At 61.5% G+C, this 57671-nt stretch carries 50 protein-coding genes and 1 pseudogene (2 of these 51 only partly in view); 31 read left to right on the forward strand and 20 right to left on the reverse strand.

Going from position 1 to position 57671, the window contains the following annotated elements; all coding sequences use genetic code 11:
* Window positions 1–1364, forward strand: the 3' portion of a protein-coding gene (gene groL, locus J4E63_RS03950; RefSeq protein WP_053124505.1) for a chaperonin GroEL. 280 nt of this gene lie to the left of the window's left edge; 1364 of the gene's 1644 nt are visible here — the last part of the coding sequence; its start codon lies beyond the left edge, outside the window; the stop codon is at window positions 1362–1364.
* A gap of 108 nt (window positions 1365–1472) precedes the next feature.
* On the opposite strand, the gene J4E63_RS03955 is transcribed toward groL, so the two are convergent.
* Complete coding sequence (locus J4E63_RS03955; RefSeq protein WP_207281170.1) at window positions 1473–2216, reverse strand: phosphatase PAP2 family protein; 744 nt, start codon at window positions 2214–2216, stop codon at window positions 1473–1475.
* Between the two features lie 327 nt (window positions 2217–2543).
* On the opposite strand from J4E63_RS03955, the gene colR reads away from it, so the two are divergent.
* From colR to J4E63_RS03980, 5 genes are all read left to right on the forward strand, one after another.
* Window positions 2544–3227 (forward strand): two-component system response regulator ColR, encoded by a 684-nt coding sequence (gene colR, locus J4E63_RS03960; RefSeq protein WP_024779529.1) that lies wholly within the window; start codon window positions 2544–2546, stop codon window positions 3225–3227.
* Window positions 3217–4494 (forward strand): HAMP domain-containing sensor histidine kinase, encoded by a 1278-nt coding sequence (locus tag J4E63_RS03965; RefSeq protein WP_207281171.1) that lies wholly within the window; start codon window positions 3217–3219, stop codon window positions 4492–4494. The genes colR and J4E63_RS03965 overlap by 11 nt, the downstream gene beginning before the upstream one ends.
* A 113-nt stretch (window positions 4495–4607) precedes the next feature.
* The gene (locus tag J4E63_RS03970) at window positions 4608–5276 is read left to right on the forward strand and encodes a class I SAM-dependent methyltransferase (protein ID WP_207281172.1); all 669 of its coding nucleotides are present in this window, start codon (window positions 4608–4610) and stop codon (window positions 5274–5276) included.
* 4 nt (window positions 5277–5280) lie between these two features.
* Window positions 5281–5991 carry a lipopolysaccharide kinase InaA family protein gene (locus tag J4E63_RS03975; protein WP_207281173.1) on the forward strand — a complete coding sequence of 237 codons (711 nt, stop codon included), beginning with the start codon at window positions 5281–5283 and terminating at the stop codon, window positions 5989–5991.
* A 2-nt stretch (window positions 5992–5993) separates the two neighbouring features.
* On the forward strand, window positions 5994–6221 hold the full coding sequence (locus J4E63_RS03980; protein ID WP_207281174.1) for a hypothetical protein: 228 nt from the start codon (window positions 5994–5996) through the stop codon (window positions 6219–6221).
* A 136-nt stretch (window positions 6222–6357) separates the two neighbouring features.
* On the opposite strand, the gene J4E63_RS03985 is transcribed toward J4E63_RS03980, so the two are convergent.
* From J4E63_RS03985 to gap, 9 genes are all read right to left on the reverse strand, one after another.
* Window positions 6358–9384 (reverse strand): multidrug efflux RND transporter permease subunit, encoded by a 3027-nt coding sequence (locus J4E63_RS03985; protein ID WP_207281175.1) that lies wholly within the window; start codon window positions 9382–9384, stop codon window positions 6358–6360.
* Window positions 9385–9397: 13 nt separating this feature from the next.
* Window positions 9398–10546, reverse strand: coding sequence for an efflux RND transporter periplasmic adaptor subunit (locus tag J4E63_RS03990; protein ID WP_207281176.1), 1149 nt, complete (start codon window positions 10544–10546; stop codon window positions 9398–9400).
* A gap of 154 nt (window positions 10547–10700) precedes the next feature.
* Window positions 10701–11798 (reverse strand): DUF1513 domain-containing protein, encoded by a 1098-nt coding sequence (locus tag J4E63_RS03995; protein WP_207281177.1) that lies wholly within the window; start codon window positions 11796–11798, stop codon window positions 10701–10703.
* Window positions 11799–11800: 2 nt separating this feature from the next.
* On the reverse strand, window positions 11801–12865 hold the full coding sequence (locus tag J4E63_RS04000; RefSeq protein WP_192261184.1) for an imelysin family protein: 1065 nt from the start codon (window positions 12863–12865) through the stop codon (window positions 11801–11803).
* A gap of 28 nt (window positions 12866–12893) precedes the next feature.
* A complete protein-coding gene (locus J4E63_RS04005) occupies window positions 12894–14321 on the reverse strand; it encodes a di-heme oxidoredictase family protein (RefSeq protein ID WP_207281178.1) in 1428 nt (475 codons plus the stop codon).
* 221 nt (window positions 14322–14542) lie between these two features.
* A complete protein-coding gene (locus J4E63_RS04010) occupies window positions 14543–17137 on the reverse strand; it encodes a TonB-dependent receptor (RefSeq protein WP_207281179.1) in 2595 nt (864 codons plus the stop codon).
* A gap of 118 nt (window positions 17138–17255) precedes the next feature.
* Window positions 17256–18161 (reverse strand): FecR domain-containing protein, encoded by a 906-nt coding sequence (locus J4E63_RS04015; RefSeq protein WP_207282447.1) that lies wholly within the window; start codon window positions 18159–18161, stop codon window positions 17256–17258.
* Window positions 18162–18289: 128 nt separating this feature from the next.
* Window positions 18290–18802, reverse strand: coding sequence for an RNA polymerase sigma factor (locus tag J4E63_RS04020; RefSeq protein ID WP_207281180.1), 513 nt, complete (start codon window positions 18800–18802; stop codon window positions 18290–18292).
* Between the two features lie 204 nt (window positions 18803–19006).
* Window positions 19007–20008 (reverse strand): type I glyceraldehyde-3-phosphate dehydrogenase, encoded by a 1002-nt coding sequence (gap, locus tag J4E63_RS04025; protein ID WP_047228368.1) that lies wholly within the window; start codon window positions 20006–20008, stop codon window positions 19007–19009.
* 230 nt (window positions 20009–20238) lie between these two features.
* On the opposite strand from gap, the gene edd reads away from it, so the two are divergent.
* The 11 genes from edd (at window position 20239) to J4E63_RS04080 (ending at window position 34002) form a co-directional block, all read left to right on the forward strand.
* The gene (edd, locus tag J4E63_RS04030; protein ID WP_207281181.1) at window positions 20239–22065 is read left to right on the forward strand and encodes a phosphogluconate dehydratase; all 1827 of its coding nucleotides are present in this window, start codon (window positions 20239–20241) and stop codon (window positions 22063–22065) included.
* Window positions 22062–23018: a glucokinase gene (locus tag J4E63_RS04035; protein WP_207281182.1), complete on the forward strand. Its 957-nt coding sequence runs from the start codon at window positions 22062–22064 to the stop codon at window positions 23016–23018. The genes edd and J4E63_RS04035 overlap by 4 nt, the downstream gene beginning before the upstream one ends.
* A gap of 187 nt (window positions 23019–23205) precedes the next feature.
* Window positions 23206–23937: a response regulator gene (locus J4E63_RS04040; RefSeq protein ID WP_207281183.1), complete on the forward strand. Its 732-nt coding sequence runs from the start codon at window positions 23206–23208 to the stop codon at window positions 23935–23937.
* Window positions 23927–25396 (forward strand): ATP-binding protein, encoded by a 1470-nt coding sequence (locus J4E63_RS04045; RefSeq protein WP_103308808.1) that lies wholly within the window; start codon window positions 23927–23929, stop codon window positions 25394–25396. The genes J4E63_RS04040 and J4E63_RS04045 overlap by 11 nt, the downstream gene beginning before the upstream one ends.
* Before the next feature lie 230 nt (window positions 25397–25626).
* Complete coding sequence (locus tag J4E63_RS04050) at window positions 25627–26886, forward strand: AGE family epimerase/isomerase (RefSeq protein WP_207281184.1); 1260 nt, start codon at window positions 25627–25629, stop codon at window positions 26884–26886.
* A gap of 116 nt (window positions 26887–27002) precedes the next feature.
* Entirely contained in the window at window positions 27003–28304 is a 1302-nt protein-coding gene (locus J4E63_RS04055; protein ID WP_060738870.1) for an ABC transporter substrate-binding protein, read from the forward strand.
* Window positions 28305–28476: 172 nt separating this feature from the next.
* Window positions 28477–29385 (forward strand): carbohydrate ABC transporter permease, encoded by a 909-nt coding sequence (locus J4E63_RS04060; RefSeq protein ID WP_060738869.1) that lies wholly within the window; start codon window positions 28477–28479, stop codon window positions 29383–29385.
* Entirely contained in the window at window positions 29378–30223 is an 846-nt protein-coding gene (locus tag J4E63_RS04065) for a carbohydrate ABC transporter permease (protein ID WP_003198539.1), read from the forward strand. Before J4E63_RS04060 ends, J4E63_RS04065 begins: the two co-directional genes overlap by 8 nt.
* A gap of 2 nt (window positions 30224–30225) precedes the next feature.
* Entirely contained in the window at window positions 30226–31386 is a 1161-nt protein-coding gene (locus tag J4E63_RS04070) for an ABC transporter ATP-binding protein (RefSeq protein WP_060738868.1), read from the forward strand.
* A gap of 132 nt (window positions 31387–31518) precedes the next feature.
* Window positions 31519–32865, forward strand: coding sequence for a carbohydrate porin (locus J4E63_RS04075; RefSeq protein WP_207281185.1), 1347 nt, complete (start codon window positions 31519–31521; stop codon window positions 32863–32865).
* 282 nt (window positions 32866–33147) lie between these two features.
* Window positions 33148–34002, forward strand: coding sequence for a D-hexose-6-phosphate mutarotase (locus J4E63_RS04080; protein WP_207281186.1), 855 nt, complete (start codon window positions 33148–33150; stop codon window positions 34000–34002).
* A gap of 129 nt (window positions 34003–34131) precedes the next feature.
* Here J4E63_RS04080 and J4E63_RS04085 read toward each other — a convergent pair whose 3' ends face one another.
* On the reverse strand, window positions 34132–34992 hold the full coding sequence (locus J4E63_RS04085; protein WP_170842276.1) for a MurR/RpiR family transcriptional regulator: 861 nt from the start codon (window positions 34990–34992) through the stop codon (window positions 34132–34134).
* Window positions 34993–35188: 196 nt separating this feature from the next.
* On the opposite strand from J4E63_RS04085, the gene zwf reads away from it, so the two are divergent.
* From zwf to J4E63_RS04100, 3 genes are read left to right on the forward strand one after another with little or no spacing between them, the layout of a single operon-like run.
* Complete coding sequence (zwf, locus tag J4E63_RS04090) at window positions 35189–36658, forward strand: glucose-6-phosphate dehydrogenase (RefSeq protein ID WP_192262247.1); 1470 nt, start codon at window positions 35189–35191, stop codon at window positions 36656–36658.
* Complete coding sequence (gene pgl, locus J4E63_RS04095; protein WP_207281187.1) at window positions 36645–37358, forward strand: 6-phosphogluconolactonase; 714 nt, start codon at window positions 36645–36647, stop codon at window positions 37356–37358. The genes zwf and pgl overlap by 14 nt, the downstream gene beginning before the upstream one ends.
* Before the next feature lie 17 nt (window positions 37359–37375).
* Window positions 37376–38041: a bifunctional 4-hydroxy-2-oxoglutarate aldolase/2-dehydro-3-deoxy-phosphogluconate aldolase gene (locus J4E63_RS04100; RefSeq protein WP_060738863.1), complete on the forward strand. Its 666-nt coding sequence runs from the start codon at window positions 37376–37378 to the stop codon at window positions 38039–38041.
* Between the two features lie 112 nt (window positions 38042–38153).
* Here J4E63_RS04100 and J4E63_RS04105 read toward each other — a convergent pair whose 3' ends face one another.
* Together J4E63_RS04105 and J4E63_RS04110 are read right to left on the reverse strand one after the other, a co-directional pair.
* Window positions 38154–39341: an aminotransferase class V-fold PLP-dependent enzyme gene (locus J4E63_RS04105; RefSeq protein ID WP_207281188.1), complete on the reverse strand. Its 1188-nt coding sequence runs from the start codon at window positions 39339–39341 to the stop codon at window positions 38154–38156.
* A gap of 16 nt (window positions 39342–39357) precedes the next feature.
* Window positions 39358–39594: a DUF3820 family protein gene (locus J4E63_RS04110; RefSeq protein WP_060738861.1), complete on the reverse strand. Its 237-nt coding sequence runs from the start codon at window positions 39592–39594 to the stop codon at window positions 39358–39360.
* 206 nt (window positions 39595–39800) lie between these two features.
* Here J4E63_RS04110 and J4E63_RS04115 point away from each other — a divergent pair, with 206 nt between their 5' ends.
* The 4 genes from J4E63_RS04115 (at window position 39801) to J4E63_RS04130 (ending at window position 43614) form a co-directional block, all read left to right on the forward strand.
* The gene (locus J4E63_RS04115) at window positions 39801–40268 is read left to right on the forward strand and encodes a PA2169 family four-helix-bundle protein (protein ID WP_060738860.1); all 468 of its coding nucleotides are present in this window, start codon (window positions 39801–39803) and stop codon (window positions 40266–40268) included.
* Between the two features lie 279 nt (window positions 40269–40547).
* Window positions 40548–42548, forward strand: a complete 2001-nt coding sequence (locus tag J4E63_RS04120) for an FUSC family protein (RefSeq protein ID WP_207281189.1) — start codon at window positions 40548–40550, stop codon at window positions 42546–42548.
* Entirely contained in the window at window positions 42535–42741 is a 207-nt protein-coding gene (locus J4E63_RS04125; protein ID WP_003198565.1) for a DUF1656 domain-containing protein, read from the forward strand. Before J4E63_RS04120 ends, J4E63_RS04125 begins: the two co-directional genes overlap by 14 nt.
* 9 nt (window positions 42742–42750) lie before the next feature.
* Window positions 42751–43614 carry an HlyD family secretion protein gene (locus J4E63_RS04130; protein WP_207281190.1) on the forward strand — a complete coding sequence of 288 codons (864 nt, stop codon included), beginning with the start codon at window positions 42751–42753 and terminating at the stop codon, window positions 43612–43614.
* 108 nt (window positions 43615–43722) lie between these two features.
* Here J4E63_RS04130 and J4E63_RS04135 read toward each other — a convergent pair whose 3' ends face one another.
* Entirely contained in the window at window positions 43723–44193 is a 471-nt protein-coding gene (locus J4E63_RS04135) for a MaoC family dehydratase (RefSeq protein ID WP_060738857.1), read from the reverse strand.
* Window positions 44194–44233: 40 nt separating this feature from the next.
* The gene (locus J4E63_RS04140; RefSeq protein WP_207281191.1) at window positions 44234–45178 is read right to left on the reverse strand and encodes an alpha/beta hydrolase; all 945 of its coding nucleotides are present in this window, start codon (window positions 45176–45178) and stop codon (window positions 44234–44236) included.
* A gap of 224 nt (window positions 45179–45402) precedes the next feature.
* Between J4E63_RS04140 and fadD2 the strand changes: the two genes are divergently transcribed.
* Window positions 45403–47091: a long-chain-fatty-acid--CoA ligase gene (fadD2, locus tag J4E63_RS04145; RefSeq protein ID WP_207281192.1), complete on the forward strand. Its 1689-nt coding sequence runs from the start codon at window positions 45403–45405 to the stop codon at window positions 47089–47091.
* Between the two features lie 365 nt (window positions 47092–47456).
* Window positions 47457–49148: a long-chain fatty acid--CoA ligase gene (gene fadD1, locus J4E63_RS04150; protein WP_207281193.1), complete on the forward strand. Its 1692-nt coding sequence runs from the start codon at window positions 47457–47459 to the stop codon at window positions 49146–49148.
* 206 nt (window positions 49149–49354) lie between these two features.
* Here the strand turns inward: fadD1 and J4E63_RS04155 are convergent, their stop codons facing one another.
* Window positions 49355–49732 carry a hypothetical protein gene (locus J4E63_RS04155; RefSeq protein ID WP_060738853.1) on the reverse strand — a complete coding sequence of 126 codons (378 nt, stop codon included), beginning with the start codon at window positions 49730–49732 and terminating at the stop codon, window positions 49355–49357.
* A gap of 196 nt (window positions 49733–49928) precedes the next feature.
* On the opposite strand from J4E63_RS04155, the gene J4E63_RS04160 reads away from it, so the two are divergent.
* The 3 genes from J4E63_RS04160 (at window position 49929) to def (ending at window position 51780) form a co-directional block, all read left to right on the forward strand.
* Window positions 49929–50120 carry a CsbD family protein gene (locus tag J4E63_RS04160; protein WP_207281194.1) on the forward strand — a complete coding sequence of 64 codons (192 nt, stop codon included), beginning with the start codon at window positions 49929–49931 and terminating at the stop codon, window positions 50118–50120.
* A 173-nt stretch (window positions 50121–50293) separates the two neighbouring features.
* Window positions 50294–51244 (forward strand): YihY/virulence factor BrkB family protein, encoded by a 951-nt coding sequence (locus J4E63_RS04165; RefSeq protein WP_060738851.1) that lies wholly within the window; start codon window positions 50294–50296, stop codon window positions 51242–51244.
* Entirely contained in the window at window positions 51241–51780 is a 540-nt protein-coding gene (gene def, locus J4E63_RS04170) for a peptide deformylase (RefSeq protein ID WP_092329075.1), read from the forward strand. The genes J4E63_RS04165 and def overlap by 4 nt, the downstream gene beginning before the upstream one ends.
* 118 nt (window positions 51781–51898) lie before the next feature.
* Here the strand turns inward: def and J4E63_RS04175 are convergent, their stop codons facing one another.
* The 3 genes from J4E63_RS04175 to J4E63_RS04185 all read right to left on the reverse strand — a co-directional run bounded on the left by J4E63_RS04175 (window position 51899) and on the right by J4E63_RS04185 (window position 54357).
* Window positions 51899–52321, reverse strand: coding sequence for a GNAT family N-acetyltransferase (locus J4E63_RS04175; RefSeq protein WP_207281195.1), 423 nt, complete (start codon window positions 52319–52321; stop codon window positions 51899–51901).
* A 290-nt stretch (window positions 52322–52611) separates the two neighbouring features.
* Window positions 52612–53166: a hypothetical protein gene (locus J4E63_RS04180; RefSeq protein ID WP_207281196.1), complete on the reverse strand. Its 555-nt coding sequence runs from the start codon at window positions 53164–53166 to the stop codon at window positions 52612–52614.
* 159 nt (window positions 53167–53325) lie between these two features.
* The gene (locus tag J4E63_RS04185; RefSeq protein ID WP_060738847.1) at window positions 53326–54357 is read right to left on the reverse strand and encodes a LacI family DNA-binding transcriptional regulator; all 1032 of its coding nucleotides are present in this window, start codon (window positions 54355–54357) and stop codon (window positions 53326–53328) included.
* A gap of 216 nt (window positions 54358–54573) precedes the next feature.
* On the opposite strand from J4E63_RS04185, the gene J4E63_RS04190 reads away from it, so the two are divergent.
* Complete coding sequence (locus J4E63_RS04190; RefSeq protein WP_092203878.1) at window positions 54574–55107, forward strand: gluconokinase; 534 nt, start codon at window positions 54574–54576, stop codon at window positions 55105–55107.
* Window positions 55108–55199: 92 nt separating this feature from the next.
* Window positions 55200–56552: a GntP family permease gene (locus tag J4E63_RS04195; protein ID WP_060738845.1), complete on the forward strand. Its 1353-nt coding sequence runs from the start codon at window positions 55200–55202 to the stop codon at window positions 56550–56552.
* Window positions 56553–56719: 167 nt separating this feature from the next.
* Here J4E63_RS04195 and alaC read toward each other — a convergent pair.
* A pseudogene (gene alaC, locus J4E63_RS04200) lies at window positions 56720–57671 on the reverse strand (alanine transaminase) (it continues 265 nt past the right edge of the window).

Genomic DNA, 57671 nt, shown 5'->3' on the forward strand with positions numbered 1-57671 from the left:
TACTGGCTCAGTCGATCGTCAACGAAGGCCTGAAAGCCGTCGCTGCCGGCATGAACCCGATGGACCTCAAGCGCGGCATCGACAAGGCGACCATCGCCATTGTCAAAGAGCTCAAAGCCCTGTCCAAGCCATGCGCTGACACCAAGGCGATCGCTCAGGTCGGCACCATCTCCGCCAACTCCGACAACTCCATCGGCGACATCATTGCCGAAGCCATGGAAAAAGTCGGTAAAGAAGGCGTGATCACCGTTGAAGAAGGCTCGGGCCTGGAAAACGAACTGTCGGTTGTTGAAGGCATGCAGTTCGACCGTGGCTACCTGTCCCCGTACTTCGTCAACAAGCCGGACACCATGACCGCCGAGCTCGACGGCCCGCTGATCCTGCTGGTGGACAAGAAGATCTCCAACATCCGCGAAATGCTGCCTGTGCTGGAAGCCGTTGCCAAAGCCGGCCGCCCACTGCTGATCGTGGCTGAAGACGTTGAAGGCGAAGCCCTGGCGACTCTGGTTGTGAACAACATGCGTGGCATCGTTAAAGTCGCAGCCGTCAAGGCTCCAGGCTTCGGCGACCGTCGCAAGGCCATGCTGCAGGACATCGCCGTACTGACCGGCGGTACCGTTATCTCCGAAGAGATCGGCCTGAGCCTGGAAAGCACCACCCTGGAGCACCTGGGTAACGCCAAGCGCGTGATCCTGTCCAAGGAAAACACCACCGTGATCGATGGTGCCGGCGTCGAGGCTGACATCCAGGCTCGCGTGACCCAGATCCGCGCACAAGTGGCCGAGACTTCGTCCGACTACGACCGTGAAAAACTGCAAGAGCGCCTGGCCAAGCTGTCCGGCGGCGTTGCAGTGATCAAGGTCGGTGCAGGTTCCGAAGTTGAAATGAAAGAGAAGAAAGCCCGCGTTGAAGACGCCCTGCACGCTACCCGCGCAGCCGTCGAAGAAGGCGTGGTACCTGGCGGTGGCGTGGCACTGGTTCGTGCCCTGCAAGCCATCAGCGAACTCAAAGGCGACAACGATGACCAGAACGTGGGCATCCAGTTGCTGCGTCGCGCTGTAGAAGCACCGCTGCGCCAGATCGTTGCCAACTCCGGCGACGAGCCAAGCGTTGTGGTCGACAAGGTCAAGCAGGGTTCGGGTAACTACGGTTACAACGCTGCTACCGGCGAATACGGCGACATGATCGAAATGGGTATCCTGGACCCGGCCAAAGTGACTCGTTCGGCTCTGCAAGCGGCTTCGTCGATTGCCAGCCTGATGATCACCACCGAGGCGATGATCGCTGAAATCAAGGAAGACGCTCCAGCTGGCGGCGGCATGCCAGACATGGGCGGCATGGGTGGCATGGGCGGCATGATGTAAGCCAGCCTTACCCCTGTAGCGAAAAACCCCGCCTGCGAAAGCAAGCGGGGTTTTTTATTGCCTTGGATTCATGAACGACGCCAATCCCCCTGTGGGATGCGGTTCAGTTCAGGCATTGGCGGGACTGGTGACAGCGACACGATCAGCCGTGGCGGCCGGTCGGTACAGGATGTAGTAGTAACACCCCAGGCAAATCAGCCAACAGAACACCGCCGTCCACACGTTATGGGAAAAGAAGTGCGCCCCTTGCATCATCCTCCCCAGGGAAAACACCGTGCCCAACGTGAAGGCGAATACCAAGGCCCGGCGGGCCAGGCGCGGACGGCGGTCGCGCAGGACGAAGAACAGCGCAAACAATGTGAACCCGGTGGCGGCGTGACCGCCGGGCCAGCATCGACCGGGTTTGTCGGTGGCCGGGCGTGGGCTGAGCAGCTCACTGTAGGTTTCCTGGCCGCCGAATTCCTTCAGGCTCCAGGGGCATTGCACAGCCGTCACCGCTTTCATCGGGGTGACGAAAGACGTCGCCAGTGCCAGGGACAGCACCAGGCAACCCAGCTCGCGTTTGAACGGTTTGAGCCGGGCGATGAAAAACGTACCGATGAACCCGAGGATTGCCAGTACGGAGAACGCGATCACCACCTCCTTGGCCCGATCGTGCAGGATGTCCTCCAGAAAAAAACTGTGGCGACCGATAAAACCACCCGCCATCGGGTCGTAAAACAGCTTGGCCACGTCCATGTCCAGGGTGGTCAGTTCCAGCAGCACCAGAATGGCTGCGACAACGGCAGGCAGGCCCAAGGCAACCCGGAAATTCAGCGGCCTGGAAGCGGGGCGGATGGCGGTGGAGACCATGGCAATACCTTTGAGGGGAGTTTTCGTAAGCAGCGCGTTGCGCAGTCTGGCCTGCGCTGCGTTGGGGCGGTGTGAATGCTGGGTGAAAAACTCGTCAATGACCGTGCAGCCCTGTTCCTGGGCGCTTGACCTTTGTGGGAGCGAGCTTGCTCGCGAAAGCGTCGCTACATTCAACATGGATGGCGACTGATCTACCGCATTCGCGAGCAAGCTCGCTCCCACAGGGGACCCGCGCCGCTACGGCGGATACAATCCTAGCCGTGAGCCACGCTTGGCCGTAAGCTGCGCGGGCCAAGCCAGCCGTTAACTGTGTACGCAGAGGTGCCCATGCGAATTCTATTGGTCGAAGACAACCGCGACATCCTGGCCAACCTGGCCGATTACCTGGGGCTCAAGGGCTACACCGTCGATTGTGCCCAGGACGGTTTGTCGGGGCTGCACCTGGCGGCGACCGAACATTACGACCTGATCGTGCTCGATATCATGCTGCCAGGCATCGACGGCTACACCTTGTGCAAGCGCCTGCGCGAAGACGCCCGGCGTGATACGCCGGTGATCATGCTCACCGCCCGGGATCAGTTGGACGATCGCTTGCAGGGCTTCAAGTCCGGTGCCGATGACTACCTGATCAAACCGTTCGCTTTGTCGGAACTGGCGGCGCGGATCGAAGCCGTCATGCGTCGAGCCCAGGGCGGTGGCCGGCGGGCCTTGCAGGTCGGCGACCTGAGCTACGACCTCGATACCCTCGAAGTGACGCGCGAAGGCAAGCTGCTCAAGCTCAACCCCGTGGGCCTGAAGCTGTTGGCGGTGCTGATGCAGAAAAGTCCCCATGTGCTGCGCCGCGAAATCCTCGAGGAAGCGTTGTGGGGGGACGATTGCCCGGACAGCGACAGCTTGCGCAGCCATGTCCATCAACTGCGCCAGGTAATCGACAAACCGTTCGAAAAGCCGTTATTGCACACCGTGCACGGCGTCGGCTATCGCCTGGCCGAGGGCCGCGATGGAGTTTAAGCAAAGCCTTGCCCAACGGATCATCATCGCGTTTGCGCTGATGAGCACATTGGTGGCCGGTGCGTTCGCCATGGGCATCGTGGCGACGGTCCATCTGGTGGAAGAGAAACTGATCTCCGCCGGGCTTGGCGGTGATTTGCAACGCCTGCTGTTGATGGACAGTGTCTCGGACTGGAACCATCGGCCGGAACCCGACCAGTTGTTTTATTTCAGCGGCGGCCCGGGGGATTTCGAGTTACCCAAGGATCTGCGCCATCTGGAGCGCGGTTTCCACGAGGTGTTTCGCGAGCAGTTGTCCTATCACGCCATGGTCGAGATCGTTGACGGTCGGCACTACGTGTTGCTGCAAGACCAGAGCGACTTCGAAGAGCGCGAACGGGTGCTGTTCGCCGTGGTGCTGGTGGGCTTCGTGCTCAGCCTGGCGCTGGCGGTATTTCTGGGCTGGGTCCTGGCCCGCCGGGTGATGGCGCCCGTGGTTCGTCTGGCCCGGCAAGTGCGTCATCGCGATCAGCTTCTGGGGCTCGCGCCGCCGCTGGCCCCGGACTATGCCGCCGATGAGGTGGGTGAACTGGCGGTGGCGTTCGACGCCACACTGGGGCGTTTGCGCCAGGCCTTGACCCGCGAGCGGTTGTTTACCAGCGACGTGAGCCACGAGTTGCGCACACCGTTGATGGTCCTGGCGACCTCGTGTGAGTTGCTGTTGGAAAACCCGGCGCTGGACCCGCGCGGTCGTACCCAGGTCGAGCGCATCAATCGGGCCAGTGAAGAGATGCGCGAGCTGGTGCAGACCTTCCTGATGCTCGCCAGGGCCGAGCGTGAAGACAACGGCATGTCGCCTCGGCTGACCCTGGGGCAGGTGGCCGAGAACCTCCTTGGCGTATGGCGTGCCCCCATCGAATCCAAAGGCCTGACGCTGATCTTCGAACCCGGGCAAACCGTCGACACCCTGTATAACGCCACGTTCCTGACGGCCGTGATGGGCAATCTGTTGCGTAATGCCCTGCACTACACCGACCAGGGATTCATTCGCCTTTCGCTGACCAACACCGGATTCGTGGTCGAGGACAGCGGCGTGGGGATTCCTGAGGAGAAGCGCGAAGCGATGTTCGAGCCGTTCGTGCGCGGTAACGAAAAACGCGGCGAGGGCTTGGGATTGGGCTTGTCCCTGGTGCAGCGCATTTGCGAGAACCAGGGCTGGACAGTCAGCCTCAGTACGATGGAGCCCAATGGTTGCCATTTCGAAGTGGAATTGAATCCAAAGAGCTAAGCCCCTCTGCTGAAAAGTCTTGTAAACATTGGAGCGTTTACCTGACTTTATTTTCACAAAGGCATGACATTCCGATTCATAAGGTGGGCCTATCAGTCATCGAGGCCCGCCTAATGTCCAAACCCATCAAGCTGGAATTTTCTGAAAAATACGACGAGCAGCACGCCAGGGAATATTTTCATAAGCATCGCCGTGGCTTGAGTCGCCGTCTTTCCAACCAACGAGACCAACAACTGGCCCGGCGTGCATTGGCACTCGTCGGAGACCCCGGCCTGGTCCTGGACCTGCCCTGCGGTGCGGGGCGCTTCTGGTCTTTGTTGGCCGAAAAACCGAATCGAGTCATCATCGGCGCCGACAATTCCGAGGCCATGCTCAGTACGGCATTGGAGGCTCAACCGAGCGATGTCGTAAAACGGGTACGGCCCTTGCACACTTCTGCGTTCGACATTGCCTTGCCTGATAACGCCGTCGACAGTATTTTTTGTATGCGTTTGTTGCATCACATCGGTGAACCCGCGCATCGACTGGCGATTCTCAAGGAATTCGAGCGTGTCAGCCGTGACAGCGTGATCGTTTCATTGTGGGTCGATGGCAATTTCAAGGCCTGGAAACGCAAGCGTCTGGAGCGCACTCGTGGGCAGAAAGACTACCAGAATCGATTTGTGTTACCGACAGATACAGTAGAGGAAGAGTTTCGACAGGCTGGGTTTCGTATTCAGGAACGGCTGGATTTCCTACCGCTCTATGCCATGTGGCGAGTTTATGTATTACGCAAGAGGTAACAGCATGGTTGTGCAGGCAGTGGAAACAACTGGCATTTCCCGCAGCAGCTTCGAACATTTTTGGAACCAACAAGGTGAGTGGGTAGAAGAGCCCAACGTGCGACGTGGCGGTGAAAGTGGCGTGCAGCGGATCAACAGCAACAACGGCGAGTTGTTGTATGCCAAGCGTCAAACGGGGCACATCTATCGCAGTTGGTTGCATCCGTTCGGTCGACCGACCGTTCTGCGTGAGCAAGACGCGCTGCTGGCGTTGACCCAGTTGAATGTCCGCGTGCCTGAGCTGATCTTTTGTGGTGCCCAGCGTGACCCCGTCCACAGGTGGCGTGCGCTGTTAGTGACCCATGCGCTGGAAGGCTTCGAGGAGATCGAGCATTGGTATGCCGGAGGCGGACGTGAGCGCCATGGCGAAGCGGTGCATGATCAAATCCTCAAGGCCCTGGCTGAGAACCTGGCCCGCATGCACAAGGGCCGTTGGCAGCATGGCTGCCTCTACATCAAGCATGTTTTTGTGCGGGTGACAGGAGAAGGCGAAGGGGCCAAGGCCGAAGTGGCCCTGCTGGATCTGGAGAAATGTCGCCAGCGTCTGACTGCCCGGCGTGCGGCCTCCCATGACCTGAAGCAACTGCGGCGCCATTCGTCGTTCAGCGATGCTGATTGGAAAAAACTCGTCTACTTTTATGAGACGGCGTTTGGCAGCGCTATCAAAGGTTTATAGCCATGAAACTAGAAATTGCTAGAGGTTTGTTTTTAATCGGAGCCCTGGCAGTTACGTCGATGGCGGTGGCTGTGTGGGAACAGCCTCGTTCGCAGATCCTCAGTGCCTCCAGTGCGGGTGCGCATTGTCCCCTGCCGCGTGTGGCAAAGGCGAGCGAGACGATCCGACCGGACGATGATCTGCTGCTGTTCATGTTCAGCCTGTCCCAAGGGATGAGGCCTCAGAGTTGAACATCACGAAGCCAAAAAGGCCTCGCCTGTGCGAGGCCTTTTTTTCCCGCCGCAATCTCCAGTCGAGCACTAAAACCTGTGGCGAGGGAGCTTGCTCCCTTGCCACAAAAACCATCCAGTTCCCTTCTGGCTGCCTTCAGGGTTTATCGGGCCTGGCCAGCAGTGTGTAGACGCAGGGCAGCACAAACAGGGTGAACAAGGTGCCAATCGACATGCCCGTGGCGATCACCGTGCCGATGTCGAAGCGGCTCACTGCACCGGCGCCTGTGGCGAAGATGAGCGGCACCATGCCGAACACCATCGCCGCGGTGGTCATCAGCACCGGTCGCAGACGAATCGACGCGGCTTGTTCCACGGCTTCGCGCGGCGACAGGTTCTGTTCCCTGCGCAACTGGTTGGCGAACTCGACAATCAGGATCCCGTGCTTGCTGATCAGGCCGATCAGCGTCACCAGGCCCACCTGGGTATAGATGTTCATGCTCGACCAGCCGAGGAACAGCGGAATCAGGGCACCGCAGATGGACAACGGCACGGTCACCAGGATCACCAGCGGGTCCCGGAAGCTTTCGAACTGCGCGGCCAGCACCAGGAAGATAATCGCCAGGGCCAGGGCAAAGGTCACCCACAACGCGCTGCCTTCCTGTACGAACTGGCGTGAAGCCCCGGCGTAATCGAAGGCGAACCCCACCGGCGCTTCCTCCCGGGCGATCTGGCGGACGGTCTCGATGGCCTCGCCCATGCTCACGATGGGGAAGCCTGAAATCGTCACCGCATTGAGCTGCTGGAACTGGTTCAGTTGCCGCGGTCGTGCCCGGTCGCTGACCTTGATCAGGGTCGATAGTGGTAGCGATTCACCCTTGGCATTTTTCACGTAGTAATTGTTCAGCCAGTCGGGGTTGTCCCGGAACGGTCGTTCGACCTGGGCGATGACCTTGTAGCTGCGGCCTTCGAGGGTGAAGCGATTGATCTCCGATTCCCCCAGCAGCGTCGCCAGGGTACCGCCCAGGTCCTGCATGGAAACGCCCATCTGGGCGGCCTTGGCGCGATCGATATCCACCACGACTTCTGGCTTGTCGAACGCAAGGTCGATGTCCATGAACGCGAACTTGCCGGAATCCAATGCGCGCTTTTTGACCCGGTCGGCAACCTCCAGCAGCGTTGCGTAGTCCTTCGGGGAGTTGATGACGAATGCGAACGGCAAGCCTTCTCCGGTGCCCGGTAGCGAGGGCAGGTTGAAGCCGAAGATCTGCAAGCCAGGCACGCTTTCCAGCTTGGCCTGGACCTCGGGCAGGACTTCCATCTGGGTGCGGTCGCGTTCGTTCCAAGGCTTGAGCAGGAAGCCGCCGATGCCCGACTGCACGCCGTTATAGCCATTGATCTGGAACGAGGAGTAGTACTCCGGGAACTCCTTGAAAATGGTAATGAAGTGATCGGTATAGGTGTTCAGGTAGTCGAGGTTGGTGGGCTGCGGGGCGTTGGCCATCATGAAGATGATGCCCTGGTCCTCGTCGGGGGCCAGCTCGGACTTGCTGAACATGACCAGCACCGGGATCAGCAGCAGCACGATCACCGCGAACACCAGCACCACCGGCCGGGTGTTGAGCGTGCCATGGAGCATGCGCTGGTAACGGCTCTTCAAGCGTTCGAAGAGCATGTCCAGCCGATGGGCCAGCCCCGAGGGGTTCTCATCGTGGCGCAGGAGCAGGGCGCACATCATGGGCGACAGGGTCAGGGCGACGATCCCGGAAATCACCACCGCCCCGGCCAGGGTCAAGGCGAACTCCTTGAACAAGGCGCCCGTCAGGCCCTCGAGCAGGCCGATCGGTGCATACACCGCCGCCAGAGTGATGGTCATCGAGACCACCGGCATGGCGATTTCCCGGGCACCTTCTATCGCGGCGTCGAACGGGGTCTTGCCTTCCTCGATGTGCCGGTGAATGTTCTCCACCACCACAATGGCGTCGTCCACCACCAGGCCGATGGCGAGCACCATGGCCAGCAGCGTCAGCAGGTTCATCGAGTAGCCCATCAACTGCATGAAGAACATCACGCCGATCATCGACAGCGGGATGGTCACTACCGGGATGATCACCGACCGCAGGGCGCCGAGGAACAGGAACACCACGACGATGACGATCAGCACCGCTTCGAACAGGGTTTTCACCACCTCGTCGAGGGATGCCTGGATGAACAGGGTGGCGTCGTAGGCGATCTCGGCCTTGAGGTTGGTCGGGAGTTGCGCCTCCATCTCCGGCATGATCTTGCGCACTTCCTTGATCACATCCAGCGGGTTCGCGCCCGGCGTGGCCTTGATCCCGATGTACACCGAAGGCGTGCCACCAAAGGAACTGATGGTGTCGTAGTTCTCGGCGCCCATTTCCACGCGGGCCACGTCCCGCAGCAACACGCGGCTGTCGCCGTCGGTCTTGAGCGGGATCGCGGCGAAGGCCTCGGCGGACTTGAGTTCGGTGTTGGCGTTGATGCTGGTGACGACGTATTCGCCTTTCACTTCACCGGCGGCGGAGAGGAAGTTGTGCTGGCGTACGGCATTGGTCACGTCGGCGGCGGTCAGGCCGAAGCCGGCGAGCTTGACCGGATCCAGCCACAGGCGCATGGCGAAGACCTGGTTGCCGAGGATCTCCGCCTCGGCCATGCCGGGCAGCGTCGCCAGCTTGGGCTGGATCACCCGTGACAGGTAATCGGTGATCTGCGGGTTGTTCAGTTCCTTGCTGAAGAAGCTGATGTACATCAGCGCCGAGGCATCGGCGGCCTCGCGGCTGAGGACCGGGTCCTCGGCATCCTGGGGCAACTGGTTCTTGACCTCGTTGGCCTTGGCCAGCAGTTCGGTAAAGAGCCGGTCGCTGTTGGAGCCGATGCGGGCATAGACCGAAATCACCGAGAAATTCTGGCGACTGACCGAGGTCATGTAGTCGATGCCCTCGGCACTGGCCAGGCTCTGCTGCATCGGTTGGGTGATGTAGCCCTGGATGGTCTCGGCGTTGGCCCCGGGGTAGGCGGTGGTCACCGTGATCAGGGCGTTTTCCATTTGTGGATACTGACGCAGGGGCAGCTTGCTCCAGGCCTGGAAGCCCAGCAGTACGATCAACAGGCTGACCACGGTGGCGAGCACCGGGCGGCGGATGAACGGATCGGTAAAAGCCATGGGGGGTCCTTGATCAGTCCGCGCGCGGCGGGCTGTTCTGTTCGGTCAGGGTCTTGTCGTCGCTGATGGCGATCGGCGTACCGTTATCGAGCTTGATCTGGCCGGCGATCACGACTTGTTCGCCGCTCTGCACGCCTTTGGAAACCAGCACCTGGCCGTCGCGTCGCTCGCCGGTTTCAACGAAACGCCGTTCGGCGATCAGGACCGGCTGGCCCTTGTCGTCTTTCTCGACTGTGCCGTCGGCGGCTTTCTTTTGCGTCACCACGTACATGGAGTTGCCGTAGAGGGTGTAGGTCACGGCGCTTTCCGGCACGACGATTCCGGCGGCCACGTCCGGCAGGATCACCTGCAGGTTGGCGAACATGCCGGGCAGCAGCTTGCCGTCGGGGTTGGCCAGGGTGGCGCGCACCAGGACGTTGCGAGTGCTGTCCTCGACCTTGGGGTTGATCGCGCTGATGGTGCCGACGAAGGTCTGCCCGGGATAGGCCGAGACGCTGACGTTGACCGATTGGGCAACAGCGAGCCGGGGCACGCTTTGCTCGGGCACGTAGAAGTCCACGTACAGGCTGCTGAGGTCTTGCAGGGTGGCGATCACCGTGCCGCTGGCCAGGTAGTCGCCGACATCCACCTGGCGAATGCCGATGGTGCCGCTGAACGGCGCCAGGATGTGTTTCTTGGCCAGCGACGCCTTGAGCTGGTTGACCGTGGCCTGGTTCTTCTTCAGTTGCGCCGAGAGCCGGTCGAATTCGCCCTTGGAGATCGCCTGGCTGCCCACCAGCTGTCGGCCGCGACCGAAATCCACTTGCGACAGGCCCAGGTCGGCCTCGGCGGTTTCCAGCAGGGCGCTTTCGACTTCGCTGTCCAGTTGCAGGAGCGGCTGACCGACCTTGACCTTTTGCCCGGACTGGAACTGCACCTTTTGCACGGTCCCGGCGATTTCCAGGCTCAGGTCCACGCCTTGCAGCGCCTTCAGACTGCCAACGGTGGGCAGGCGAGCCTGCCAGGGTTGCTGGGCGGCCGTGGCCACGGCGACGCTGATCGGAGGTTTCGGCTTAGAGAACGACTGGATCTGCTGGTAAACGGAGAAGGCCTTGTAGCCGGCGAGCAACAGCACTACCAGCAGGACAACACCCAACATGATCAGCATGCGGCGTCGCAGCATGTTCCACTTCCTTGGAAAAAAACTGAGAGAAAATACAGATAGGCGGGCACATTACTCTGAGTGTGCGGGCTATTCCAGATGCTGGCGGGCCGGTGGTGCGTGGGATTTTTCCGAAAATCAGGGAGCTCGGCGCCGATGGGCTTCGCTCCCTTGCTCAGGCCAGATGCAAATGGTTGTCCCAGAGCCCTGCCGGCAGATCCAGGGGTTTTGCAACCAGTTGTGTCTGGCGGCAATCGTAATAGCGGCAACGTCCTTGACCCGACGTCACGACAAAACCGTCGGCTACCGCGCCCACACCGGCACAGTCCGGCAAGGGGGCATCCAGGCGGACCTCGCCACTGTCCAGGTCCCAGATGAAGAAGCGGTTGCCGCGCGGGGCGGTCAGGGCCACCAGGCGCAGGTCGCTGTGCACAGCGACGCTGGCGGTGTAGTGCCCCATGGCCTGCAATTGTTCTGCGGGCACCGGGAATGCCTGGAACGGCTGACCTGGCCGCTTGATCGCCACCAGTTCCGACGATTCGTGGGCAGCGCCCATGAACTGTTGGCCGGAAACGATGGTGCCGTCACTGGCAATGCCGAGGTGGCGCACGCTGTTCATCGATTGGGCGAGGGTTTCCTTGCTCAGCAGGGTGCCATCGCGTTGCATCAGCACCAGGCTTGGCTCCATGGCGTCGAGGTTCATTTCGACCCGGCTTTCGGCCTCGGTGCGAATGCCGCCGTTGGCCACTACCAGCGTCTCGCCATCGGGCATCCAGGACACTTGGTGAGGACCGATGCCATGGGTAGACAACTCGCCGCTGTGCACCAGCCGCTCGCCTTCGAAACGGTACACGCCCAACAGGCCGCGTCCCGGGTCGGTGGTGTCGTTCTCGGTGGCGTACAGCCATTCGCCGCTGTCATGGATGACCGCGTGGCCGTAGAAATGCCGGTTCGGCAGCGAGGCGATGGTTTGCAGCAGCGCCCCGTCGCGCAGGTCGATCAAGTAGCTTTCGGTGCCTGGACGACGGGCGACGAACAGCGCAATCGGTTGCGTCGGGTGATTGATGATGTCATGGCAGCGTTGGCCGACCTGGGTGGCAAACACCCGCGTGCCGTCCAGTCGATAGCCGACGGCGTAATGCTTGCCGTCGCCATCGTCCCGTGCCGAAAGCAAGAGTGGGTGCTTGTCCTTTTGCTTGAACAGCGTCCAGCCGCCCAGGGTGACGGCGCCGAGCAGCAAGCTGCCCAGTGCCAGGACCTGACGTCGAAACATGATCAGTCACCGTCGTTGGCATTGAAGCCCAGTTGAATGCCCAGCGCCTTGGCCAGTTCGCCTTCGTGCAGGCGATGGACGACGTTGAGGCTGTCGTACAAATCGTTGAGTTGCTGGCGCCCGGCATCGTCGTTGAGCATTTCGGTCAACGAGCGCTGGCTGCTGGCGAACAGTTTCAAGGAGGCATCGTAGGCGGCGTCGATCTTGTCCGCCAACGGTTTCTGGTCGCTTGGCAGCAGGCCGCGCAGGCCCTTGTTGTCCACGCCGGCCCAGACGGTCCTGGCCGCGCTCAGGCTGGCTTCCAGCCCTTGCAACGACGACTGGCTGCGCCAGGCATCGGCCTGGAATGGCTGAGGTACGCCCTTGCTCTGGCGGCCCATCGGCGTGCCGAGTTTTTTCTTCAGCGTGTCCAGGGCCGTGACCTGCACGCGCAGCAGATCGGCGATGGCCTCGTGGGAGTCGGCATAGCGCTGGTTGGGGAATTTGCTCATCTGGGCGAGCATGCCATCGTTGGCGTTCCAGCCCGACAGGATCTCTTCGGCCAGTTGTTTCTGGCGTTCGCCGATGGCGGTGAGCAGCGGGCAGTACTTGGCTTTCTGGGCGCTGTCGGCCATGTCGATTTTCGCGTCGAACAGCAGGTATTCGTAGGCCGAGAGCCCTTGTACGACCACGCTGGACTTGGCCAGGCCGGCGGCGTCGATCTGTGGCTGGCTGTTGACCAATTGCTCGACCTGACGGCCCACCAGATTTTTCTTGTCCGGCCAGAACTGCACCTGCCAGGCGCGGTTGCCCTCGGCCAGCGGGCCGATCAACAGGGGTTGCAACTCGGCCCAGGCTTTTTGCGCCTTGAGGAAGTCGGCGCGGGCGGTGTCCAGGTTTTCCTTGCCTTGGCAGAACGCCAGGGCGCTGGTCGCCAGTTGCCGGTCGGCGTCGACCCAGCGGCTGTAGGTCGGCAGGATCACCTGCTTGGCGATGGCGGCCGAGGTGACCGCTTGCGGGTCCTGGGGCGAGCAGGCACCGAGGGCGATGGCGGCGAGGCTGGTGAACAACAGCTTGGGACGGAACATGTCAGGCTCCCATTTCTGGAAAAGGCATTTAAAGGGAATTCAGAAAGGCCAGCAACGCAGCGCGTTGCTCGGCATTGAACGCTAAAACCTGGCGTTGCGCCGCTTGTGCTTCGCCGCCATGCCACAGCACGGCTTCGAGCAGGTTGCGGGCACGACCGTCATGCAGGAACTGGGTGTGACCATTGACGGTTTCGGTCAGGCCGATGCCCCACAGCGGCGGGGTTCGCCAATCACGGCCGCTGGCCTTGAATTCGCTGCGGTTATCGGCCAGGCCTTCGCCCATGTCGTGCAGCAGCAGGTCGGTGTAGGGGCGGATGACCTGGTTGGCAAGCTCCGGTTCAGCGGCGTTGGCAGCGGTGGTGTATTTGGGGGTGTGGCAAGACTGGCAACCAGCCTGGAAAAACAGATTCTTGCCCGTCAGTACCTGGGGAGAATTCACCTCGCGACGGGCCGGTACGGCGAGGTTGCGGCTGTAGAACAGCACCAGTCGCAGGATGTTGTCGCTGACTTCCGGCTCGCCATCCGGGCCGTTGCCGCTGGGGGCGCGCTTGCAATCGACCTGGGCTTCGGTGCAATCGTCGAAGGGCCGCAGGCTCGTCGTCAGGCCCATGTCACCGGAGAACGCATGGACGTTCTGTTGGTTGAGGTTGGGTTGGCCGGCCTTCCAGCCAAACCGTCCAAGTACGGTTTTCTGTTGGGCATCGTCCCAGACCTGGTTGGGGCGACCGGCAATGCCGTTGTTTTCCCGCGCCTGGGCTTTGGCGTTGGCCAGGATGGCTTCGTCGGGGATTGCCTCCAGCAACCCCAGGCCGATCATCGGCGGAGCGACACGGGCGGAAAAACGCGTGTCCGGGTGCATCGGCCCATAGGCCAATTGGGTGATCTGCAGGTTTGGCTTGCGCAGCTCCACGACGGTGCCGTCCTTGAAGCGCACCGGGACGGGGCTGTAATCGACCCGGACTTTACCTTCGGGAGCGACACCGGGGACGGACATGTCCTGCAACTGCCCACCGTAAACCGGCTCCGGCACCACCCCCAGTTGTTCGATGACCTTGGCGTAGGCCGGCGCATCGGGAATCGACAGGCGCACCAGCATCGACACCGCGCTGGCGGCATCCGGCGCAGGCGGATGACCGCGACCGTCCTTGACGTGGCAGTTCTGGCAGGCGTTGGTGTTGAACAACGGGCCGAGGCCATCGCGGGCGGTGGTGGTCGAGGGGGCGATCACCCACGGGCTGCGGAAGAAGCTGTTGCCGACGCTGAAATCCACGCGCCGCGAAGGTGGCAGGTTGGCCGAGGGCAGGGAAAAGGCGTTCTGATCGCTCTTGCGAACCGTCGCGGCGCCACCGGAACGGGCTTCACCCGGTTCGGCCTGGGTAAAACGCGGGGCATCATCGCAGGCACTCAGGCCCAGGGCCATGAACAGTGCACATAAACGAAGAGGCAACGACGGCATCGGGCGACCTGGGAGATAGGTGAAAAGAGGGCGCAAAGTCTAACAGGGCGGGGCAGTTTGAATAAGAGGAATTATCGTTTGGTTAATGAGGTCGCGCTTGATTCACCGTGGCGAGGGAGCTTGCTCCCGCTCGGTTGCGCAGCGACCGCAAAATCCAGGGGCCGCTTCGCAGCCCAGCGGGAGCAAGCTCCCTCGCCACAGGGGAAATCCTTGGGGCTGGGTCAGATATCCCAGATCAGGTTCACCGCGAAGTTACGCCCGGGCGCGGTCAGGCGATCGAGGTTGGCGGGGCTCAGCACCGCCGCTTCGCCGACGCTGTCGTAGCCGCGCACGTCATCCCACAGCCAGTATTTCTTGTCGGTGAGGTTGTAGAGGCCGCCACTGACGGTCACGTCGCGGGTCACCTTGTAGAAACCCGTCAGGTCGAGGATGCCGAAGCCTGGCGTCTTGAACTGGCTGCTCACGCCATCGGGCGAGTTGAAGTTGCTGTCGTCGACGCGGTCCTTTTTCTTGACCAGGGTCCAGCTGAGCAACGTGCCGAACTGCTCCTGGTCGTAGCCCAGGCCGAACACGCCGGTCAGCGGGTTGACGCTGTTGAGCGGCTCGCCGGTGTCGTTGTTGCGACCGTAGGCGTAGGCCACCGAACCTTGGGTATACAGGCCCTTTGGCGCGCCCAGCACGTCCAGGTCCAGGCGTCCCTTGACTTCGGCGCCCTTGATGGTGGCGTGCTTGATGTTGTTGCTCTGGAAGGTCAACTGGTCGGCACCGGGGGTGATGGCGTCCTCGTTGATGAAGTCGCGGTACTTGTTGTAGAACACTGCCACGTCGAACGAACCGGAGTCGAAACGGCCGCGCAGGCCGGTCTCGTAGCCCTGGCTTTTTTCCGCTTCCAGGTCGGCGTTGGGCTCCACGCTATAGCCGGCGCCAGGGTTGTCGAAACGGCCATACAAGGCCTTGGCGGTCGGGGTGCGGAAACCCTCGGCGTACTGCCCGTACCAGGTGTACTGGTCGGTCAGGGCATAGGTCACGCCGAATTTTGGCGAGACGCGGTGCCAGGTCTTGTTCTTGTCGCTGACCTCACCACCACTGGTGGGGTCCACGGTGTTGAGGAATTCCTCGGTCAGGTGCGGCTTGAGCTGGGTGTAGTCATAGCGCAGCCCAGGCGTGAAGGTCCATTTGTCCCAACTGATCTGGTCCTGGACGAACAGGGCGTAGCTGTTGATGGTCGGGTCCGGGAAGTCACTGGCTTTTGCCAACACATCCCGGGTGCTGATGGCGCCCACCGCAGAGCAACCGACACCGACCGCCAGGCACACGCCATTGCCGCTGCGTGAGCCGGTGACTTTCTGTTGCTTGATCGTGGTGCCGTAGGTCAGCGCGTGATCGGTGTCGGCGATGCTGAAGGCCTTGTCCAGTTGCGCATCGAAGACCCACTGCTTTTCTTCGTAGAGGGTATCCCGGGTGCGCAGGACCTGGCGGGTGATCGGGAAATAGAACTCGGCGGTGCTCTGGTCGGTCTTGGCGACCTGGTGATTCAGGCTCCACTTGATGTGATCGGCCAGCAAGCTGTCGAGGGCGAAGCTGTGCTCCAGGCCGAAACGCTCGCGGGTGATGGTGTCGTTGCCGGTGCGCCACTGGTACATGCCGCCGGGCAGTACAAAGTCGGGGATTGCCGGCTGGCCGTTGGCGTAGGGGCCGCCGTAGGCGCTTTTCAGGTCGCTGTCGCGGTCGTCCTTGTATTTCTCGTAGACCAGGCCAAGGCGTGCGTCATCGCTGTAGTTCCAGCCGAGCTTGGCCAGCACGTTGTTGGCGCGCACGTCTTCCGGGTTGGCGGCGGTGCGGTCCAGGCCGGTGCCGTTGTGGCTGCCGTAGGATTCGGTTTCGTGACCGTCGCGCTGGCTGTAGTGCAGCAGGCCATCGAATGGGCCGCTGCGGCCGGCGACGGTGGCGGACTTGAGCCAGCTCTCGTCGGCGGAGCTGTAGCCGGTCTTCAGGCGAGCGCCAACGTCCTGGCCGGGCTTGATGATGTCGTCCGGATCGAGGGTGAAGTAGCTGACGGCACCGCCAATGGCATTGCTGCCGTACAGCACCGAGGCCGGACCGCGGAGGATTTCCACGCGCTTGATGATTTCCGGGTCGACGTAATTGCGCTGGGTCTTGGCGTAGGGGCCGTTGAAGAAACCGCCGGGTACTTCCACGCCGTCGACCTGGGTCAGGATCCGGTTGCCGTCGATGCCGCGAATGTTATAGCCGCTGATGCCGCCGCGCTGGCCCGCACCGCCCACCGACACGCCCGGTTCATAGCGCACCAGGTCCTTGAGGGTATTGACGTTGTTGCGGTCCAGTTCCTGGCGGTCGTGGACAGTGACCGTGCTGGGTACGCTGGTGATGTCCTGTTCCTGGCGGGTGGCGCTGATGGTCACCTGTTGCAGCTCCATCGCACTGCCGCTGCTGCGCTTTTCCAGCACGATGCTGTTGTCGCCCAGCTTGCGGTAGCCCAGGTGGGTCCCCACCAACAGGCGCTCCAGGGCTTTTTCCGGCGGCAGCGAGCCGTTCACCCCTGGCGACGCGACGCCTTCGGCCAGCTCCGCCGGCATGCCGACTTGCCAGCCGGTGACCGCGGTGAATGCATTCAAGGCCGAGACCAGTGGCTGCCGGGCGATGGCAAAGGTGTAGTCGCCCATGTTGCGGGCAGGGGGCTGCACGGCGGTGGCAGCCAGGGCGAGCGGCGCAGTGCCGGCCATCAGGATGGCGGCGGTGAGCAATGACAGCGTGCAAGAGGGGGCAAGAAACCGGCAAGTAAGGCGAGAGGACATCGATAGCGCTCCGTGTCGCATCTGTTATAGGTGCAGATCGCATCGCTGGATGCGAATCAATTGCATTGGCTATAACGAGACGAACCAGCGGAGCCTATCGAGTAAAAATAATTCTCATTTAGTTCAAGATCACCAGCGCCGGGAATTCCTGAAGCCGCGCCGAGGTGATATGGGCCAGGGAGCGGACCACGTCCAGCGGCTGATCGAGGCGGTAATTGCCGGTCACCGCGACATTGGCCAACTGTTCGTTACTGTTGATGATCCAGCCGGGGTAGTAGCGGCGCAGCTCGGCCAGTACCTGGCTCAACGGCCGGTTCTCGAACACCAGCCGACCCTGGACCCAGGCCAGGTCCGTGTTGGCATCTAGGCGGGATGGCCGGTCGAAGCCGTTGGGGCCGATGCGGATGCTCTCCCCGGCCGACAGCCGCACATGGGTGTCGTTGCGATTGGCCCGCAGATCCACATCGCCACGCTGGACCTGGACCTGGGCCACGCCGTCGAGGTAACGCACGGCGAACGTGGTGTCGCTGACGCTGGCGGTGACCGGGCCGGCGTCGATTTCCAGCGGCAGGGTACGGTTGCCCGGGACTTCGAAGAAGGCCTCGCCCTTGTATAAGCGAGCCACGTACCGTTGTTCGTTGAACGTGCTGGAGAACGCCGAGTCGGTGTTGAGCAGGACCTTGGAGCCGTCTTCCAATTGCAGGCGCTGGCGTTCACCGACCACGGTCAGGTGATCGGCCTGCAAGCGCAGGGGCAGGTCGCTGAAGTTGAACAGGCCGAGAAACAACACGGCGGCGGTGGCCAGGGGTTTCCAGTGGGCACGCAGGCGCGTCAGCGCGGTGACCTTGGGGGCGGTTTCAAGTCGGCGGGCACTGGCCATCACCTGGGGGCCGTTCCAGATCGCCTGGGCCCGGGCGAACGCCTCGCCGTGACGTGGATCGGCCGCCAGCCAGGCCTGGAACTGCCGCGTCTGTTCCTCGCTGGGGCTGTCCAGCAGGATCAGCCAGTCCAGCGCCTGCTCCATGGCATGGGCGGTTTCCGGCGTCGGCGCAGGAGAAGGGGAGTTGTCCGTCACGGTGGGTTCTCGTATTAGCGGCCAGCACAAGCTACAAGCCGCAGGCAGTAGGAGGCAAGCCTGTGCGCAACGTGAAACTATAGGCTGCGTTCAGCCACACCCACACAGATCGCCATGATCAGTTTCAGTTCCTTTTGCACCGTGCTCAAGGACACGCTCAGCCGTTCGGCGATTTCCTGGTAACTGTGGCCATGCAGGCGGCTGAGGATGAAGATCTGCCGTTGTCGCGGGCTCAGGGCCTGCAGGCTGACATTCAGGCGCTCGAGCAGTTGCTGGGCATGGGCGGCGTCCTCGGCGCTGCTCTGGGGGGCGACGACGTTTTGGACGACTTCCAGCGGCACGTCATCCAGCAGGGTCCGGGCCTGGATGCGTCGGGCACGCAAATGGTCCAACGCCAGGTTGCGGGCGGTCTGGAAAACAAAGGGTTCGAGGTGCTCGACCGTGCGTTCGGCCAATGCACGGGTGACACGCAGGTATGTTTCCTGAAGCAGGTCTTCGGCGGTACTGGGGTTGCTGACCATGCGCTCGAGGGTGCGCAGCAGCGGCACTCGCTGGGCGAGGAAGACGTGATGAAAGCGCGATTGACTCACGGTAGGGCCCGATCCGGTTCGAGTAGATGATAATGCTTATCATCTACGTCACGGGTCAAGCCTTCATTCATTTTACGAGTGTGAACCCTTGTGGGAGCGAGCTTGCTCGCGATGATGGCGTGTCAGTCGCCATCGATGTTGGCTGATACACCGCTATCGCGAGCAAGCTCGCTCCCATAGAAAAGCTCAATGCTGCCGTGTCAGTTATTCGGCGTTACACAACGCCAGGCAGTTATCCAGCATGCGGTTGGAGAAGCCCCATTCGTTGTCATACCAGGCCAGTACCTTGAGCAGCTTGCCGCTGGCCTTGGTGTGGTTGGCGTCGAAGATCGACGACAGCGGGTTGTGGTTGAAATCGCTGGAGACCAGCGGCAGGGTGTTGTAGCCGAGGATCTTCGAATGCTGGCTGGCCTGGCGCAGCAGTTCGTTGACTTCCTCGGCCGACGCTTCGCGCTTGAGCTGCACGGTGAGGTCCACCAGCGAGACGTTGATCACCGGTACGCGCACCGCCATGCCGGTCAGCTTGCCGGCCAGTTCCGGCAGCACCAGGCCCACCGCTTCGGCGGCGCCGGTCTTGCTCGGGATCATGTTCTGGGTGGCCGAACGAGCGCGGTAGGGGTCGCTGTGGTAGACGTCGGTCAGGTTCTGGTCGTTGGTGTAGGCATGGATGGTGGTCATCAGGCCGCTTTCGATGCCCAGCTCGCGGTGCAGCACCTGGGCCACTGGGGCCAGGCAGTTGGTGGTGCACGAAGCGTTGGAGATGATCTGGTGGGACTGGCGCAGGATGTCGTGGTTCACGCCATACACGACGGTGGCATCGGCGCCCTTGGCCGGGGCCGAGATGATCACCTTGCGGGCGCCGGCGCTGATGTGGGCCGCGGCCTTGGCGCGGTCGGTGAACAGACCGGTGCATTCGAACACAACGTCGATCTTCTCGGCCGCCCAAGGCAGTTCGGCCGGGTTGCGGATGGCACTGACCGAGATGCGGTCGCCATTGACCGTCAGGCTTTCGTGATCGTGCTGGACGTCGGCGTCGAAGGTGCCATGCACGGTGTCGAACTTGAGCAGATGGGCATTGATTGCACTGTCGCCCAGGTCGTTGATGGCGACGATCTGCAGGTCGCGACGATAGCCTTGGGTATACAGTGCACGGAGGACGTTGCGGCCGATGCGGCCAAAACCATTGATTGCGATTCGAAGAGTCATTAACTGCGCCGCCGTCGATTTGTTGTTGGAATTACAAGATTATTCGCATAAAAATAGAAAACAAGCCTTTTTAGTGGCAATATTTTGTTTTATCTACAACGAGTGACCTGAATCAACTGGTCCGAATGGTCAAAAACCGTCTGTCGCCTCGCCTTCCACACAGCGCGCAGCGGGCTTTTGACCAGCATAGACAATCAGGTCGCCACACCCGTTAGCCTGGAGTTCTACACATGCATCCCCGCGTTCTTGAGGTCACCGAACGGCTTATCGCCCGCAGCCGCGCCACGCGTCAGGCTTACCTTGCATTGATCCGTGATGCTGCCAGCGACGGTCCGATGCGCGGCAAGCTGCAGTGCGCCAACTTCGCTCACGGCGTGGCCGGTTGCGGCACCGAAGACAAACACCACCTGCGGATGATGAACGCCGCCAACATCGCCATCGTGTCGTCCTATAACGACATGCTCTCGGCCCACCAGCCCTACGAAACCTTCCCGGAACAAATCAAGAAAGCCCTGCGCGAGATTGGCTCGGTCGGCCAGTTCGCCGGAGGCACGCCGGCGATGTGCGACGGCGTGACCCAGGGCGAGGCGGGGATGGAACTGAGTCTGCCGAGCCGCGAAGTGATCGCGCTCTCCACGGCGGTGGCGCTGTCCCACAACATGTTCGACGGTGCGCTGATGCTCGGCATCTGCGACAAGATCGTCCCGGGCCTGATGATGGGCGCGCTGCGCTTCGGTCACTTGCCGACGATCTTCGTGCCAGGCGGGCCGATGGTCTCGGGCATTTCCAACAAGGAAAAAGCCGACGTGCGCCAGCGCTACGCCGAAGGCAAGGCCACCCGCGAAGAGTTGCTGGAGTCGGAGATGAAGTCCTACCACAGCCCCGGCACCTGCACCTTCTACGGCACCGCCAACACCAACCAGTTGTTGATGGAAGTGATGGGCCTGCACTTGCCGGGCGCCTCGTTCGTCAACCCGAACACGCCGCTGCGCGATGCCCTGACCCGTGAAGCGGCGTTCCAGGTGACGCGCATGACCAAGCAAAGCGGCAATTTCATGCCTATCGGCGAAATCGTCGACGAGCGCTCGCTGGTCAATTCCATCGTTGCGCTGCACGCCACCGGCGGTTCCACCAACCACACCCTGCACATGCCGGCCATCGCCATGGCAGCGGGTATCCAGTTGACCTGGCAAGACATGGCCGACCTCTCCGAGGTGGTGCCGACCCTGAGCCACGTCTACCCGAACGGCAAGGCCGACATCAACCACTTCCAGGCGGCCGGCGGCATGTCGTTCCTGATCCGTGAGTTGCTGGAAGCCGGCTTGCTGCATGAAAACGTCAACACCGTGCTCGGTCACGGCCTGAGCCGCTACACCCAGGAACCGTTCCTGGAGGATGGCGAGTTGGTGTGGCGCGACGGCCCGATCGAAAGCCTCGACGAAAACATCCTGCGTCCGGTGGCTCGCGCCTTCTCGCCAGAAGGTGGGTTGCGCGTGATGGAAGGCAACCTGGGTCGTGGGGTGATGAAGGTCTCGGCCGTGGCCCTGGAAAACCAGATTGTCGAAGCCCCGGCCATGGTCTTCCAGGACCAGCAGGACCTGGCGGACGCGTTCAAGGCCGGCCTGTTGGAAAAGGATTTTGTCGCGGTGATGCGCTTCCAGGGCCCGCGCTCCAACGGCATGCCGGAGCTGCACAAGATGACGCCTTTCCTGGGTGTGTTGCAGGACCGTGGCTTCAAAGTGGCGCTGGTGACCGACGGGCGCATGTCCGGCGCGTCGGGGAAAATCCCGGCGGCCATTCATGTCAGCCCCGAAGCTTATGTCGGTGGTGCGTTGGCCCGGGTGCAGGAGGGCGATATCATCCGCGTCGATGGCGTCAAAGGCACCTTGGAATTGAAGGTGGACGCCGAGGAATTCGCCGCGCGCACGCCGGCCACGGGCCTGTTGGGCAACAACATAGGCACCGGCCGCGAGCTGTTCGGTTTCATGCGCATGGCCTTCAGCTCGGCGGAGCAGGGCGCCAGCGCCTTCACTTCTGCCCTGGAGACGCTTAATTGAAACTGGCTTTGGTCGGTGACATCGGTGGGACCAACGCACGCTTCGCGCTGTGGAAAGACCACACCCTGGAAAACATCCAGGTGCTGGCAACGGCGGATTACGCCTGCCCGGAAGATGCCATCCAGGTGTACCTGAGCGGCCTGGGCCTGAAACCGGGCGCCATCGGTTCGGTGTGCCTGTCGGTGGCCGGTCCCGTGAGCGGCGATGAGTTTCGCTTTACCAACAATCACTGGCGCCTGAGCAATCGGGCGTTCTGCAAGACCCTGCAGGTGGAGAAGCTGTTGCTGGTCAACGACTTCTCGGCCATGGCCTTGGGCATGACCTGCTTGCGTCCCGATGAGTACCGGGTCGTGTGCGAAGGCACCCCGGAGCCGATGCGTCCGGCGGTGGTGATCGGGCCGGGCACCGGGCTGGGCGTCGGCACGTTGCTGGATCTGGGTGAGGGCCGTTTCGCCGCGTTGCCGGGGGAGGGCGGCCATGTCGACCTGCCCATGAGCAGCCCGCGGGAAACCCAGCTGTGGCAGCACATCTACAACGAGATCGGCCACGTCAGCGCCGAAACCGCCTTGAGCGGCAGCGGTTTGCCTCGGGTGTACCGGGCCATTTGCGCAGTGGACGGCCATGTGCCGGTACTCGACACCCCCGAATCCATCACCGCGGCCGGCCTGGCCGGCGATCCCATCGCCCTGGAAGTGCTCGAACAGTTCTGCCGTTGGCTGGGGCGCGTGGCCGGCAACAACGTGTTGACCCTGGGCGGACGCGGCGGCGTCTACATCGTCGGTGGCGTGGTCCCGCGTTTTGCCGATTTCTTCCTCGAAAGCGGTTTCGCCCGCTGCTTCGCCGACAAGGGTTGCATGAGCGATTACTTCAAGGGCATTCCGGTCTGGCTGGTGACCGCGCCATACTCCGGCCTGATGGGCGCCGGCGTGGCGTTGGAGCAATCCGCCGCCTAAGGTTCGATAGGTACCCCACCCCTGTGGGAGCGAGCTTGCTCGCGATGATGGAGTGGCAGTCGCCGTTGAGGTTGACTGTTGCACCGCTATCGCGAGCAAGCTCGCTCCCACAGAGTTTTTGTAGTGTGTTTGTAGGCCTTGTCCATCAGGCATAATCGCCCCAATCCAAACAACAAGGACGAGGCCCGTGAGTTCAGTAAACAAATCGATTTTGTTGGTCGACGACGACCAGGAGATTCGCGAACTGCTGGACACCTACCTCAGCCGTGCGGGGTTCCAGGTGCGGACCACGCCCGACGGCGCCGGGTTTCGCCAGGCGTTTAACGATGCGCCGAGCGACCTGGTGATCCTCGATGTGATGCTGCCCGATGAAGACGGCTTCAGCCTTTGCCGCTGGGTTCGCCAGCACCCACGCCAGGCTCATGTGCCGATCATCATGCTCACCGCCAGTTCCGACGAGGCCGACCGGGTCATCGGCCTTGAGCTGGGCGCCGATGATTACCTGGGCAAGCCGTTCAGCCCGCGTGAATTGCAGGCGCGCATCAAGGCGCTGCTGCGCCGGGCGCAGTTCGGCCAGGAGCGCTCCGGCAGTGAAGTGCTGGCCTTCGATGAATGGCGGCTGGACATGGTCAGCCATCGGCTATTCCACACCGACGGTGAAGAAGTGATTCTCTCCGGCGCCGACTTCGCCCTGCTCAAGCTGTTTCTCGATCATCCCCAGGAAATCCTCGACCGCGACACCATCGGCAATGCGACCCGTGGTCGTGAGTTGATGCCCCTGGACCGGATCGTCGACATGGCGGTCAGTCGCCTGCGCCAGCGCCTGCGTGACACCGACAAACCACCGCGGCTGATTCGCACGGTGCGTGGCAGCGGTTATCAACTGGCGGCCAGTGTGGTTGCCAGCAATGGGCATTGACTGGATCAGGAAAATCGCCCGGCGGGTACCGGTACCGCGCTCGTTGCTGGGCCGCATGCTACTGCTGACCTTGCTGGTGGTGTTGTTCGCCCAGACCCTGTCCAGCCTGATCTGGGTCTCGCAACTGCGCGCCACCCAGCTCGAAGGCCTGGTCACCAGCGCCCGTAGCCTGGCCCATTCGATGACCGCCAGCGTCAGTTACTTGCGTTCGCTGCCGGTGGCGTACCGGCCATTGGTGCTGGACCAACTGCGCAGCATGGGCGGTACGCGGTTCGTCGTCACCCTCAACGACAAGCCCCTGGGTATGGACGTGCTGCCGGTGACGCCGCGCAAGCAGGCGGTGCTCAAGGCCGTGGATGAAGTGCTGCGTCGCTCCTTGGGCACTAACGCCGACATCTCGGTGACGTTTGTCAGCCCCGACGACCTGCGGATTTTCAATGCCGGGCTCAAGCTCGATGAACTGCCCCGTTCGTGGGCCCACTATGCCCTGACGCTGGAACCGGTGAATCCGCCGGTGCTGGTCACGCAGATCCAGATGGCGCCGGGGGAATGGCTGTACATCGCCTCGTTGCTGCCCGAACCCTACACCAGCCTCGAAGAACAAGACCTGCCCAAGCAACAGGTCGGTTTCATCGTGCTCACTAGCAGCCTGTTGTTGCTGTTCATCGGTTTGCTGGTGCACTGGCAAAGCCGGCCCCTCAAACGTCTGGCCCGGGCCGCGCGCGACATGTCCCTGGGGGCCGAAGTGGAACCGGTGGCCGAGGGCGGTGGCAGCGAAGTGGTGGAAGTGGGGCGAGCGTTCAATGCCATGCGCGAACGCATCAGCCGTTACCTGACGGAGCGCAGCCAGTTGTTCAGCGCGATTTCCCACGACTTGCGCACACCGATCACTCGATTGCGGCTGCGGGTCGAGCTGCTGGAGGACGAAAACCTGCAAGCCAAGTTCGGCCGTGACCTGGATGAGCTGGAGCTGCTGGTCAAAGGCGCGCTGCAATGCGTCAAGGACACCGACATCCACGAAAACATCGAGCCGGTGGACCTCAACCATGTGCTCGATTGCCTGGTCGAACCCTACCTGGCGCCCAACGGCAACGGCCGGGTGACCCAGGATGGTCGGGCGCTGGCGCCGTATCCCGGCAAGCCGCTGGCCCTCAAGCGCTGCATCGGCAACTTGATCGACAATGCCTTGAAATACGGACAGAACGCCCACCTGCACATCGATGACGATGAAACCGCGTTCATCCTGCACGTCGACGACGAAGGGCCGGGTGTGCCGGAGCAGCGCCTGGAGCAAGTCTTCGAACCGCACTTCCGCCTCGCTGGGCAACAGCAGGGCTATGGCCTGGGCCTGGGCATCGCCCGCAACATCGCCCACAGCCATGGGGGGGAGGTGAGCCTGCAAAACCTGCGTGAGGGTGGGTTGCGGGTGACCTTGCAGTTGCCTCGCAGTGTGGATTGATCGGACCGCGTCATCGTTCATCGCGAGCGAGCTCGCTCCCACACTGGATCTTCGGCGTTCACAAAACCCCTGTGGGAGCGAGCTTGCTCGCGATGGCGCCAGTCATCTCAATCCATCTCTCCCAGTCGAATGTCACAAGTCGGTGACATAACTCGCCCCTTTCGTTACCTGCCGCCCGCCATCCCTTGTTTAGACTCCCTGCGTCAAAACAACAAAAAAAGGTACCCCCGATGGACACCTTCCAACCGGCCTTCAGCAGTTGGCTGAATGCCCCTGCCCACCAGCAATGGCTTGCCGCCGAAGGCTTGCGGCTGCTGGCGTTCGCCAAGGCCTCGAAGCTGCCGGACGGCTTTGGCAACCTGGATGAGCTTGGGCGCCTGCCGGCCGATGCCCGGGCCGAAACCATGAACACCGCGCGCATGACCCACAGCTTCGCCATGGCTCACATCCAGGGCCTGCCGGGTTTTGCCGAGTTGGTGGACCACGGCATCCAGGCACTCAATGGCCGTTTGCGCGACGCCGAGCACGGTGGTTGGTTCGCCACGACGCGGCCTGATGAAGACGGTGCAGGCAAGGCGGCCTACCTGCATGCATTCGTTGCCCTGGCGGCCAGTTCCGCGGTGGTGGCCCAGCGTCCTGGCGCTGCGGCGTTGCTGGACGAAGCGGTGCGGATCATCGATGAGCATTTCTGGTGTGAGGAGGAGGGCGCGTTGCGCGAATCCTTCAACCGCGACTGGAGCGAGGAAGAGGCCTATCGCGGCGCCAACAGCAACATGCACGCCACCGAAGCCTTCCTGGCCCTGGCCGATGCCACCGACGATCCTCGTTGGTTGGCCCGTGCCCTGCGTATCGTCGAGCGGGTGATCCACGGCCATGCCGCCGCCAACGACTATCTGGTGGTGGAGCATTTCGACCGCCACTGGCAGCCGCTGCGCGAATACAACCAGGACAATCCTGCCGATGGTTTCCGCCCTTATGGCACCACTCCCGGCCACGGTTTCGAATGGGCGCGGCTGCTGCTGCACCTTGAAGCCGCACGGGTCCAGATCGGCATGCTGACCCCAGGGTGGCTGGCCCAGGACGCGCAAAAACTCTTCGACCAGAACTGCCGCCATGGCTGGGACGTCGATGGCGCGCCGGGCATTGTCTACACCCTGGACTGGGATAACCGCGCCGTGGTTCGTCACCGCCTGCATTGGGTCCACGCCGAAGCGGCGGCGGCTGCCAGCGCCTTGCTCAAGCGCACCGACGAGGCGAAGTACGAAGCCTGGTACCGGTGCTTCTGGGAGTTCTGCGACAAACATTTCATCGATCGCTGCAACGGCAGTTGGCATCACGAGCTCGATCCGCAAAACCGTCCCAGCGCCGATATCTGGCCGGGCAAGCCGGACCTGTATCACGCCTGGCAGGCGGTCCTGATCCCGCGCCTGCCCCTGGCACCGAGCATGGCGTCAGCCCTGGCGCGGTTATCCAGCCCAGCGCCTGTGTAACCATGTCGTGACATTTGCACGTCCCTTCGTTACCTGCGAAGGGATTCCCTCTGATTAGAATCCATGCAGCGCAAGCACCAGACTTGCATGCATAACAACAAGAAAGGTAATTCTAGATGAATGCGATTTCTCGCCTCGCTACTGTCATTTCTCTTGCTTCCCTGCTTCCCGTCGCAGCCTTCCCTGTCACTACCCTTGCCGCCGAATCCAAAGGTTCCGTGGAAGTCGTCCACTGGTGGACGTCGGGTGGTGAAAAAGCCGCTGTCGATGTGCTCAAGGCCCAGGTAGAGAAAGACGGCTTTACCTGGAAGGACGGCGCTGTCGCCGGTGGTGGCGGTTCCACTGCCATGACCGTGCTCAAGAGCCGTGCCGTGGCCGGCAACCCACCGGGTGTCGCCCAGATCAAGGGCCCGGACATCCAGGAATGGGCGTCCACCGGGCTGCTCGACACCGACATCCTCAAGGACGTCGCCAAGGCCGAGAAGTGGGACAGCCTGCTCGACAAGAAAGTCTCCGATACCGTGAAGTACGACGGTGACTACGTCGCCGTGCCGGTGAATATCCACCGCGTCAACTGGCTGTGGATCAATCCGGAAGTCTTCAAGAAAGCCGGTATCACCAAGAACCCGACCACCCTCGAAGAATTCTACGCGGCCGGCGACAAGCTCAAGGCTGCGGGCTTCATTCCGCTCGCCCACGGTGGCCAGCCTTGGCAGGACAGCACCGTGTTCGAAGCCGTGGTGCTCTCGGTGATGGGTGCAGATGGCTACAAGAAGGCCCTGGTCGACCTGGACAACAAGGCCCTGACCGGTCCGGAAATGGTCAAGGCACTGACCGAACTGAAGAAAGTCGCGACCTACATGGACGCCGATGGCAAGGGCCAGGACTGGAACCTGGAAGCGGCCAAGGTCATCAACGGCAAGGCCGGCATGCAGATCATGGGTGACTGGGCCAAGAGCGAGTGGACCGCGGCGAAGAAAGTCGCCGGCAAGGACTACGAGTGCGTGGCCTTCCCGGGCACCGACAAGGCCTTTACCTACAACATCGACTCCCTGGCGGTGTTCAAGCAGAAGGACGCGGGCACCGCGGCCGGCCAGCAGGATATCGCCAAGGTCGTGCTGGGTGAGAACTTCCAGAAGGTCTTCAGCATCAACAAAGGCTCGATCCCGGTGCGCAACGACATGCTGGGCGACATGGCCAAGTACGGTTTCGATTCCTGCGCCCAGACCGCGGCCAAGGACTTCCTGACGGACGCCAAGTCCGGCGGCCTGCAACCGAGCATGGCGCACAACATGGCGACCACGCTGGCGGTACAGGGTGCGTTCTTTGACGTGGTGACCAACTACATCAACGACCCGAAAGCCGACCCGGCCGATGCTGCCAAGAAACTGGGCGCAGCGGTTCAGTCTGCCAAGTAATTTGCGCCTCGGTCCCTTGTGGGAACGAGCCTGTGGGAGCAAAGCTTGCTCGCGATGAACGATAACGCGGTCATTAGAAAGACCGAGGCGCCTTCATCGCGAGCAAGCTCAGCTCCCACACAAGCTCGCTCCCACAAAGGGATGCCCTTGTAACCTTGTTTTGGATCTTCCCATGAGTTCTGTTGCTGTGTTCAGCAAGGCCTCGCCGTTCGATGCATTACAGCGTTGGCTCCCGAAACTGGTGCTGGCGCCGAGCATGTTCATCGTTCTGGTGGGCTTCTATGGCTATATCTTGTGGACGTTCGTCCTGTCGTTCACCACCTCGACGTTCTTGCCGAACTACAAATGGGCCGGCCTGGCGCAATACGCCCGGCTGATGGACAACGACCGCTGGTGGGTGGCGAGCAAGAACCTGGTGCTCTTTGGTGGCATGTTCATCGGCATCACCCTGGTGATCGGCGTGCTGCTGGCGGTGTTTCTCGACCAGCGCATTCGTCGCGAAGGTTTCATCCGCACCATTTACCTGTACCCGATGGCGCTCTCGATGATCGTCACCGGTACGGCCTGGAAATGGCTGCTCAACCCGGGCATGGGCCTGGACAAATTGTTGCGTGACTGGGGTTGGGAAGGCTTCCGCCTGGACTGGCTGATCGACCCGGACCGCGTGGTGTACTGCCTAGTGATCGCGGCGGTGTGGCAGGCCTCGGGCTTCATCATGGCGATGTTCCTGGCCGGCCTGCGGGGTGTCGATCAATCGATCATCCGTGCCGCGCAGATCGATGGCGCGAGCATGCCGCGCATCTACTGGAAAGTGGTGTTGCCGAGCCTGCGCCCGGTGTTCTTCAGCGCCGTGATGATCCTGGCGCACATCGCGATCAAGAGCTTCGACCTGGTGGCGGCGATGACGGCCGGTGGCCCGGGTTATTCCTCCGACCTGCCAGCGATGTTCATGTATTCCTTCACCTTCAGTCGCGGCCAGATGGGCATGGGCTCGGCCAGTGCAATCCTGATGCTCGGTGCGATCCTCGCAATCATCGTGCCTTACCTGTACTCCGAGCTGAGGACCAAGCGTCATGACTAGTCTCGCTGCCAAACCTTCCATCAGCCTGAGTCGCATCGCGATCTACGCGGTGCTGATCCTCGCCGTACTGCTTTACCTGGTGCCATTGGTGGTCATGTTGTTGACCAGCTTCAAGACGCCGGAAGACATCAGCACCGGCAACCTGCTGAGCTGGCCGACCGTGGTCAGCGGCATCGGCTGGGTCAAGGCCTGGGCCACGGTGGACGGCTACTTCTGGAACTCGATCAAGATCACCGTCCCGGCGGTGCTGATCTCCACCGCCATCGGTGCCTTGAACGGCTACGTGTTGTCGATGTGGCGCTTTCGCGGTTCGCAGTTGTTCTTCGGCCTGTTGCTGTTCGGGTGCTTCCTGCCGTTCCAGACTGTCCTGCTGCCGGCCTCGTTCACCCTCGGCAAGATGGGCCTGGCCAGCACCACCACGGGCCTGGTGTTCGTGCACGTGGTCTATGGGCTGGCGTTCACCACGCTGTTCTTCCGTAACTACTACGTGAGCATTCCCGATGCACTGGTGAAGGCGGCGCGACTGGACGGTGCGGGTTTCTTCACCATCTTCCGGCGGATCATCCTGCCGATGTCCACCCCGATCATCATGGTGTGCCTGATCTGGCAGTTCACGCAGATCTGGAATGACTTCCTGTTCGGCGTGGTGTTCTCCAGCGGTGATTCGCAGCCCATCACAGTGGCGCTGAACAACTTGGTCAACACCAGTACCGGGGCCAAGGAATACAACGTGGACATGGCGGCGGCGATGATCGCCGGGCTGCCGACCCTGCTGGTCTATGTGGTCGCAGGCAAGTATTTCGTGCGCGGCCTGACGGCCGGCGCAGTCAAGGGGTAATCATGGCAACGCTTGAACTTCGCAACGTAAACAAGACCTATGGTGCCGGCCTGCCGGACACCCTGAAGAACATCGAGTTGTCGATCAAGGACGGTGAGTTCCTGATCCTCGTCGGACCTTCGGGCTGCGGCAAGTCGACGCTGATGAACTGCATCGCCGGCCTGGAGACCATTACCGGCGGCGCGATCATGATCGGTGACCAGGATGTCAGCGGCATGAGCCCGAAGGATCGTGACATCGCCATGGTGTTCCAGTCCTACGCGCTGTACCCGACCATGAGCGTGCGCGAGAACATCGAGTTCGGCCTGAAAATCCGCAAGATGAACCAGTCGGCCATCGACGAAGAAGTCAACCGCGTGGCCAAGCTGCTGCAGATCGAGCACCTGCTCAATCGCAAGCCCGGCCAGCTTTCCGGCGGCCAGCAACAGCGCGTGGCCATGGGCCGGGCGCTGGCGCGGCGGCCGAAGATCTACCTGTTCGACGAACCGCTGTCCAACCTCGACGCCAAGCTGCGGGTCGAGATGCGCACTGAAATGAAGCTGATGCACCAGCGCCTGAAGACCACCACGGTCTACGTGACCCACGACCAGATCGAAGCCATGACCCTGGGCGACAAAGTGGCGGTGATGAAGGACGGGATCATCCAGCAATTCGGCACCCCGAAAGACATCTACACCAACCCGGCCAACCTGTTCGTGGCGAGCTTCATCGGTTCGCCGCCGATGAACTTCATCCCGCTGCGCCTGCAACGCAAGGACGGTCGCCTGCTGGCGCTGCTCGACAGCGGCCAGGCCCGTTGCGAACTGCCGATGGGCATGCAGGACGCCGGCCTGGAAGACCGCGAAGTGATCCTGGGCATGCGCCCGGAGCAGATCATGCTGGCGGGCAGCGAGCCCAATGGCTTGCCGACCATTCGCGCCGAAGTGCAGGTCACCGAGCCTACCGGGCCGGACACTCTGGTGTTCGTCAGCCTCAACGACACCAAGGTTTGCTGCCGCCTGGCGCCGGACGTGGCGCCGCAAGTCGGGGAGACCCTGACGCTGCAATTCGATCCATCGAAAGTGCTGCTGTTCGATGCCCAGTCCGGCGAACGCCTGGGCGTGGCCGGCCAGCCGCAGACAGATGCCCGGACTGCAAACGTAGCGCAGTTCAAGGGCCGGTGAAGAATAAGTGTGGGAACAGGTTTGCTCCCACAGGAAAGGAGTATGCGGTGGATGGGGACATTCGCCGCAATCGTTGTAAACCGCGTTAGATAAAAACAGTTAATAACAATAAATAAAGACGAGGATGTAGGGATGAAAAAGAAAAACAACGCCCAGCTTATCTGCCAGTTGTCAGCCGTTGCGGCGATGATGCTGGCCGGTAGCGCACACGCAGCCGACGCATTCAGCGCCGACTCGAAGTGGATGACGGGCGATTGGGGCGGTGAACGGATCAAGCTGATCGAGCAAGGTATCGATATCAAGGCTGACTTTGTCGGGGAGATGGGTGCCAACCTCCACGGCGGCTACAACGATGACAAGACCGCGCGCTGGTCCCAGCAGTTTGGCCTGGGCGTCGCGCTCGATCTGGAGAAGCTGGCGGGCTGGGGTGATACGGAAGCCAAGATCCAGTTCACCCGGCGTGACGGTCGCAACATCTCCAACGACCGTATCGGTGATCCACGTGCCGGTACCCTCAGTTCTTCCCAGGAAGTCTGGGGTCGTGGGCAAACCACTCGTCTGACCCAGTTGTGGATCAAACAGAAATACTTCGACAGCAAACTGGATGTCAAAGCCGGTTACTTCGGTGAGGGCGAAGACTTCAACACCTTCCCGTGCGAGTTCCAGAACCTGGCGTTCTGCGGTTCACAAGCGGGTAACTGGGCGACCGGCATCTGGTACAACTGGCCGATCATGCAGGCGGCGATTCGCGTCAAGTACAACCTTACGCCTGAGCTCTATGTGCAAATCGGTGCGTACAACCAGAACCCTTCGCAACTGGAAAACAAGAACCGCTACAAGCTCAGCGGCAGCGGTACCAAGGGTACCCTCATTCCCGTCGAGCTGGTCTGGTCACCCAACATCAATAGCCTGCCGGGCGAGTACCGTGTCGGTTACTACAAAAGTACGGCCAAGGCCGATGACGTCCGTGAGGACGACAATGGCAACGACGCCGCGACCACTGGCAACGCCTATCGCAGCCACAGCAGCAAGGACGGCTACTGGTTCGTCGCGCAACAACAACTCACTACCCACAACGGTGATGCTTCGCGCGGCCTGAACATCGCGGCCAACGCCACCTTCCATGACAAGGAAACCAACGTCGTCGACAACTACCAGTCGCTGATGTTCGTGTACAAGGGACCGTTCGATGCACGTCCAAAAGACGATGTCGGCATCGGTTTCTCCCGTATCCATGTCAACGAAGATGTGAAGAAAAACTCTGAACTGGTCAACGCCGCCAATGGCGTCAGCGACTACGATAATCCGCTGTTCGCGCCACTGCGTAGCACTGAGTACAACTACGAGGTCAACTACGGTTTCCACGTGACCAACTGGCTGACCGTGCGTCCGAACCTGCAGTACATCACTCACCCGGGCGGTGTTGATGAAGTCGACAACGCGCTGGTGGCCGGCCTGAAAATTCAGTCGGTGTTCTAACGCTGTTGCGATAAGCTCCTCTCTATGTGCGCATATTTGCGGACGGCCAAGGCTGTCCGCTTTTTTTTGGGAAGCGCGTTGGGGTGCATGGGGAACCTGTGGCGAGGGAGCTTGCTCCCGCTGGGTTGCGAAGCGACCCCAAAGCCATTCACTGCGGTGCTTCAGCCAGATCGCATTTGTCCCGTTTACGACTGCTTCGCAGCCGAGCGGGAGCAAGCTCCCTCGCCACAAAAATAGTGTCGTACTTAGTTGAGTATTGAATGACTTCCAGGACCGCGGCCCATGCATGAGCATCCGCTACAACGCTTTTTCAGATCCTTGCGCGAACGCCCGGTATTCGCGTGGGAGCGCTATCGGCAACGCGATGTGTTGGTGATCGATCATCCGTTGTGCCAGGCGGTGTTCAGTCGCCAGGGCGCGCAGTTGCTGCACTTCCAGCCGCGAGGCCAGAAGCCCTGGTTGTGGTGCGCGGCCAAATGGCCACACGTCGGTGCGATCCGTGGCGGAGTACCGGTGTGCTGGCCGTGGTATGGCCGTCATCCCAGTGAAAACGCCTGGCCGTCCCATGGTTGGGCGCGGTTGATCGATTGGAAGCTGCTCGACAGCCGCAGTGATGAAGACGGTGTGCATCTGCACTGGCAACTGCAATTGTGCGACTGGCAAGTGGACTTGTACGCCGACCTGGGTGAGCGCATGGAACTGCGCTTGAGCACCGAGCACCAGGACAGCCTGCCGTGCCAGTTGAGCCAGGCCTTGCACGCCTATTGGCGTATTGGTGACGTCGGTGAGGTAGCGCTGTCTGGACTTGAAGGTGCCCAGGGTTATGACCAGTTGAGCCGTGCGGTTTGCCAGCAGGAAGGCGAGTTGCGGGTCGAGGGCGGCTGCCAGCGGGTGTTCCAGCATGAGGGTGAATTGCAGCTCAAGGATCACGCCTGGCAGCGCGAATTGTGCATCGACACCGGCGACAGTGCCGACACCGTGGTCTGGCATCCCGGCACGCGGCCGTTGCTGGGGGTGAGTTGGGATGAGGTCAGCGAATTCGTCTGTGTCGAAGCGGCCAGTGGCGGTACCGACAGCCTGTGCCTGGCGCCGGGGGAGCGGGCGCATTTGAGTTTGCAGGCGTGGGTAGGGGCTTGATGCAGGGGGCAGGGTGGTGGGTGAGGCTGCTGGCCCCATCGCGAGCAAGCTCGCTCCCACACAAAACCCATGTGGGAGCGAGCTTGCTCGCGAAGACGGACGATCAGGCGGCGAGGATTCTGGATTGAATCAGTTGAACTCATCCCCCACTGGATACCGACTGGCATTCAGGCTTTCCTTGATCTTGCGCAGATGCGGCTGGAAGTCCACGCCCCGACGCAGGGTCATGCCGGTGGCGAGCACGTCCAGTACGGTGAGTTGGATGATCCGCGAGGTCATCGGCATATAGATGTCAGTGTCTTCGGGCAGGGGGATGTTCAGGCTCAGGGTGCTGGCCTTGGCCAGCGGCGAGCCTTCGGCGGTCAGGCCCAATACCGAGGCGCCGTTTTCCCGGGCGATGCGTGCCACTTCCACCAGCTCGCGGGTGCGGCCGGTGTAGGAAATGATCACGAACAGCTCGCCGGTATGGGCCACCGACGCAATCATGCGCTGCATCAGGACGTCGGCGTGAGCGGTCACTGCCAGGTTGAAGCGGAAAAACTTGTGCTGGGCATCCAGGGCCACCGGGGCGGAGGCGCCGAGGCCGAAGAAGTGGATCTGCCGGGCCTGGATCAGCAGGTCCACGGCGCGACTGATCAAATTGGGATCGAGGGCCTGGCAAGCGCTGTCCAATGAGGCAATGGCACTGCCAAAGATCTTGCGGGTATAGGCTTCCGGGTTGTCATCGGCTTCTACCGCGCGGCTGACATAAGCGGCGCCGCTGGCCAGGCTCTGGGCCAATTGCAGCTTGAGTTCCGGGTAACCGCTGACGCCGAACGAGCGGCAGAAACGGTTGACGGTCGGTTCGCTGACCGAAGCCGCCTGGGCGAGGGCGGCGATGCTGAAGCGGGTCGCCTGCTGCGGGTTGAGCAGGATGATCTCGGCCACCTTGCGTTCGGCCTTGTTCAGGTCTTCAAGGCGACTCTGGATCTGTTCCAGTAAGTTTCGCACGCGGTCCATACAAGATTCCTAGGAAGACGGGTCTTTGATACGACCCTTTGCGGTGGCCTATCCTACTGATGGCTCCGACGGACCACCACTCGGAATCGGTATTTTCGAAAAATGTTGTGGTTATTACTACATTTTTCCTTGAGTGATACCTTGAAAAAAGGTATTTGTAGTTTAACTTGATAAAAGAACAAACATCATGCCTTCGATTACGGTTGAACCGTGCACCTTTGCCTTGTTCGGCGCGTTGGGCGATCTGGCCTTGCGCAAGCTCTTTCCTGCCCTGTACCAGCTCGATGGCGCCCAATTGTTGCACGAGGACACGCGGATCATTGCGCTGGCCCGTGAGCCCGGCGGTGAGCAGCAACACCTGGCATTCATCGCCGCCGAGCTGCGCCGTTATGTTGGCGAAAAAGACCTGGACGAAGCCGTACTCGAGCGCTTCCTGGCACGCTTGACCTACCTGCACGTGGATTTCCTCAAGGCCGACGATTATGTCGCCCTGGCCGAAGCGGCCGGTTCGACCCAGCAGGTCATTGCCTATTTCGCCACCCCGGCGGCGGTGTATGGGGCGATCTGCGAGAACCTGGCGAAGGTCGGCTTGAGCGAAAACACCCGGGTGGTGCTGGAGAAACCCATTGGCTCGGACCTGGAGTCGTCGCGCAAGGTCAACGATGCCGTGGCGCAGTTCTTCCCGGAAAACCGTACCTATCGCATCGACCATTACCTGGGCAAAGAGACGGTGCAGAACCTGATCGCCCTGCGGTTCGCCAACAGCCTGTTCGAAACCCAGTGGAACCAGAACTACATTTCCCACGTGGAAATCACGGTGGCCGAGAAGGTCGGTATCGAAGGCCGCTGGGGCTATTTCGACAAGGCCGGCCAACTGCGGGACATGATCCAGAACCACCTGCTGCAGCTGCTGTGCCTGATCGCCATGGACCCACCGGCGGACTTGTCCGCCGACAGTATCCGTGACGAGAAGGTCAAGGTGCTCAAGGCCCTCGCGCCGATCAGCCCGGAAGGCTTGACCACCCAGGTGGTGCGTGGCCAGTACATCGCCGGCCACAGCGAAGGCAAGGCGGTGCCTGGCTACCTCGAAGAACCGAATTCCAACACCCAGAGCGACACCGAGACGTTCGTCGCCCTGCGCGCCGACATCCGCAACTGGCGTTGGGCCGGGGTACCGTTTTACTTGCGTACCGGCAAGCGCATGCCGCAGAAGCTGTCGCAGATCGTTATCCACTTCAAGGAACCGTCCCACTACATCTTCGCGCCCGAGCAGCGTTTGCAGATCAGCAACAAGCTGATCATCCGCCTGCAACCGGACGAAGGGATTTCCTTGCGGGTGATGACCAAGGAGCAAGGCCTGGACAAGGGCATGCAATTGCGCAGCGGTCCGCTGCAACTCAACTTCTCCGACACCTATCGCAGCGCACGGATTCCCGATGCCTACGAGCGGTTGTTGCTGGAAGTCATGAACGGCAATCAGAACCTGTTTGTCCGTAAAGATGAAATCGAAGCCGCGTGGACGTGGTGTGACCAGTTGATTGCCGGGTGGAAAAAATCCGGCGATGCGCCCAAGCCGTATGCGGCGGGGTCCTGGGGGCCGATGAGCTCCATTGCACTGATCACGCGGGATGGGAGGTCATGGTATGGCGATATCTGAAGTGAAACTGCCCCAGGGCGTCAGCGCCCATGAATTCAAGAACCCGGTGCTGCTGGCCGAAGGCCTGGCGCTGAACGTGGCCGAGCAGTTGCGCAATGCGATCGATGCGCGCGGCACGGCGACCCTGGTGGTGTCCGGTGGCCGCAGTCCGGTGGCGTTTTTCCAGCACTTGGCCAAGCAGGCGCTGGACTGGTCCAAGGTGGTGGTCAGCCTGGCCGATGAGCGCTGGGTGCCGGTTGAACACGCCGACAGCAACGCTGGCTTGCTCAAGCGTTACCTGTTGCAAGGTGCGGCGGCCAAGGCCCAGTTCCTGAGCCTCTACAGCGCCAGCTCTCACCTGGAAGCGGCTGCCGAGCAGGCCGATCGTTTGCTGGCCGAGCTGCCGCCCATCGACGTGCTGGTATTGGGCATGGGCGATGACGGGCACACCGCTTCGCTGTTCCCCGGCAGCCCGAACCTGGCCCAAGCCCTGGACGTCAATGGCGCACGTCGCTGCTGGCCGATGCTGGCACCGACCGTGCCGCACCAGCGCTTGACCATGAGCCGCGCCTTGCTGGCTTCGGCGCAACACAAAGTGCTGTCGATTTCCGGTCAGTCGAAATTGACCACCCTGAACGCTGCGGTGGCAGGTGACGATGTCGCCGAAATGCCGATCCGTGCGTTTTTGCAACCTACGTTAGAGATTTACTGGTGCCCATGAACCAAGGATCAGCCGCTATGACAAACCCATCCCCGACCGTTTCCATGGCGGACAAAGTTGCCCTGATCGACAGCCTCTGCGCCAAGGCGCGGATCCTGCCGGTGATCACCATCGCCCGTGAACAGGACATCCTGCCGCTGGCCGATGCCCTGGCCGCCGGTGGCCTGACGGCGCTGGAAGTGACGTTGCGTTCCCAACACGGTCTCAAGGCCATCCAGGTGCTGCGCGAGCAGCGTCCGGAACTGGTGACCGGCGCCGGCACGGTGCTCGACCGCCACATGCTGGACGCCGCCGAGGCGGCCGGTTCGCAGTTCATCGTCACCCCGGGCATCACCCGTGACCTGCTCGAAGCCAGCGTCTACAGCTCCATCCCCTTGTTGCCGGGCATCAGCAATGCCTCGGGCATCATGGAAGGCTACAGCCTGGGCTATCGCCGCTTCAAACTGTTCCCGGCTGAAGTCAGCGGTGGCGTCGCGGCCATCAAGGCCTTGGGCGGCCCGTTCGGCGAAGTGAAATTCTGCCCGACCGGCGGCGTGAGCCCAGCCAACATCAAGAGCTACATGGCGTTGAAAAACGTGATGTGCGTGGGCGGAAGCTGGATGCTTGATCCGGAGTGGATCAAGAACGGCGACTGGGCCCGCATTCAGGAATGCACCGCCGAAGCCTTGGCGCTGCTGGACTGATTGTTTTACCGAACCTCGTTGGGTGTTCTACGGTTTTACGGTGCGCTTGGTCGGCGCGCCGTTTTTTTTGCCTGGGTTTTTATGCTGGCACAGATTTCCTGTGGCCAGGGATCTAGGTACGGCTCAGATGGATCAGTGCCTGGGTCAACCGCTCGATATCACTCGCCAAGGTAATCAACCCTGGGGTAATGCGGATGCATGGCCCGACGCTGGTAGGGCGCACCACGGTGAAAATCCCATGCTCATCGAGCAGTCGAGCGGCCATCGTCTGTTGATCGGCCTGGGCGGTGAAGCGCATCGCCGTGATACCGCAATAGAGCCGCCGGTCATCCGGGGTCATCACCTCGATGCCCGGCACATCGCGCACGGCATTCACCCACAGGTCGCGCAGGTAGCAGAGGCGCGGGCCTTTGGCCAAGGCGCCGCCCAGGCTCCGGTGTTCTTCGAAGACCAGGGGCAGGGTGAGCAAGGCCGGGATATTGGGCGTGCTGTGGGGTGTGCGCGAGCGGATGTCGGTGGCGGGGTAGTTGTCGTCGTCCATGTCCGGGTCGATGTCGGCCAACCGCTGCGGGGCGATGTACAGGAAACCCTGGGAGAGGGGGCCGCCGATCCACTTCTGCAGGTTGAACCCGGCGAATTCGATCCCGAGCTTCTTCAGGTCGAAATCGATCTGGCCCAGGGCGTGGGCACCGTCGAGGATGATATCGACGGCAAACTCCCGGGCGTTCTCGGCAATGGCCTGGACCGGCATCACCAGCCCGGTCAGGTGGTTGACGTAGGTCAGCGCCATCAGCTTGAGGCGAGGGTAGCGAATGAACGCTTCGCGGTAAGTGCTCACCAGGCTGTCGAAACTGGCGGGGTGCTGGTGGACGAGTTCGATCACCTGCGCGCCACGTTGGCGGGCCAGCCAGCGCATGGCGCTTTTGACCGAAGCATATTCCACGTCACAGATCAGCACTTGATCGCCCGGCTTGAGGCCGTTGTAGTTGCGAATCAAGGTTTGCAGGGCATCCACCGCGCTGTTGGCCAACGTCACGCTCTGGGGAGAGGCGTGGATCAGCCGGGCCACCTGTCGCCGAATGGCTTCGCCGTGTTCCCGGTCGAACTGCTGGCGCACATACACCGAGTTGCCGCGGTTGATGAACTCGATGTTGCGCTGGTATTCCTCCACCACGGTGCGGGACATGCGTCCGAAGTAGCCGTTTTCCAGATTGAGTGGCCCGGCGGGATCGATGTCGTAGCGGTCGACAAAGGTTCGCCAGAAGGCTTCATCGTGGGCGCGCAGCGTGTTCTCGGGCATGGCGGGTCTCAGTCAGTCAATGGCGCGGTTTGGGCAGGCCATGTTTGGCGCGCAGCGGGTCCAGCAGGTCGGACAAACCGTTATGATCGATTTCCTGCATCAATGCCAGCAAACCGCCGAGTTCACCATGGGGGAAACCCTCGCGCGCGAACCAGTTCAGGTATTGACCCGGCAGGTCGGCAAGGATTCGGCCCTTGTACTTACCAAAGGGCATTTGACGCGTAACGAGCAACTCGAGCTTTTCCGGATTCATGGCATTCGTCTTGATTCAAACCTGCCTTGAAAATACAGGCATTCTGCATGCAGGCCAAATGACAGATCATGCAAATAGCGCGGATACAGATTTCAACGTGTTTATTAACTAATTGATTTTTAAGTTGTTTTATTGAGATTAATGGCTGGCATGGCTGATGCAATATCCCTTGCAGGTTTTTTATTCACCAGCAAAGGAACTGAAAAATGACTGACATCAACAAAGAATCCATCTCCGTCTTGAACGACCTGATCGAGACCAGCAAGGATGGCCAGGAAGGGTTCAAGACCTGCGCTGAAGACATCAAGCATCCAGAACTCAAGACGCTGTTCGTCCAGCGCTCCGCTGATTGCGCCACCGCGGCAGCCGAGTTGCAAGCCGCCGTTCGTTCGTTGGGCGGTGATCCGGAAACGTCCACCAGCGTCGCCGGTGACCTGCACCGTCGTTGGGTAGACGTGAAATCCATGTTCACCGGCAAGGACGAAGAAGCGGTACTCAACGAAGCCGAGCGCGGCGAGGACCATGCGCTCAAGGCTTACAAAGAGGCCATCGAGAAGATCAACAAGCACAACCTGGTGGGCATTCGTGACCTGGTTGAGCGTCAGTACCATGGCGTGCAACGAAACCATGACCAGGTCAAGGCTCTGCGTAACCAGGCGCGTGCCCAGAGTTAAACACGCAGCCAACACAAAAAAACGCCAGCCTGCCTGGCGTTTTTTTTGGGCGAAGATTTACCCGTGGCGAGGGAGCTTGCTCCCGCTGGGCTGCGCAGCAGCCCCAAAACGCGGGTCGCTGCGCAACCCAGCAGGAGTAAGCTCCCTCGCCACAAGGCGTTTTTGTTTTATTTCCTGCCAAACAGCTCTGGACTCGAATAGTTAGCTAGCTAATAATTGCGCCGCCCCTCACCCTCTATTGCATCTATCGTTATTGCGTCCCCAGAAGAGTTTTTTCGCGTGCCCATTACCTTCCAGGCCTTGTTCGCCCCCGACCGCCTCGCTGTGCAGTTCGCCATCAAGACCGTGCTTGGCGCCGGGCTGGCGTTATGGCTGGCGTTGCGCTGGGGGTTGGAGCAGCCATCGTGGGCGCTGATGACGGCGATCATCGTCGCCCAGCCACTGTCCGGGATGGTGGTGCAGAAAGGGTTGGCGCGATTGGTCGGCACGTTGGTGGGCACCGTCATGTCGGTGGTGTTCATGGGTCTGTTTGCCCAGGCGCCCTGGTTGTTCCTGCTGGCCTTGGCGCTCTGGCTGGGCCTGTGCACGGCCTGTTCGACGCTGCTGCGCAGTGCCTGGTCGTATTCATTCGTGTTGGCCGGCTACACGGTGGCGATCATTGCCCTGCCGGCCATTTCCCATCCGCTGGGGGTGTTCGACCAAGCGGTGGCGCGCTGCACCGAGATCAGCCTCGGCATCGTCTGTGCCACGGCGGCCAGTGCCTTGCTCTGGCCGTTGCGGGTCGAGCGGCAACTGGCCGGTCAGGCCCTGGCTGCCTGGCAGAGTGGCATGCAGGCAGCCCGTGCGACCCTGGCGGGCGATGCCCAGGCCCGTAAAGGGTTGCTGGAGATTCTGGGCAGGATCGTCGCGGTGGACGCCCAGCGCGAACATGCCTGGTTCGAAGGCAGCCGTGGTCGGCAGCGGGCCCGGGCCATCAGCGGCTTGAGCCAGAAACTGCTGATGCTGCTGCGCATCTCGCGCTCGGTGCGCCGGCAGTGGAAGCAGCTCGACCCCGAGGAAACTGTGGCGCTCCAGCCATGGATGAACGAGGTGCAGCAAGCCCTCGATGCCGACAGTGCGACCCTGCAAGCCTTGCGCCCTCGGGTATGGGATGCATCCCACGACCCGCGGATCAGCGCGGCGCAGAGTTACTGCCTGGCGCGGTTCGCCTTGTTGCTCGATACCGCCCTGGCCGCCTGCGCCGCCTTGACGGCGGTGCAGGAGGGCAGGGAGGCGGCGGATCCACCCCGCACCTTGACGCCCCATCGCGACTTGTCCCTGGCCATGGTCTTCGGCGCGCGTAGCGCCCTGGCATTCCTGGCGGTGGCGTGTTTCTGGCTGGCGACCGCCTGGCCCGCCGCATCGGGTGCGCTGGTACTGACGTGTGTGGTGTGCAGCCTGTTCGCCAGTCGCGAAAACGGCGCGCAGATCGGCATGAGTTTTCTGCGGGGCATCTTTTTGGCCGTGCCGACGGCGTTCGTGATCGGCGAACTCGTGCTACCGCAATGGAGCAGTTTCGCGATGCTGTGCCTGGCCATGGGCGTGCCGTTGTTTTTCGGGGCATTGGGCATGGCCAAGCCGCAGATCTTCGCCACGGCGACGTCGTTCTGCCTGCATTTCGTGGTGTTGATTTCACCGCTCAATGCCATGAAATACGACGTCGCGGCGTTCTTCAACAACGCCCAGGCCATGATGATCGGTGTGGGCGCGGCGGTGCTGGCCTTCAATCTGCTGATTTTGCGCAACCCGGCCTGGCACAGCCGCCGTCTGCTGGCCGCGACCCTTCACGATCTGGTGCGCCTGACCCATCGCCGCCTGCCGGGGGCCGAGAGTTGGTTCGGCGGGCGCATGGCCGACCGGCTGTTGCAGCTCGCCAGGCATTACCCTGAACTGCCGGTGCAGTCGCGCAGCCGTTGGGATGATGGTTTGCTTGGCCTGGACATCGGCGATGAGCTGTTGCATTTGCGCCTGAGCCTGGCCGTCGCCCAAGTGCCCGATACCCGGGCGCAGCGCCGTTATTTCGAAGCGCTGGAGCAGGTGCTCGAACGTGGTCCGGCCGGTGACCAGGCCGATGGGCTGGCCCCGGAGAGCGCCGCATTCCTGAACGTGTTGTCGACCCAGCCGCCCAGCGATGCACTGAAGCTGGCCCAGGGTGCGGTGGTGCAATTGCAAAACAGCTGGCGCGCCTGGTGCAGCCAGCACGAACCAGAACGACGGGAGCACAGCCATGGGCTTGCGTGAGTGGTCGATTGGCGGGGTGTTGCTCAGCCCGTTCCTGATTTATGTGGTGCTGGCGTTGCTGGTGACCGGCGCACTGCGCCTGTTGCTCAGCCTGGTGCCGGCCGGGCGCTGGATCTGGCATGAAGCCTTGTTCGACTGCGCCCTGTATGTCTGTGTCCTGACTGTCATTACCGTGGTCCTCGGGCCGCTATAGGAGTTGAACATGCGTACTTCCGTACGTGTCGCCGTCACGCTGTGCATGGTGGCCGTGGCGATCTTCGCCGGCTTTCACCTGTGGCAGTACTACATGCTCACGCCCTGGACTCGCGATGCGCGGATCCGCGCCGACGTGGTGGTGATCGCACCCGACGTGTCGGGCTGGGTGCGCGAGCTCAAGGCTGTGGATAACCAGCAGGTCAAGGCTGGTGATCTATTGTTGAGCATCGACCGCGAGCGTTTCGAGGCGGCGGTGGAGAAGGCACGGGCCGTGGTCCAGACACGCCAGCAGCAACTGAGTCTGCGCGAACACGAAGCCAGTCGCCGCGCCGCCCTGGGGCCCCAGGCCATCAGTGCCGAACTGCGGGAAAACGCCCAGATCAACGCCGGCATCGCCCGCGGCGAACTGCGCGAAGCCCAGGCCGAGGCCAAGGTCGCCGAGCTCAACCTGGCCCGCAGTCAGGTCCTGGCCCCCCGCAGCGGCCACATCACCAACCTGCGTCTGGCCGAAGGCAACTACGTGAATGCCGGGCAGCCGGTCATGGCGCTGATCGACGACTCGACGTTCTATGTGCAGGCCTATTTCGAAGAAACCAAATTGCCCAGGATTCGTGTGGGCGATCCGGTCAAGATCTGGCTGATGAGTGCCGGCCATGCGCTGGAGGGTCACGTCGAAAGCATCAGCCGCGGCATTACCGACCGCAACACCAACCCTGATGCGCAGTTGCTGGCGGAGGTGGAGCCGACCTTCAACTGGGTGCGCCTGGCCCAGCGGATCCCGGTGCGGATCAAGTTGGACAAGGTGCCGGAGGGCGTGAACCTGAGCGCCGGGATGACGGCGAGCGTGCAGGTGCGCGAAGACCAGCAATAACTTGTGGGAGCGAGCTTGCTCGCGATGGCGGCCTGACATTCTCCATCGAGGTCGGCTGTCCGACCTCATCGCGAGCGAGCTCGCTCCCACAAGGTCACGCAGAAGCTGTTAGCCAATGCTGATCGCCGGCAACGTCGGCAAGGTCACGGTCTGCTGCTTGCGTGGGGCGAGGATTTCCGCTTCGCCGTCCACCACCAGCTCGTCGCGCTGGTTGAACACGCGGGTGGCGATGCGTACGCGAAACTTCGGCATCTTTTCCAGGATCTCCAGGCGCACGGTCAGGGTGTCGCCGATTTTCACCGGTTTCTGGAAGCTCATCTGCTGGCCGATATAGATCGTGCCCGGCCCAGGCAGCTCGCACGCCACCGCCGCGCTGATCAGCGCACCGCTGAACATGCCGTGGGCGATGCGCTCCTTGAACATGCTCGCCGCGGCGAATTCGGCGTCCAGGTGCACCGGGTTGTGATCGCCCGACATCGCCGCGAACAGCTGGATGTCGCGTTCCTCGACGGTTTTGCTGTAGCTGGCGGTCTGGCCGATTTCGAGGGCTTCGTAAGGGGTGTTGGTAACCTGGGTCATCTGTTTCAGATCCTGTGGAATAAAGGAAAACGCTGCAAGCCTACTCGCTGCGTGGCGGCCGCTTGTGGTCCAAGGCCTGGGCAATCCAGGCCAGCACGTCGGCGGTCACTTCATCGCGGTTGGTTTCATTGAACAATTCGTGTCGGGCCTGCGGGTAAATCGTCAGTTGCAGGTGCTGGCTGCCGGCGTCGCGCAGGGCGTCGGCCAGATCCTTCAGACGCTTGCCTTCGCTCACCGGATCACATTCGCCACCGATCACCAGCAAGGGCAGGCCCGGATCGATCTGGGCGAGATTGGACGCTTTGCTGATTTGCTGCAAGCCGCCGAGCAGGTCGACCCACAGTTGATTGGTGCAGCGAAAGCCGCACAGCGGGTCGTGGACGTACTTGTCCACTTCGGCCGGATCGCGACTGAGCCAGTCGAAGGGAGTACGGCTCGGTTTGAATTTCTTGTTGAAACTGCCGAACGACAGCCACTCGATCAAGGCACTGCGCCCCGTCGCACCCTGGCGCCGGCGTTCGAAGCGGGCGATCAGGCGAGCGCTGCGGTAGAGCGCCACCGGCTGGAAATTCGAACCGCTGAGAATCGCCCCGTGCAGGCTGGCGCTGTGATGCAGCAGGTAACCCTGGGCGATGTAGCTGCCCATGCTGTGGCCCAGCAGCAGGATGGGTGTATCCGGGTGCTGCTGGCCGATGTGATGGTTGAGGCTGGCCAAATCACCCACGACCTTGGCCCAGCCATCTTCGTCGGCAAAGTGTCCGAGAGTCGCTCCCTCGCCGGTCTTGCCATGGCCGCGCAGGTCCATCCCATAGACACCGTAGCCTTCGTCGCACAGCGCCTGGGCCAGGCGGGCGTAGCGGCCGCTGTGTTCGGTCATGCCGTGGGCCAGCATGATCACCGCCAACGGCGCGGTTTCGGGCAGCCACTGGTTGACGAACAGGCGGCTATGGTCGGTCGCGGTCAGCCAGAACGTTTGGTGGATCATGGCGATTCCTTTGCACAAAGTCAGACGCAGCGTCGCTGCATTGTATAGCGCATCCGTTGCGTCTCGCCTGATCAGGCCACACCATGGCAAGAAGATTCACACAATCTATGACGCAGGTTGCCATATTTGCCTGATTGGCCATAGCTGCTAGTGTCCCAAGAGCTCCGCCTCTGCAAGCGATACAGACGCGGCCCGGACATGCTCAGGTAAAGAGGACAAAAACAATGCAGCCTGATTTCTGGAATGACAAACGCCCGGCCGGCGTGCCCCTGGACGTCGACCTGGGGACCTACAAGTCGGTGATCGAGGTGTTCGAGCGTTCCTGCAAGAAATTTGCCGACCGTCCGGCGTTCAGCAACATGGGGGTGACCCTCACCTATGCCGAGCTCGAGCGCTACAGCGCGGCGTTCGCCGGTTACCTGCAAACCCATACCGACCTGGCGCCTGGCGATCGTATCGCGGTGCAGATGCCTAACATCCTGCAGTACCCGATCGCCGTGTTTGGTGCCTTGCGCGCCGGGCTGATCGTGGTCAACACCAACCCGCTGTATACCGCGCGGGAAATGCGTCATCAGTTCAAGGACTCCGGTGCCCGGGCGCTGGTGTACCTGAACATGTTCGGGCAGAAAGTCCAGGAGGTGTTGCCCGATACGGACCTGCAGTACCTGATCGAAGCGAAGATGGGCGACCTGATGCCCACCGCCAAGGGCTGGCTGGTCAACACGATGGTGAGCAAGGTCAAGAAAATGGTCCCGGCCTATTCGCTGCCCCAGGCCATTTCCTTCAAGAGCGCCTTGCGCCTGGGACGCGGCCAGGGCATCAAGCCGCTGACCGTCAGCCTCGACGATATTGCGGTATTGCAATACACCGGTGGCACCACCGGGTTGGCGAAGGGCGCGATGCTGACCCACGGCAACCTGGTGGCCAACATGCAACAGGCCCGGGCCTGCCTGGGGCAGCTCGGCGAGGACGGCCAGCCGCTGCTGCGCGAAGGCCAGGAGGTCATGATCGCGCCACTGCCGCTGTACCATATCTATGCGTTCACGGCGAACTGCATGTGCATGATGGTGACCGGCAACCACAACGTGCTGATCACCAACCCACGGGACATCGGCGGCTTCATCAAGGAACTGAAGAACTGGCGTTTCTCGTTGTTGCTGGGGCTCAACACGCTGTTCGTGGCGTTGATGGATCATCCGGATTTCAAGACCCTGGATTTTTCCCACCTCAAGGTCACCAACTCCGGCGGCACCGCGTTGATCAAGGCCACCGCCGAGCGCTGGCAGCAGCTCACCGGTTGCGGCATTACCGAGGGCTATGGCCTGACCGAAACCTCACCGGTGGCGAGTGCCAATCCTTATGGTGGCAAGTCTCGGCTGGGCACAGTGGGGATGCCGGTGCCGGGTACGCTGATGAAAGTGATCAACGACGATGGCGTCGAGCAGCCCCTGGGCGAGCGCGGCGAGCTGTGCATCAAGGGGCCGCAGATCATGAAAGGCTATTGGAACAAGCCCGAGGCCACGGCCGAAGTGCTGGACAGCGAGGGCTGGTTCAAGTCTGGCGATATCGCGGTGATCGACCCGGACGGTTTCGTGCGCATCGTCGACCGCAAGAAGGACATGATCATCGTCTCGGGTTTCAATGTGTACCCCAACGAGATCGAAGACGTGGTGATGGCCCATCCCAAGGTGGCCAACTGCGCGGTGATCGGCGTGCCGGACGAGCGCTCGGGGGAGGCGGTGAAGCTGTTCGTGGTGGCGCGTGAGGCCGGGGTCAGCCTCGAAGAACTCAAGGCCTACTGCAAGGAAAACTTCACCGGCTACAAGATTCCCAAGCACATCGTGTTGCGGGATTCATTGCCGATGACGCCAGTGGGCAAGATCCTGCGGCGGGAGTTGCGGGATATAGCCTGAGGCGCCTGCCTCATGGAAACCCTGTGGGAGCGAGCTTGCTCGCGATAGCGGTAGGTCAGTGACAGAAATGTTGGCTGATACACCGTCATCGCGAGCAAGCTCGCTCCCACCGTTTTTTATGTATTCGAGGTGATTATCCAGAGCTTAGAATTTTTACTCTAAAAATGACCATAAAATATTCATGAGTCATGTTTATGACTGCGGGGGTTGTTTTTGGCTCTAGGCGACCCTTGGCAAAGCTGCTACTCTCGGCGCGCTTTTGTGACTTCTCGGCCTTGATTCAAGCCAGATTCACCAATAAACACACACCAATAATAATCGCATCAAATGCGGTGAGAATTCGCGTTGCTGAGGAGTGGGCTTCCATGATCGAAGACTTTTGGAAGGATAAGTACCCAGCTGGGATTGCTGCCGACATCAATCCAGACGAGTATCCGAATATTCAGGCGGTGTTGAAGCAGTCCTGCCAACGCTTTGCCAACAAGCCGGCATTCAGCAACCTCGGCAAGACGATCACCTACGGTGAGCTCTACGAGTTGTCCGGGGCGTTTGCCGCGTACCTGCAACAGCATACCGATTTACAGCCGGGCGATCGAATCGCCGTGCAGCTGCCCAACGTTCTCCAGTACCCGGTGGCTGTGTTCGGTGCGATCCGTGCCGGGCTGATCGTGGTCAACACCAACCCGTTGTACACCGCGCGGGAAATGGAACACCAGTTCAACGACTCCGGTGCCAAGGCCCTGGTGTGCCTGGCGAACATGGCGCACCTGGCCGAAACCGTGGTACCGAAGACGGGCGTCAAGCACGTCATCGTCACCGAAGTCGCCGACCTGCTGCCGCCGCTCAAGCGCCTGTTGATCAACAGCGTGATCAAGTACGTCAAGAAGATGGTCCCGGCTTATCACTTGCCCAAGGCCGTCAAGTTCAACGACGTGCTGAGCAAAGGCCACGGCCAGCCGGTGAACGAAGCCAACCCCACCAGCGACGACGTGGCTGTGCTGCAATACACCGGCGGCACCACCGGCGTGGCCAAGGGCGCGATGCTCAGCCACCGCAACCTGGTGGCCAACATGCTGCAGTGCAAGGCGCTGATGGGCTCCAACCTCAATGAGGGTTGCGAGGTGCTGATCACGCCACTGCCGCTGTACCACATCTATGCCTTCACCTTTCATTGCATGGCGATGATGCTGATCGGCAACCACAATATCCTGATCAGCAACCCGCGCGACCTCTCGGCGATGGTCAAGGAACTGTCGAAGTGGAAGTTCAGCGGTTTCGTCGGCCTCAATACGCTGTTCGTGGCCCTGTGCAACAACGAAGCCTTCCGCAAGCTGAACTTCTCGGCACTGAAAGTCACCCTGTCCGGTGGCATGGCCCTGCAACTGGCCGCGGCCGAGCGCTGGAAAGCGGTGACCGGTTGCCCGATCTGCGAAGGTTATGGCATGACCGAAACCAGCCCGGTGGCCACCGTCAACCCGATCCAGAACATCCAGATCGGTACCATCGGCATTCCCGTGCCGTCGACGCTGTGCAAGGTGATCAATGACGCGGGCGTCGAGCAGCCATTGGGCGAAATCGGCGAGTTGTGCGTGAAAGGTCCGCAGGTGATGAAGGGCTACTGGCAGCGTCAGGAAGCCACCGACGAGATCCTCGACAGCGAAGGCTGGCTCAAGACCGGTGACATTGCGCTGATCCAGCCGGACGGCTACATGCGCATCGTCGATCGCAAGAAGGACATGATCCTGATCTCCGGTTTCAACGTGTACCCCAACGAACTGGAAGATGTGCTGGCAACCCTGCCGGGCGTGCTGCAATGCGCGGCCATCGGCGTACCGGACGAAAAATCCGGCGAGGCGATCAAGATTTTCATCGTCGCACGGCCGGGTGTGACGTTGACCAAGGAACAGGTGATGGAACACATGCGTGCCAACGTCACCGGCTACAAGGTGCCCAAGGCCGTGGAATTCCGCGATGCCTTGCCGACCACCAACGTGGGCAAGATCCTGCGCCGCGAGTTGCGGGATGAAGAACTCAGGAAGCTGGGGTTGAAGAAGTAAGACCGTTGCCAACAAAAAGCCCCGCTGATGCGGGGCTTTTTGTTGGGCGATGACCTGAAGCGAGGCCGCTTGTGTGGCGAGGGAGCTTGCTCCCGCTGGGCTGCGCAGCAGCCCCCTGCGATTCTACTGACACACCGCAAGGGCCGCTGCGCGTCCAGCGGGAGCAAGCTCCCTCGCCACAGGGAACCGGTGCTTCTCGGGTCCGGTTACAACCGGAACTGCGCAAAATCCAGGTTGGTGCCACCCGGCCGCATGTCCTGCAGGTAGGCGTCCTTGTCGGCGCTCAGCTCCAGGCTCAGGGCGGCCTTGCGTTTGCCCTGGTTGCGCACTTCCAGGCCTTCCATTTTTTCCCGCAGGAACACGGTCGGCACCTTCAAGTGCAGCAGCTCATCGGTGGCCGGCGTGTGCAACAGCAGGTGGATCCATTCGTACTGACCGATGGCCAGGCGCGCCACCGGGATATCGAACCAGAAAATGTTGCGGTTACGGTTCAATTCGCTGAAATGGCAGTTGTTGACGCCCAGTACGGCGCCGCCCAGTTCCTGGTTCCTGCGGGCGATGGCCTGCTTTTTATCGAGTTTCATAACGTTCCTACGGGGTTGGAGCTTCAAGCCACAGCCTGAATACGTGGGGCATTCTCGGGGGTTGATCGACAAACATAAAGTGCAACCTGCATTCGACGATGAAATGTGCCGCTGAAAAAAATGAAACTCCCGGCAAACGGCCCCGGTCAACCCTTATGTAATGACTTTTCGTACCGTTGTTCACAGGAGAGACATCATGGGTAGCACGAGCGATAAAGTGAAGGGCGTTGCCAACGAAGCCGTCGGCAACATCAAGCAAGGCGTCGGCAAGGCCACCGACAATGACCGCATGCGCGCCGAGGGCGTGGTCCAGGAGAAAAAAGGCGAGGCCCAACAAGCCGTGGGCAAGGCCAAGGATGCGCTCAAGAAAGGCGTCGACAAGGCATAACCCGCCTGTAGTAAAACGATTGGAACGGTCATCTGCGGGTGGCCGTTTTCATGTCGGCTCGAACTTGCGCCGGGGAAATTGTTCCAAAGTCGCCAAACAGGTTACTTTGTCTTGGATAACAACCCCATGAGTCGCCAGGCGACCTTCCTTTTTTGCGGCGAAAGGAGACGCACATGATGTTTCCGGCCTTGAAAGGCTTACCTTTGCATCGTGTGATGATGCGTACCGTGACCGAGTTCGTCGACGACGAGATGTCGACCTACGCCTCGGCACTGGCCTACCAGATGCTGTTTTCGCTGTTCCCCTTCATTCTCTTCCTGATTGCCCTGATCGGTTTCCTGCACCTGCCGGACTTCTTCTCCTGGCTGCGCCTGCAATCGGAACTGGTGCTGCCGCCCCAGGCCCTGGAGCAGGTCAACCCGGTGATCGACCAGCTTCAGCAATCCAAGGGTGGCTTGTTGTCAGTGGGTATCGTCATTGCCTTGTGGACCGCTTCGGCGGGCGTGCGGCTGATGATGAGCGCGATGAACGCCGCCTACGACGTGGTGGAGGGCCGTCCGGCCTGGAAGCGCTTCCCGCTGTCGATTTTCTACACGGTCGGCATCGCCGGCATGCTGCTGGCCGCTGCGGCGCTGATGGTGCTCGGGCCGCAGGTGATGGGCTGGATTGCGGCCCAAGTCGGCCTGGAAGAGTTCATCGTCACGCTCTGGACGATCGTGCGCTGGCCGGTGATCGTGTTCTTGCTGATGGTGGCCGTGGCACTGATCTATTACGTGATGCCCGACGTCAAGCAGGAGTTTCGCTTCATCACGCCGGGGTCGGTGCTGGCGGTGGTGGTGTGGATCATCGCTTCCCTGGGCTTCGCGTTTTACGTCAAGACCTTTGCCAACTACAACGCCATGTATGGCAGCATCGGCGCGATCATTGTGTTGTTGCTGTATTTCTATATTTCTTCGGCGGTGCTGTTGCTCGGCGCGGAAATGAATGCAGTGATCGAGCACATGTCCACCGAGGGCAAGAACCCGGGTGAAAAGAGCGCGGGCGAGCACGAAAAACAGCATGTGTCGGGCCTGGGGCGCGACCATTCCATCCCTCAAACCCACCCTGACGAAGCCCGACCATGATCCGTGAAATCCTGAAAATGGGCGACGAACGCCTGCTGCGCATCGCCCCGCCGGTGCCCGCCGAAATGTTCGACAGCCCGGAATTGTGGCAATTGATCGACGACATGTTCCAGACCATGGAAAGTGTCGGCGGCGTCGGCCTGGCGGCGCCGCAGATCGGCATCGACCTGCAACTGGTGATCTTCGGCTTCGAGCACAGCGAGCGTTACCCCGACGCCGAGGCGGTGCCCCAGACCATCCTGATCAACCCACTGATCACCCCTCTGGGCCCGCAGATGGAAGAGGGCTTCGAAGGTTGCCTGTCGGTGCCGGGCCTGCGCGGTGCGGTCGAGCGCTACCAACACATCCGCTATGAAGGCTTCGATCCCAAGGGCGAGCCGATCGTGCGTTACGCGTCGGGCTTTCATGCGCGGGTGGTGCAGCATGAATGCGATCATCTGATCGGGCGCTTGTACCCGTCGCGCATCACTGATTTCAGCAAGTTCGGCTTTACCGAAGTGATGTTCCCGGACCTGGACCCGGCTGCAGACGACTGATCATTCACCGCAGCATCCTGTGGGAGCGAGCTTGCTCGCGATTGCAGTGTGTCAGCTGGCATTGATGCAACAGACCTGACGCTATCGCGAGCAAGCTCGCTCCCACATTGGATCTGTGTCAGGAAGGGCACGGCGGCTCCCACCCCATCGCAATCATCGGCTTGCTACGGGCATACCGGCTCAGGCGTTCGGCCATCGCATAGGGCAGTTCAGGGTCGAAGCTGAAACCACGCCGCTCATAAAAGCCGCGCAAGTCCGGGTGACAGAACAGCCACACCGGCTTGTCCACCCCATTCACCGCTTCAGCGATCAATCGCGCGGCTATGCCCTGGACGCGGTACGCCGGGTCGACGAACAACCCCGTCAACCAATGCCCGCCCGACACTGGCCGCAAGCACAGGGCGGCGACGATCTCATTGCGCCGTGCCACCCACAGCTGCGCGTCACGCACCGCTTTCATCGAGGATTGGTGGGCGCGGTAAAACTTGTTCATCAGCGGCCAAAGCGATGCTTCGAGCGCTGCGTAATGGATTTCGGACATGGCTGGGTCGTGGCGCAGAAGGGGGAGGCGATTATAAAAGAACGCGAGTGCGGCGATAGGTGTATACCTGACTTCACATCCCGTATGACTGGAGTACGTATCATGGCCAAAGGCATGGATTCAAAAAAAGCGGCAAAGAAAAAACCGGCGAAGACTGCCGATGAAAAGCGCGCCGACAAGAAAACCAAGAAGGTGAACCTGTTCGGTCATTGAACCGGTACCGCCTTGGCGGGCCTCAGGTTGAGCTGGGGCGGTCACCCCAGCTCAAATGCTCTGGCCTGTACCGAGGCTCAAAGCGAGGCGAGAAACATGTCCGTGGCCGCGGCTTTGTCGCCCGTGCGGCTCTCCTGGGCCTTTTCCACTTGGGCTATCGCTGACTTGTCCTGCATGCGCTGGGCAATCTCCTGGCTGACCGCCATCTGCTTCTCGGGCGGCATCGCCCCGAACTCTTCCTCGGTAATACCCATCTCTTCGAGAATGCTGTCGCGCAGGCGCTCTTCGGGCGTCTTGCTCATGTAGTCCTTGAACTCCGCCGTGGCGGAGCCGCCGAGCGTCGTGGTCTCTTCAGGCATTGACGAAGCCACGGTCTGCAATTGCACGCGCGTCTTGGCGAACGCCTCATCCACCTTGTCGCTGATGGCGGTGGCGGCATTGACCTGTTGCGTGGCTCGTTGGGTGAAGGAATCCTGGACCTGGGCACTGCCCTGGCTGGCCTGGGCCTGGACGTTATCGCGCAACGCCTGCAACGCGGCGCTTTGCAGGCCGCTGGCGGCTTCGGCGGTGGGATCCTCGCCCGGGCGTTTGAGTGGCAAGACCATCGCTTGCTGTTTTGCACTGACCAACATGATGAACACCTGTAGGTAATGGCTGAGCGATGGGCAGGAGCAATTCCCATGCCGCCTTCGCAAGGCCCGTATTCCAAGGGGTGTGGACAAGCGCGCGGCGAGGGGAGCGGCCAACCCTTGCCGTCGGACGGCATGGATCGACCGCTTGAGCGGGGCGCCTCAGGTGCTTTCGCGAACCTTGAGCTCGAAACCCAGGTCTACCACCGGCTGCGCGATGCGGTTGCCGGCCATCAGTGTCAGCATCTGTTCGGCGGCGCGGCGACCGATGGCTTCCCGTGGGGTGCTGATGCTGCTCAGGCGCGGCACCATATGGGCCGAGGCGGGCAGGTCGTTGAAGCCCAGCACCGAGACCTGCTCGGGGATCTTGATGCCGCAGCGCAGTGCTTCGAACAGGGCGCCGTGGGCCAGGTCGTCGTTGCCGAAGAAGATCGCATCGACGTCCGGGTGGCTGCCGAGCAATTGCAGGAACAATTCCCCGCCCAGGCCCACCGAGGATGGGCGCGGGGTCAGCAGCTCCAGGTCCGGGTCATACAAACCGGCTTGCTGCAGGGCGCGGCGAAAGCCTTCACCGCGCAGCAGGGTGCGCTGGTCCAGTTGCGCGCCGATGTAGGCCAGGCGCTTACGGCCCTTGGAAATCAAGTGCTCGGCCGCCGTTTCGCCAGCCTTGAGCTGGGAAAAACCGACGCAATTGAGCCCGGCGCCGGGGTCCAGTTCCATCATGTACACGCACGGGATATTGCTGGCCTCGATCATGCGGCGGGCGCTTTCGGTGCGGTCGAAACCGGTCAGCAGCAAACCCCTTGGCTGATAGGCCATGTAGTTGCGCAACAGGTCTTCTTCCTCGTCCCGGGAGTAGTGGTAGTTGCCGATCACCACTTCGAAGCCCTTGGGCCGCAGCACCCGATGGATGGCTTCCAGGGTGTCGATGAACAACAGGTTGGACAACGACGGTACCAGCACCACCACCGAATGGCTCTGGGCCGAAGCCAGGGCGCGGGCGGCGGGATTGACGACGTAGTTGAGTTCCACGGCGGCCTGGCGGACTTTTTCCACCAGTTCCGAGGCGACGGTGCTGACGCCACGCAGGGCACGGGAGGCGGTGATAGGGCTGACACCGGCCAGGCGTGCGACTTCGTTGAGCGTGGGGCGACCGGTGGTGCGAGTATTCTTATCGTTTTTAGGGACGGTCATCAGGGCGGCTTGCCAAACAAAAATCAAGGTACTAAGGTAGCGCTGTCTCGACGCCGCTGCAAATGCGTGAGCGGGGGTTGCCTGATCCCTCGTCCGTGGGTGTCGTGAACGAACATGCTGCAACCACAAAAATGACAAGAAGGCGTCGGCAACTTCTGCTTTTGCTGCGGTGTCATAACTGGCAAAGGTAGCGCTGTCTGCGCGCTGAGGTGTTACATGAACAATCCCATCTCCGCCCTGGTCATCATGGGCGTTGCCGGTTGCGGCAAAACGTGCGTCAGCCAGGCCCTGTGCCAGTTGAGCGGCGCCACCGCCATCGAAGGCGACACGTTCCACCCCGCGGCCAACATCCAGAAGATGAGCGCCGGTATACCCTTGAACGACGACGACCGCGCCGGCTGGCTCGACAGCCTGTGCGACGAGTTGCGCCGTGTCGACGCCACGGGCGAGCGTCCGGTGCTGACCTGCTCGGCCCTCAAGCACAGTTATCGTGAGCGTCTGCGCAGCGCCTTGCCCGGCCTGGGTTTCGTATTCCTTGAATTGACCCCTGAAGTGGCCGCTGACCGCGTTTCCCATCGTCCCGGCCATTTCATGCCGTCGACCCTGATCGACAGCCAGTTCGCCACCCTTGAATCCCCTGTCGGCGAGCCCCTGACCCTGGCTCTGGACGCGTCCAGCCACAGCGTTGACGAACTGGCACAGCAGGCTTACGTCTGGTGGTTGGCCCACGGTTTGAAGCTGGCTAGCTGAGTTTCAAAAAATTTGCGTCAGAAAGATAGCGCTGTCCCGACGACTCATAAATAACTGCTTCAATAACAACAACAAATCAGGAGACACCTCCCATGTTCGGCATGTCCCACGAGACGTTCCTACTGCTTGATGCAGTGGTCACGGTGATCGGACTCATCGTCCTCATCACCAAGTTCAAATTCCACCCGTTCATTGCGCTGACCATCGCCGCCGCGTTCCTCGGCCTGACGTCGGGCATGCCGACCGGCACCATCATCAAGGCGTTCCAGGACGGCTTCGGTGGCGTGCTGGGCTTTGTCGGCATCATCCTGGCGCTGGGCACGATGCTCGGCAAAATGATGGCCGAGTCGGGCGGGGCCGATCAGATCGCCCAGACCCTGATCCGCGCCTTCGGCAAGGACAAGGTGCAGTGGGCGATGATGTTCGCCGCCTTCCTGGTGGGCATCCCGCTGTTCTTCGAAATCGGCTTCGTGCTGCTGATCCCGCTGGTGTTCATCGTCGCGCGCCGCACCGGCGTGTCGATCATCAAGATCGGTATCCCGCTGCTGGCCGGTCTTTCCGCGGTCCACGGCCTGGTGCCGCCGCACCCGGGGCCGTTGCTGGCGATTGGCATATTTGGCGCTGACATCGGCAAGACCATTCTCTATGGCCTGATCGTCGCGCTGCCGACCGCCATCATTGCCGGCCCGATCTTCGGTACGTTCATTGCCAAGCACATCCCCGGCCATCCGAACCAGGAGCTGGTGGACCAACTGGCCCGCGAGACGAGCGCCGCCGAGCTGCCAAGCTTCAGCATCACCTTGATCACCGTGCTGTCGCCGGTGTTCCTGATGCTGCTCAAGACCTTCGCTGACGTGGCGCTGCCCGACGGCAACCTCTTCCGTGCCTGGATGGACATGATCGGCCACCCGATCTCGGCCTTGCTGCTGGCGTTGTTGCTGTCGCTGTACACCTTCGGCTACAAGCAGGGCATCGGTTCCAGCCAGATGCTCAAATGGCTGGACGCCAGCCTTGCGCCGACCGCCGCGATCATCCTGATCATCGGTGCCGGTGGTGGCTTCAAGCAGATGCTGGTCACCAGCGGCGTGGGCGATGTGATCGGTCACATGGCGGTGAGTGCGCAGATCTCGCCGATCCTGCTGGCGTGGCTGGTGGCCGCAGTGATCCGTATCGCCACAGGTTCGGCGACGGTGGCGACCATTACCGGTGCCGGTATCGTGGTGCCGGTGGTGGGGATGATGCCGGGTGTGAACCGTGAGCTGCTGGTGCTGGCGACCGGTGCCGGTTCGTTGATCCTGTCCCACGTCAACGATGCGGGTTTCTGGCTGGTCAAGCAGTACTTCAACATGACCGTGGCCGAGACCTTCAAGACCTGGACCGCGATGGAAACCATCCTGTCGGTGGTGGGGTTGATCTTTATCCTGCTGCTGTCGCTGGTGGTCTAACCGACAACCTATAACCCATTGTGGGAGCGAGCTTGCTCGCGATAGCGGACTTACAGTCGATACTTGGCTGACTGTTGTACCGCTATCGCGAGCAAGCTCGCTCCCACACTGGTTTCGGGTGATCAGTAGAGCCAAGGCGGGAGCCAACCCCCGCCGCTGGTTTTAGGTCAGGCGTTAGGTTTGCTTACCAACCCATCCGCCCTGAACATCCCACGGATCCCACGCACCGCCTGGCGAATCCGGTCCTGGTTCTCGATCAGCGCAAAGCGCACGTGATCATCCCCATACTCCCGAACCCCACCCCCGGCGAGACGCAGACCTTGGCTTCGGCCAGCAGCTTCTTGGCAAACTCCAGCGACCCCAAGTGCGCATAGGCCTCGGGAATCTTGGCCCAGACGTACATCGACGCCTTGGGGTTTTCCACCTTCCAGCCCAGCTCATGCAGGCCCTTGACCAGCACGTTGCGGCGCTGGCGGTACTGCTCGGCGATGTCGCGCACACATTGCTGGTCGCCTTCGAGGGCGGCGATGGCGGCCACTTGCAGCGGCGTGAAGGTGCCGTAGTCGTGGTAGCTCTTGATCCGCGCCAGGGCGTTGACCAGTTCCGGGTTGCCCACCATGAACCCGATGCGCCAGCCGGCCATGTTGTAGCTCTTGGACAGGGTGAAGAACTCCACCGCGATGTCTTTCGCGCCCGGCACTTGCATGATCGACGGGGCTTTCCAGCCGTCATACACGATGTCGGCGTAGGCCAGGTCGTGGATCACCAGCACGTCGTACTGCTTGGCCAGGGCGATGACCCGCTCGAAGAAGTCCAGCTCCACGCACTGGGCGGTGGGGTTGGATGGGAAGCCGAGGATCATCATCTTCGGCTTGGGGATCGAGCCGCGAATGGCCCGCTCCAGTTCGTCGAAGAAGTCCACCCCAGGCACCAACGGCACCGAGCGCACCTGGGCGCCGGCGATCACCGCGCCGTAGATGTGGATCGGATAGCTGGGGTTGGGCACCAGCACCGTGTCGCCCTGGTCCAGGGTGGCCAGCATCAGGTGGGCCAGGCCTTCCTTGGAACCGATGGTGACAATGGCTTCGGTTTCCGGGTCGATGTCCACCTCATAGCGGT

This window comes from Pseudomonas sp. FW300-N2F2, from assembly GCF_017351655.1.
Lineage (GTDB): Bacteria > Pseudomonadota > Gammaproteobacteria > Pseudomonadales > Pseudomonadaceae > Aquipseudomonas > Aquipseudomonas fluorescens_AA.

Coding starts and splice junctions, on each gene's coding strand:
- J4E63_RS03995 (WP_207281177.1), bottom strand. CDS start 11,798: ATGTTTCGACGTCAGGTCCTGGCACTGGGCAGCTTGCTGCTCGGCGCC.
- J4E63_RS04125 (WP_003198565.1), top strand. CDS start 42,535: ATGGGCTTGCGTGAGTGGTCGATTGGCGGGGTGTTGCTCAGCCCGTTC.
- J4E63_RS04080 (WP_207281186.1), top strand. CDS start 33,148: ATGCATGAGCATCCGCTACAACGCTTTTTCAGATCCTTGCGCGAACGC.
- colR (WP_024779529.1), top strand. CDS start 2,544: ATGCGAATTCTATTGGTCGAAGACAACCGCGACATCCTGGCCAACCTG.
- J4E63_RS04010 (WP_207281179.1), bottom strand. CDS start 17,137: ATGTCCTCTCGCCTTACTTGCCGGTTTCTTGCCCCCTCTTGCACGCTG.
- zwf (WP_192262247.1), top strand. CDS start 35,189: ATGCCTTCGATTACGGTTGAACCGTGCACCTTTGCCTTGTTCGGCGCG.
- J4E63_RS04065 (WP_003198539.1), top strand. CDS start 29,378: ATGACTAGTCTCGCTGCCAAACCTTCCATCAGCCTGAGTCGCATCGCG.
- J4E63_RS04190 (WP_092203878.1), top strand. CDS start 54,574: ATGAACAATCCCATCTCCGCCCTGGTCATCATGGGCGTTGCCGGTTGC.
- J4E63_RS04115 (WP_060738860.1), top strand. CDS start 39,801: ATGACTGACATCAACAAAGAATCCATCTCCGTCTTGAACGACCTGATC.
- J4E63_RS04005 (WP_207281178.1), bottom strand. CDS start 14,321: ATGCCGTCGTTGCCTCTTCGTTTATGTGCACTGTTCATGGCCCTGGGC.
- J4E63_RS04135 (WP_060738857.1), bottom strand. CDS start 44,193: ATGACCCAGGTTACCAACACCCCTTACGAAGCCCTCGAAATCGGCCAG.
- J4E63_RS03990 (WP_207281176.1), bottom strand. CDS start 10,546: ATGCTGCGACGCCGCATGCTGATCATGTTGGGTGTTGTCCTGCTGGTA.
- J4E63_RS03975 (WP_207281173.1), top strand. CDS start 5,281: ATGGTTGTGCAGGCAGTGGAAACAACTGGCATTTCCCGCAGCAGCTTC.
- J4E63_RS04185 (WP_060738847.1), bottom strand. CDS start 54,357: ATGACCGTCCCTAAAAACGATAAGAATACTCGCACCACCGGTCGCCCC.
- J4E63_RS04100 (WP_060738863.1), top strand. CDS start 37,376: ATGACAAACCCATCCCCGACCGTTTCCATGGCGGACAAAGTTGCCCTG.
- J4E63_RS04050 (WP_207281184.1), top strand. CDS start 25,627: ATGGACACCTTCCAACCGGCCTTCAGCAGTTGGCTGAATGCCCCTGCC.
- J4E63_RS03980 (WP_207281174.1), top strand. CDS start 5,994: ATGAAACTAGAAATTGCTAGAGGTTTGTTTTTAATCGGAGCCCTGGCA.
- fadD1 (WP_207281193.1), top strand. CDS start 47,457: ATGATCGAAGACTTTTGGAAGGATAAGTACCCAGCTGGGATTGCTGCC.
- J4E63_RS04140 (WP_207281191.1), bottom strand. CDS start 45,178: ATGATCCACCAAACGTTCTGGCTGACCGCGACCGACCATAGCCGCCTG.
- J4E63_RS03955 (WP_207281170.1), bottom strand. CDS start 2,216: ATGGTCTCCACCGCCATCCGCCCCGCTTCCAGGCCGCTGAATTTCCGG.
- J4E63_RS04110 (WP_060738861.1), bottom strand. CDS start 39,594: ATGAATCCGGAAAAGCTCGAGTTGCTCGTTACGCGTCAAATGCCCTTT.
- J4E63_RS04155 (WP_060738853.1), bottom strand. CDS start 49,732: ATGAAACTCGATAAAAAGCAGGCCATCGCCCGCAGGAACCAGGAACTG.
- J4E63_RS04075 (WP_207281185.1), top strand. CDS start 31,519: ATGAAAAAGAAAAACAACGCCCAGCTTATCTGCCAGTTGTCAGCCGTT.
- J4E63_RS04045 (WP_103308808.1), top strand. CDS start 23,927: ATGGGCATTGACTGGATCAGGAAAATCGCCCGGCGGGTACCGGTACCG.
- gap (WP_047228368.1), bottom strand. CDS start 20,008: ATGACTCTTCGAATCGCAATCAATGGTTTTGGCCGCATCGGCCGCAAC.
- J4E63_RS03970 (WP_207281172.1), top strand. CDS start 4,608: ATGTCCAAACCCATCAAGCTGGAATTTTCTGAAAAATACGACGAGCAG.
- J4E63_RS04175 (WP_207281195.1), bottom strand. CDS start 52,321: ATGTCCGAAATCCATTACGCAGCGCTCGAAGCATCGCTTTGGCCGCTG.
- J4E63_RS03985 (WP_207281175.1), bottom strand. CDS start 9,384: ATGGCTTTTACCGATCCGTTCATCCGCCGCCCGGTGCTCGCCACCGTG.
- J4E63_RS04000 (WP_192261184.1), bottom strand. CDS start 12,865: ATGTTCCGTCCCAAGCTGTTGTTCACCAGCCTCGCCGCCATCGCCCTC.
- def (WP_092329075.1), top strand. CDS start 51,241: ATGATCCGTGAAATCCTGAAAATGGGCGACGAACGCCTGCTGCGCATC.
- J4E63_RS04060 (WP_060738869.1), top strand. CDS start 28,477: ATGAGTTCTGTTGCTGTGTTCAGCAAGGCCTCGCCGTTCGATGCATTA.
- edd (WP_207281181.1), top strand. CDS start 20,239: ATGCATCCCCGCGTTCTTGAGGTCACCGAACGGCTTATCGCCCGCAGC.
- J4E63_RS04130 (WP_207281190.1), top strand. CDS start 42,751: ATGCGTACTTCCGTACGTGTCGCCGTCACGCTGTGCATGGTGGCCGTG.
- J4E63_RS04195 (WP_060738845.1), top strand. CDS start 55,200: ATGTTCGGCATGTCCCACGAGACGTTCCTACTGCTTGATGCAGTGGTC.
- J4E63_RS04160 (WP_207281194.1), top strand. CDS start 49,929: ATGGGTAGCACGAGCGATAAAGTGAAGGGCGTTGCCAACGAAGCCGTC.
- J4E63_RS04180 (WP_207281196.1), bottom strand. CDS start 53,166: ATGTTGGTCAGTGCAAAACAGCAAGCGATGGTCTTGCCACTCAAACGC.
- pgl (WP_207281187.1), top strand. CDS start 36,645: ATGGCGATATCTGAAGTGAAACTGCCCCAGGGCGTCAGCGCCCATGAA.
- fadD2 (WP_207281192.1), top strand. CDS start 45,403: ATGCAGCCTGATTTCTGGAATGACAAACGCCCGGCCGGCGTGCCCCTG.
- J4E63_RS04165 (WP_060738851.1), top strand. CDS start 50,294: ATGATGTTTCCGGCCTTGAAAGGCTTACCTTTGCATCGTGTGATGATG.
- J4E63_RS04055 (WP_060738870.1), top strand. CDS start 27,003: ATGAATGCGATTTCTCGCCTCGCTACTGTCATTTCTCTTGCTTCCCTG.
- J4E63_RS04105 (WP_207281188.1), bottom strand. CDS start 39,341: ATGCCCGAGAACACGCTGCGCGCCCACGATGAAGCCTTCTGGCGAACC.
- J4E63_RS03965 (WP_207281171.1), top strand. CDS start 3,217: ATGGAGTTTAAGCAAAGCCTTGCCCAACGGATCATCATCGCGTTTGCG.
- J4E63_RS04070 (WP_060738868.1), top strand. CDS start 30,226: ATGGCAACGCTTGAACTTCGCAACGTAAACAAGACCTATGGTGCCGGC.
- J4E63_RS04015 (WP_207282447.1), bottom strand. CDS start 18,161: ATGGAGCAGGCGCTGGACTGGCTGATCCTGCTGGACAGCCCCAGCGAG.